General features: G+C 65.0%; 49 protein-coding genes (2 of these 49 running past the window's edge). 35 read left to right on the top strand and 14 right to left on the bottom strand.

The annotated features are described in order from the left end of the window. The 9 genes from gcvP to N0K08_RS15865 form a co-directional block, all read left to right on the top strand. On the top strand, positions 1-1,605 hold the 3' portion of the coding sequence (gene gcvP, locus N0K08_RS15825; RefSeq protein WP_261501353.1) for an aminomethyl-transferring glycine dehydrogenase. It extends 1,296 nt beyond the left edge of the window; the window shows 1,605 of its 2,901 coding nt (coding positions 1,297-2,901); its start codon lies off the left edge, out of view; the stop codon is at positions 1,603-1,605. 156 nt (positions 1,606-1,761) lie between these two features. Further along, on the top strand, positions 1,762-3,951 hold the full coding sequence (locus N0K08_RS15830; RefSeq protein ID WP_261501354.1) for a PAS domain-containing hybrid sensor histidine kinase/response regulator: 2,190 nt from the start codon (positions 1,762-1,764) through the stop codon (positions 3,949-3,951). A gap of 23 nt (positions 3,952-3,974) precedes the next feature. Further along, complete coding sequence (locus N0K08_RS15835) at positions 3,975-4,613, top strand: RluA family pseudouridine synthase (protein ID WP_261501543.1); 639 nt, start codon at positions 3,975-3,977, stop codon at positions 4,611-4,613. Positions 4,614-4,810: 197 nt separating this feature from the next. Next, positions 4,811-5,935: a branched-chain amino acid ABC transporter substrate-binding protein gene (locus N0K08_RS15840; RefSeq protein ID WP_261501355.1), complete on the top strand. Its 1,125-nt coding sequence runs from the start codon at positions 4,811-4,813 to the stop codon at positions 5,933-5,935. A 99-nt stretch (positions 5,936-6,034) separates the two neighbouring features. Beyond that, positions 6,035-6,964 (top strand): high-affinity branched-chain amino acid ABC transporter permease LivH, encoded by a 930-nt coding sequence (gene livH / locus N0K08_RS15845; protein WP_261501356.1) that lies wholly within the window; start codon positions 6,035-6,037, stop codon positions 6,962-6,964. Continuing rightward, entirely contained in the window at positions 6,964-8,229 is a 1,266-nt protein-coding gene (locus tag N0K08_RS15850; RefSeq protein ID WP_261501357.1) for a high-affinity branched-chain amino acid ABC transporter permease LivM, read from the top strand. Before livH ends, N0K08_RS15850 begins: the two co-directional genes overlap by 1 nt. Continuing rightward, a complete protein-coding gene (gene livG, locus N0K08_RS15855; protein ID WP_261501358.1) occupies positions 8,226-8,993 on the top strand; it encodes a high-affinity branched-chain amino acid ABC transporter ATP-binding protein LivG in 768 nt (255 codons plus the stop codon). The genes N0K08_RS15850 and livG overlap by 4 nt, the downstream gene beginning before the upstream one ends. Then, entirely contained in the window at positions 8,993-9,703 is a 711-nt protein-coding gene (locus N0K08_RS15860; RefSeq protein WP_261501359.1) for an ABC transporter ATP-binding protein, read from the top strand. Before livG ends, N0K08_RS15860 begins: the two co-directional genes overlap by 1 nt. A 54-nt stretch (positions 9,704-9,757) precedes the next feature. Further along, complete coding sequence (locus N0K08_RS15865; protein WP_261501360.1) at positions 9,758-10,513, top strand: SDR family NAD(P)-dependent oxidoreductase; 756 nt, start codon at positions 9,758-9,760, stop codon at positions 10,511-10,513. A 651-nt stretch (positions 10,514-11,164) separates the two neighbouring features. Here the strand turns inward: N0K08_RS15865 and N0K08_RS15870 are convergent. Beyond that, entirely contained in the window at positions 11,165-11,503 is a 339-nt protein-coding gene (locus N0K08_RS15870; RefSeq protein ID WP_261501361.1) for a hypothetical protein, read from the bottom strand. A gap of 292 nt (positions 11,504-11,795) precedes the next feature. Between N0K08_RS15870 and N0K08_RS15875 the strand changes: the two genes are divergently transcribed. Both N0K08_RS15875 and N0K08_RS15880 read left to right on the top strand, forming a co-directional pair. Then, positions 11,796-12,722 (top strand): WYL domain-containing transcriptional regulator, encoded by a 927-nt coding sequence (locus N0K08_RS15875; protein ID WP_261501362.1) that lies wholly within the window; start codon positions 11,796-11,798, stop codon positions 12,720-12,722. 874 nt (positions 12,723-13,596) lie between these two features. Next, positions 13,597-14,580, top strand: coding sequence for a Bug family tripartite tricarboxylate transporter substrate binding protein (locus N0K08_RS15880; RefSeq protein WP_261501363.1), 984 nt, complete (start codon positions 13,597-13,599; stop codon positions 14,578-14,580). A 49-nt stretch (positions 14,581-14,629) separates the two neighbouring features. Here N0K08_RS15880 and N0K08_RS15885 read toward each other — a convergent pair whose 3' ends face one another. Then, entirely contained in the window at positions 14,630-15,559 is a 930-nt protein-coding gene (locus N0K08_RS15885; RefSeq protein ID WP_261501364.1) for a LysR family transcriptional regulator, read from the bottom strand. Between the two features lie 154 nt (positions 15,560-15,713). Here N0K08_RS15885 and N0K08_RS15890 point away from each other — a divergent pair, with 154 nt between their 5' ends. Then, entirely contained in the window at positions 15,714-16,922 is a 1,209-nt protein-coding gene (locus N0K08_RS15890) for an MFS transporter (RefSeq protein ID WP_261501365.1), read from the top strand. On the opposite strand, the gene N0K08_RS15895 is transcribed toward N0K08_RS15890, so the two are convergent. Then, entirely contained in the window at positions 16,923-17,825 is a 903-nt protein-coding gene (locus N0K08_RS15895; protein WP_261501366.1) for a LysR family transcriptional regulator, read from the bottom strand. It lies immediately after the preceding gene. 142 nt (positions 17,826-17,967) lie between these two features. Here N0K08_RS15895 and N0K08_RS15900 point away from each other — a divergent pair, with 142 nt between their 5' ends. The 4 genes from N0K08_RS15900 to N0K08_RS15915 all read left to right on the top strand — a co-directional run bounded on the left by N0K08_RS15900 (position 17,968) and on the right by N0K08_RS15915 (position 22,968). Then, the gene (locus tag N0K08_RS15900) at positions 17,968-18,687 is read left to right on the top strand and encodes a pirin family protein (protein WP_261501367.1); all 720 of its coding nucleotides are present in this window, start codon (positions 17,968-17,970) and stop codon (positions 18,685-18,687) included. Positions 18,688-18,734: 47 nt separating this feature from the next. Continuing rightward, a complete protein-coding gene (locus N0K08_RS15905; RefSeq protein WP_261501368.1) occupies positions 18,735-19,406 on the top strand; it encodes a hydrolase in 672 nt (223 codons plus the stop codon). Positions 19,407-19,489: 83 nt separating this feature from the next. Next, positions 19,490-21,379, top strand: a complete 1,890-nt coding sequence (locus N0K08_RS15910) for an amidohydrolase (protein WP_261501369.1) — start codon at positions 19,490-19,492, stop codon at positions 21,377-21,379. Between the two features lie 2 nt (positions 21,380-21,381). Further along, the gene (locus N0K08_RS15915; RefSeq protein WP_261501370.1) at positions 21,382-22,968 is read left to right on the top strand and encodes an MFS transporter; all 1,587 of its coding nucleotides are present in this window, start codon (positions 21,382-21,384) and stop codon (positions 22,966-22,968) included. Between the two features lie 46 nt (positions 22,969-23,014). Here N0K08_RS15915 and N0K08_RS15920 read toward each other — a convergent pair whose 3' ends face one another. Then, positions 23,015-23,641 (bottom strand): class I SAM-dependent methyltransferase, encoded by a 627-nt coding sequence (locus tag N0K08_RS15920; RefSeq protein ID WP_261501371.1) that lies wholly within the window; start codon positions 23,639-23,641, stop codon positions 23,015-23,017. Between the two features lie 364 nt (positions 23,642-24,005). Between N0K08_RS15920 and N0K08_RS15925 the strand changes: the two genes are divergently transcribed. From N0K08_RS15925 to N0K08_RS15945, 5 genes are all read left to right on the top strand, one after another. Then, positions 24,006-25,394, top strand: coding sequence for a DNA cytosine methyltransferase (locus N0K08_RS15925; protein WP_261501372.1), 1,389 nt, complete (start codon positions 24,006-24,008; stop codon positions 25,392-25,394). Then, positions 25,391-27,319 carry a DUF262 domain-containing protein gene (locus N0K08_RS15930; protein WP_261501373.1) on the top strand — a complete coding sequence of 643 codons (1,929 nt, stop codon included), beginning with the start codon at positions 25,391-25,393 and terminating at the stop codon, positions 27,317-27,319. The genes N0K08_RS15925 and N0K08_RS15930 overlap by 4 nt, the downstream gene beginning before the upstream one ends. A 5-nt stretch (positions 27,320-27,324) precedes the next feature. Beyond that, entirely contained in the window at positions 27,325-30,138 is a 2,814-nt protein-coding gene (locus N0K08_RS15935) for a Z1 domain-containing protein (protein WP_261501374.1), read from the top strand. Beyond that, entirely contained in the window at positions 30,135-31,196 is a 1,062-nt protein-coding gene (locus N0K08_RS15940; protein ID WP_261501375.1) for a PD-(D/E)XK motif protein, read from the top strand. Before N0K08_RS15935 ends, N0K08_RS15940 begins: the two co-directional genes overlap by 4 nt. 787 nt (positions 31,197-31,983) lie before the next feature. Further along, the gene (locus N0K08_RS15945; protein ID WP_261501376.1) at positions 31,984-33,111 is read left to right on the top strand and encodes an extracellular catalytic domain type 1 short-chain-length polyhydroxyalkanoate depolymerase; all 1,128 of its coding nucleotides are present in this window, start codon (positions 31,984-31,986) and stop codon (positions 33,109-33,111) included. A gap of 397 nt (positions 33,112-33,508) precedes the next feature. Here N0K08_RS15945 and N0K08_RS15950 read toward each other — a convergent pair whose 3' ends face one another. Then, positions 33,509-34,204: a FadR/GntR family transcriptional regulator gene (locus tag N0K08_RS15950; protein ID WP_261501377.1), complete on the bottom strand. Its 696-nt coding sequence runs from the start codon at positions 34,202-34,204 to the stop codon at positions 33,509-33,511. A gap of 187 nt (positions 34,205-34,391) precedes the next feature. Here N0K08_RS15950 and N0K08_RS15955 point away from each other — a divergent pair, with 187 nt between their 5' ends. From N0K08_RS15955 to eda, 9 genes are all read left to right on the top strand, one after another. Then, positions 34,392-35,075: an amino acid ABC transporter permease gene (locus N0K08_RS15955; RefSeq protein WP_261501378.1), complete on the top strand. Its 684-nt coding sequence runs from the start codon at positions 34,392-34,394 to the stop codon at positions 35,073-35,075. Between the two features lie 13 nt (positions 35,076-35,088). Further along, the gene (locus N0K08_RS15960) at positions 35,089-35,739 is read left to right on the top strand and encodes an amino acid ABC transporter permease (RefSeq protein ID WP_261501379.1); all 651 of its coding nucleotides are present in this window, start codon (positions 35,089-35,091) and stop codon (positions 35,737-35,739) included. Further along, positions 35,723-36,451 carry an amino acid ABC transporter ATP-binding protein gene (locus N0K08_RS15965; RefSeq protein WP_261501380.1) on the top strand — a complete coding sequence of 243 codons (729 nt, stop codon included), beginning with the start codon at positions 35,723-35,725 and terminating at the stop codon, positions 36,449-36,451. The genes N0K08_RS15960 and N0K08_RS15965 overlap by 17 nt, the downstream gene beginning before the upstream one ends. Positions 36,452-36,487: 36 nt before the next feature. Beyond that, positions 36,488-37,255, top strand: coding sequence for a transporter substrate-binding domain-containing protein (locus N0K08_RS15970; protein ID WP_261501381.1), 768 nt, complete (start codon positions 36,488-36,490; stop codon positions 37,253-37,255). A 61-nt stretch (positions 37,256-37,316) separates the two neighbouring features. Next, a complete protein-coding gene (locus tag N0K08_RS15975) occupies positions 37,317-38,327 on the top strand; it encodes a zinc-binding alcohol dehydrogenase family protein (protein WP_261501382.1) in 1,011 nt (336 codons plus the stop codon). Positions 38,328-38,332: 5 nt separating this feature from the next. Then, a complete protein-coding gene (locus N0K08_RS15980; protein ID WP_261501383.1) occupies positions 38,333-39,478 on the top strand; it encodes a mannitol dehydrogenase family protein in 1,146 nt (381 codons plus the stop codon). A gap of 28 nt (positions 39,479-39,506) precedes the next feature. Further along, positions 39,507-41,045, top strand: coding sequence for a UxaA family hydrolase (locus tag N0K08_RS15985; RefSeq protein ID WP_261501384.1), 1,539 nt, complete (start codon positions 39,507-39,509; stop codon positions 41,043-41,045). Beyond that, positions 41,045-42,004 carry a sugar kinase gene (locus N0K08_RS15990; protein WP_261501385.1) on the top strand — a complete coding sequence of 320 codons (960 nt, stop codon included), beginning with the start codon at positions 41,045-41,047 and terminating at the stop codon, positions 42,002-42,004. Before N0K08_RS15985 ends, N0K08_RS15990 begins: the two co-directional genes overlap by 1 nt. 6 nt (positions 42,005-42,010) lie before the next feature. Next, complete coding sequence (gene eda, locus N0K08_RS15995) at positions 42,011-42,655, top strand: bifunctional 4-hydroxy-2-oxoglutarate aldolase/2-dehydro-3-deoxy-phosphogluconate aldolase (protein ID WP_261501386.1); 645 nt, start codon at positions 42,011-42,013, stop codon at positions 42,653-42,655. A gap of 337 nt (positions 42,656-42,992) precedes the next feature. On the opposite strand, the gene N0K08_RS16000 is transcribed toward eda, so the two are convergent. The 4 genes from N0K08_RS16000 to N0K08_RS16015 all read right to left on the bottom strand — a co-directional run bounded on the left by N0K08_RS16000 (position 42,993) and on the right by N0K08_RS16015 (position 48,049). After that, on the bottom strand, positions 42,993-43,559 hold the full coding sequence (locus N0K08_RS16000) for a TetR/AcrR family transcriptional regulator (protein WP_261501387.1): 567 nt from the start codon (positions 43,557-43,559) through the stop codon (positions 42,993-42,995). Positions 43,560-43,646: 87 nt separating this feature from the next. Then, positions 43,647-44,894 carry an MFS transporter gene (locus N0K08_RS16005; protein ID WP_261501388.1) on the bottom strand — a complete coding sequence of 416 codons (1,248 nt, stop codon included), beginning with the start codon at positions 44,892-44,894 and terminating at the stop codon, positions 43,647-43,649. Between the two features lie 245 nt (positions 44,895-45,139). Continuing rightward, positions 45,140-47,020, bottom strand: a complete 1,881-nt coding sequence (locus tag N0K08_RS16010) for a cytochrome c/FTR1 family iron permease (protein WP_261501389.1) — start codon at positions 47,018-47,020, stop codon at positions 45,140-45,142. A gap of 135 nt (positions 47,021-47,155) precedes the next feature. Beyond that, complete coding sequence (locus N0K08_RS16015) at positions 47,156-48,049, bottom strand: LysR substrate-binding domain-containing protein (protein ID WP_261501390.1); 894 nt, start codon at positions 48,047-48,049, stop codon at positions 47,156-47,158. A 108-nt stretch (positions 48,050-48,157) separates the two neighbouring features. Here N0K08_RS16015 and N0K08_RS16020 point away from each other — a divergent pair, with 108 nt between their 5' ends. Beyond that, positions 48,158-48,574: a hypothetical protein gene (locus N0K08_RS16020; protein WP_261501391.1), complete on the top strand. Its 417-nt coding sequence runs from the start codon at positions 48,158-48,160 to the stop codon at positions 48,572-48,574. A gap of 4 nt (positions 48,575-48,578) precedes the next feature. Here N0K08_RS16020 and N0K08_RS16025 read toward each other — a convergent pair whose 3' ends face one another. After that, positions 48,579-49,505 carry a LysR family transcriptional regulator gene (locus N0K08_RS16025; protein WP_261501544.1) on the bottom strand — a complete coding sequence of 309 codons (927 nt, stop codon included), beginning with the start codon at positions 49,503-49,505 and terminating at the stop codon, positions 48,579-48,581. Positions 49,506-49,683: 178 nt separating this feature from the next. On the opposite strand from N0K08_RS16025, the gene N0K08_RS16030 reads away from it, so the two are divergent. Genes N0K08_RS16030 through N0K08_RS16040 form a run of 3 tightly spaced genes read left to right on the top strand, consistent with a single transcriptional unit; the run spans position 49,684 to position 52,904 of the window. Beyond that, a complete protein-coding gene (locus tag N0K08_RS16030) occupies positions 49,684-50,769 on the top strand; it encodes a 4-oxalomesaconate tautomerase (protein ID WP_261501392.1) in 1,086 nt (361 codons plus the stop codon). A gap of 37 nt (positions 50,770-50,806) precedes the next feature. Continuing rightward, complete coding sequence (locus tag N0K08_RS16035) at positions 50,807-51,802, top strand: Bug family tripartite tricarboxylate transporter substrate binding protein (RefSeq protein WP_261501393.1); 996 nt, start codon at positions 50,807-50,809, stop codon at positions 51,800-51,802. A 40-nt stretch (positions 51,803-51,842) separates the two neighbouring features. Beyond that, on the top strand, positions 51,843-52,904 hold the full coding sequence (locus N0K08_RS16040; protein WP_261501394.1) for a porin: 1,062 nt from the start codon (positions 51,843-51,845) through the stop codon (positions 52,902-52,904). An 88-nt stretch (positions 52,905-52,992) separates the two neighbouring features. Here N0K08_RS16040 and N0K08_RS16045 read toward each other — a convergent pair whose 3' ends face one another. The 4 genes from N0K08_RS16045 to N0K08_RS16060 form a co-directional block, all read right to left on the bottom strand. Further along, on the bottom strand, positions 52,993-53,430 hold the full coding sequence (locus N0K08_RS16045) for a universal stress protein (RefSeq protein WP_261501395.1): 438 nt from the start codon (positions 53,428-53,430) through the stop codon (positions 52,993-52,995). Between the two features lie 100 nt (positions 53,431-53,530). Continuing rightward, the gene (locus tag N0K08_RS16050; protein ID WP_261501396.1) at positions 53,531-54,298 is read right to left on the bottom strand and encodes a 2OG-Fe dioxygenase family protein; all 768 of its coding nucleotides are present in this window, start codon (positions 54,296-54,298) and stop codon (positions 53,531-53,533) included. Between the two features lie 92 nt (positions 54,299-54,390). Continuing rightward, entirely contained in the window at positions 54,391-55,665 is a 1,275-nt protein-coding gene (locus N0K08_RS16055; RefSeq protein WP_261501397.1) for a glucarate dehydratase family protein, read from the bottom strand. Positions 55,666-55,701: 36 nt separating this feature from the next. Further along, positions 55,702-56,682 (bottom strand): Bug family tripartite tricarboxylate transporter substrate binding protein, encoded by a 981-nt coding sequence (locus N0K08_RS16060; RefSeq protein ID WP_261501398.1) that lies wholly within the window; start codon positions 56,680-56,682, stop codon positions 55,702-55,704. A gap of 105 nt (positions 56,683-56,787) precedes the next feature. On the opposite strand from N0K08_RS16060, the gene N0K08_RS16065 reads away from it, so the two are divergent. Continuing rightward, positions 56,788-57,094, top strand: the start of a protein-coding gene (locus N0K08_RS16065; RefSeq protein WP_261501399.1) for a GntR family transcriptional regulator. It continues 374 nt past the right edge of the window; the window shows 307 of its 681 coding nt (coding positions 1-307); it begins with the start codon at positions 56,788-56,790; its stop codon lies beyond the right edge, outside the window.

The raw sequence follows: 57,094 nt of genomic DNA on the forward strand, positions 1-57,094 counted from the left end.
GAGACCACGACCCGCGCCGACATCGAACTGCTGTGGCGGATCTTTGCCGCGCCCGGCCAGGCCCTGCCCCAGTTCGCAGCCTTTGAAGCCGGCGTGGCGCTGCGCATTCCCGCCGCCCTGCGCCGCCGCAGCCACTTCCTGACCCATCCGGTGTTCCATCGCCACCATGCGGAAACGTCCATGCTGCGCTATATCCGCCGGCTGTCGGACAAGGACCTGGCGCTGGACCGCAGCATGATCCCGCTGGGCTCGTGCACCATGAAGCTCAACGCGACCAGCGAGATGATTCCCATCACCTGGCCGGAGTTCGCCCATATCCACCCGTTCGCGCCCTCCGAGCAGTTGGCCGGCTATCGACAGCTCGATGCCCAGCTACGGGCCTGGCTCAGCGAAGCCACGGGCTATGCGGGCATCAGCCTGCAACCCAATGCCGGCTCGCAAGGCGAATATGCGGGGCTGCTGGCGATCCGCGCCTTCCACGCGGCCCAGGGCCAGGGCCAGCGCGACATCTGCCTGATCCCGTCCAGCGCCCACGGCACCAACCCGGCGAGCGCGCAAATGGTCGGCCTGGAAGTGGTGGTCACGGCCTGCGATGCCCAGGGCAATGTGGACCTCACCGACCTGGCCGCCAAGTGCGTGCAGTACAGCGAACGCCTGTCCTGCGTGATGATCACCTACCCCAGCACCCATGGTGTGTTCGAGCCCCAGGTCGAGGCGCTGTGCGCGCTGGTGCACCAGCACGGCGGGCGCGTCTATGTCGACGGCGCCAACATGAACGCCATGGTGGGCATTGCCGCGCCCGGCGAATTCGGCGGCGATGTCAGCCACTTGAACCTGCACAAGACTTTCTGCATTCCGCATGGCGGCGGCGGCCCGGGCGTGGGCCCGGTCTGCGTGGTCCAGGACCTGGTGCCCTTCCTGCCCGGCCATGCCTCGACCGGTCTGGTCTCGGGCGTGGGCGCGGTGAGCGCCGCCCCACTGGGCAATGCCGCCGTGCTGCCCATCAGCTGGATGTACATGCGCATGATGGGCGCCGAGGGCCTGCGCCGCGCCAGCGAAACCGCCATCCTCAGCGCCAACTACATCAGTTGCCGCCTGCAGGCGCACTACCCCACGCTTTATGCCAGCGCCAGCGCCCCGGGCCTGCCGGCGCGCGTGGGCCACGAATGCATTCTGGACCTGCGCGGCTTCAAGGCCACGAGCGGCGTGATGGCCGAGGATGTGGCCAAGCGGCTGATCGACTACGGCCTGCATGCGCCCACGCTGTCGTTTCCCGTGCCCAACACCTTGATGATAGAGCCCACGGAAAGCGAGCCGCTGGCGGAAATCGAGCGCTTCATCGACGCCATGATCGCCATCCGTGAAGAAATCCGGCAGATCGAGTCCGGCGACGCCGCGCGCGAAGGCAACCTGCTCAAGAACGCCCCGCACACCGCCGAGCAGCTGCTGGCCGCCGCCTGGCCCCATGGCTACAGCCGCGAACAGGCGGCCTTCCCCGTGCCGGTACTGCGCCACGCCAAGTACTGGCCGCCAGTGGCGCGTATCGACAACGTGCATGGCGACCGCAACCTCTTTTGCAGCTGTATCCCTCTGAACGAGTATTGATGCGCCCCTTTCCGGGGCGCGCTGCTTGCATGGGCCATGGATAACTGAGTGGGTTGTCCGCCTTCTACCCTGCCGCGCTTGTGGTGATTGAGGGCCGGGCTTACACTGCGCGGCGTCTGCGAGTTCCTCTACCGTACGGCCACTGCCCCACCATCCATGAGCCGTCCCGACCTGTCCTTTCTTCTGCGCAAAGACGACCCGCTCGACTTGCACACCCTGATGGGTCCCGGCATCGACGAGATGCAGGAACTCCCGTCCCGCCCCTGGTCGCTGGAGCCGGTCGTTCCCGTCGCCGATGACCCGCTGGACACCCTGGTAGCGGAGCTGCGCAACTACCAGCACGAGCTGGAAATCCAGAACAAGGTGCTGGATTACAGCCAGGCCGTGGCCGAAAGCGCCTCCGAGCGCTTCGAAGCCTTGTTCGCCAGCATTCCCCTGCCCCTGCTGGTGCTCGACGAGCACGACATGGTGATCCAGGCCAATGCCATGGCGCACAACGCCTTCCAGCCCACGGAACGCGACCGCCTGCTGGTCTCTTTCATGCCGCTGGTCTGCGAAAGCCATGCCGATCGCGTCTGCAATGCCTTCATCGCCGCACGCGAACGCGGCGGCAGCGAGGTGCATGAAGTGGTGTTCATCGTCAATGACGATGTCCATCTGTGCGGCGACCTGCACATTGCCTGCATCGAGATTCCGCAGAAAAAAGGCCCGCCGATCGCCCAGTTTCTCTGCGCCGTGGTCGACCAAGGCCCTTTGCTGGCCGAGCGACTGGCGCTGCAGGAACGCAACAAGCAGCTGTTCGCCAGCGAGCGCCGACTGGAGTCGGTGATCAATTCCAGCCTCGACGCCATTCTCTGCGTGGACAACGCGCAGCGCATCACGGTGTTCAACCCCACGGCCGCCGCGCTGTTCACCTGCGCCTCCGAGGACGCGCTGGGCAGCCCGCTGGAACGCTTCCTGCCCGATGCGGCGCAGGCGCTGGCGTTTGCCTCGCTGACCACCCAGGCCGTGCTCGGCGAGATGACGGCCTGCACCGCCAGCGGCAAGCAACTGGCGGTGGAAGTGAGCGTGGCTTTCGTGCAGCATGGCGGCGGTGAAACCACGACCACGGTGTTCGCCCGCGACCTCACCAGCCGCAAGAAAGCCGAAGCCCATCGCAGCGAGCTCGAAGCCCAGCTGCGCGAGTCCCACAAGATGCAGGCCGTGGGCACCATGGCCGGCGGCATTGCCCACGATTTCAACAACATCGTCGGCGCCATTCTGGGCAATGTGGAGCTGGCCCGGACCGACTGCCCCGAAAGCTCGCAAGTCCTGGAAAGCCTGCTGGAGATCGAAAAAGCCGGCCGGCGCGCGCGCGACCTGGTGCGCCAGATTCTCACCTTCAGCCGCAACGAGCCGCCCACGCGCTGCGCGGTGCCGGCCGCCGAAGTGATTTTCGACACCGAGCGCCTGCTGCGCGTGACCTTGCCGCCGGCCATCGCCCTGCATTCGCACATCGCGCCCCAGCTGCCGGCGCTGCTGGGGGACGCCACCCAGGTCGAGCAGGCGCTGTTCAACCTCACCACCAATGCCGTCCATGCCATCGGCGACGCGCGCGGCATGATCCAGGTCACCGCCAACCTCGCCCTTCCCGACCAGCGGCTCAGCGATCGCCTGGGGCTCCCGCTGGCCAGCTATGTCGCCTTGAGCGTGCAGGACAACGGGCCGGGCATGGATGCGGCCACCGTGCAGCGCATTTTCGAGCCCTTCTTCACCACCAAGCCCGTGGGCCAGGGCACGGGCCTGGGCCTGGCCGTGGTGCATGGCGTAATGCGCACCCATGGCGGTGCCGTGGACGTGGTCAGCACGCCGGGCGAAGGCAGCCGCTTTACCCTGTATTTCCCCGTGGCCGGAAGCTCGGTGCCGGTGCTGGCCACGCCTGCACCGCGCCGCCCGGCGCTCAACACCGGCCCGGTGGACGGTGCGCCCAGCCGGCATGTGATGTATGTCGACGACGACCAGGCACTGGTGTTTCTGGTACAGCGCCTGCTGCGCCGGCGCGGCTATGAAGTCAGCGGCTTCACCGATCCACGCGAAGCCCTGGTCGCGCTGCAAACCCAACCCCAGCGCTACGACCTGCTGGTCACCGACTACAACATGCCGGGCTTTTCCGGCGTGGACCTGGTGCATGCCGCCATCGCCCTGCGTCCGGAGCTGCCGGTGGCGCTGGCTTCGGGCTATGTCACGGCCGAAATCGAAAAAGCCGCACTGGCCGCGGGCGCGCGCGCACTGATCCACAAGCCCAACGACGTGGAAGAGCTGTGCACCACCGTGGACCAGTTGCTGAACACGCCGGCGCGCAACTAGCCGTGGAGCAGCATCTGGCGCAGATGGACTGCATCGCCGCGGACGAGGACCTGTTGGTGCTGGACAAGCCTTCGGGCCTGCTGTGCGTGCCCGGGCGCGGCGAAGACAAACAGGACTGCCTCAGCGCACGCGCCCAGGCCCGCTGGCCGCAGGCGCTGATCGTGCACCGGCTCGACATGTCGACTTCGGGCCTGGTGCTGATGGCCTGCTCGCTGGCCGTGCAGCGCCAGCTGAGCCTGGCTTTCGAGCAGCGTGCCATCCACAAGCGCTATGTGGCCATCGTCCACGGCCTGCCCGGCCTGGATGCCGACGGCGGCTGGCAGACCATCGACGCGCCGATAGCGGCCGACTGGCCCCGCAGGCCGCTGCGCATCATCGATGCCGCGGGCAAAGCCAGCCAGACGCGCTGGCGCGTGCTGGAGCACAACCCGCCGGGCTGGCCCGGCTGCACCCGGCTGGAACTCGAGCCCATCACCGGCCGCACCCACCAGTTGCGCCTGCACCTCGCGCACATCGGCCATCCCATTCTGGGCGACGCCCTCTACGCCAGCGAAGCCATCCAGGCGCTGGCGCCGCGCCTGCTGCTGCACGCACAGCAATTGGGACTGCAGCATCCGCGCCACGGCGACTGGCGCGAATTCACTTCGCCCGCGCCGTTCTGACGCACGCCCTGGCCCGGACAAACCCGGGGCCGCGGCCGGCCTGCACAGCCAGCCATCTTCCACGCGCAAGCACACCCCCGCACATACCCTATTGCGGCCTTCTGGCGCCGGCATAAGCTGATCTCCTGGGGCCAGAAACCATCTCTCATGGCTTCTGGCATACCGCATCTGCTTAACCAAAGTCCAAGGAGATCGCCATGCACACGCCTTTTCGCCTGCACACCATCGTCGCCGCCGTGGGTCTGGCTGCCGCCAGTCTGTTGCCAGTGGCCCACGCGCAAAACATCCGCATCGCCATGGTCATCCCGACCACCGGTCCGCTGACCCAATACGGAGACATGGTCAAGGAGGGCGCGTCCACCGCGGTGGAAATGGCCAATGCCGCCGGCGGCATCAAAGGCAAGCAGATCGAGCTGGTGGCCGTGGATGATGCCTGCGAACCCAAGCAGGGCCCGGTGGCCGCCAACCGCGTGATCAACGCCAAGATCGGTTACGTGGTCGGCCCCGTCTGCTCGGGTGCATCGATTGCCGCCGCCCCGATCTACAACAACGAAGGCGTGGTCGTCGTCACGCCCTCGGCCACTTCGCCCGCGCTGACCGACGGCAAGAACTACCACTACATCTTCCGCACCATCGGCCGCGACGACCAGCAAGGCCCTTCGGCCGCCAAGTTCATCATCAACAAGGCCAAGCCCAAGAAAGTCGCCGTGGTGCACGACAAGCAGTCGTACGGCCAGGGCATTGCCACCTCGGTGCGCGACGACCTGAAGAAAGCCGGCATCAACGTCGTCCTGTTCGAAGGCATCAATGCCGGCGACAGCGATTATTCGGCCGTGATCACCAAGCTCAAGAGCAATGGCGTGGACTTTGTCTACTACGGCGGCTACCACCCCGAAATGGGCCTGCTGCTGCGCCAGGCCGCCGAGCAAGGCCTCAAGGTGCGCATGATGGGCCCTGAAGGCGTGGGCAACCCCGAAGTCAATGCCATCGCCGGCAATGCCGTCGAAGGCATGCTGGTGACCCTGCCCGCCGACTTCGCGGCCAACCCCAAGAACGCCGCCGTGGTCAAGGCCTTCCAGGACAAGAAGCGCAATCCTTCGGGCGCTTTCCAGCTGACCTCCTTTGCCGCCGTGCAGTCCCTGCTGGAAAGCATCAAGGCCGTGGGCGACAACCCTGCCAAGGTCGCCGACCACCTGCACAAGGCCAGTTTCGACACGGCGCTGGGTACCATCGGCTGGAACAAGCAAGGGGATTTGAAAGCATTTGACTTCCAGGTGTTCGAGTGGCACAAGGACGGTAGCAAGACGCCAGCGGCCAAGTAATTCCGCGGGTTAGATAGCAACCTCTGGATGGTGCTCAGCTTGCCTGGGCACCATCTTGTCGCATCTAGATGCTGATTTCTTGTGGAAGGTGGATGCACCATGGACGACTTTTTACCCCAGCTCATGCAACAGCTGTTCAACGGGCTGTCGCTGGGCGCGATCTACGCCTTGATCGCCATTGGCTACACCATGGTCTACGGCATCATCGGCATGATCAACTTTGCCCATGGCGATATCTACATGATCGGTGCCTACATCGGTCTGGTCACCCTGTCGGCCGTGGGCACCCAGGGCGGCGTGCCGATCTGGCTGGTCATCGCCCTGATGCTGACCGTGGCAGTAATCATCACCGGCATCTACGGCTTCGTGGTCGAGCAGGTGGCCTATAAACCGGTGCGCAACAGCCCGCGACTGGTGGCACTGATCTCGGCCATCGGCATGTCCATCTTTCTGCAGAACTGGGTCGCGCTGGGCCAGGGTGCGCGCGACATGGCCGTGCCTTCGCTGCTGCCCGGCGCGCTGCAGTTCGGCGGTGCCAACGGCAGCTTTGAAGTCTTCATTCCCTATACGCGCATCATGATCATCGTGGTCGCCGTGGTGCTGATGGTGCTGCTCACGCTCTACATCCGCCACTCGCGCATGGGCCGCGCTTCGCGTGCCTGCGCGCAGGACATGCACATGGCCAACCTGCTGGGCATAGACACCAACCGCGTGATCTCGTTCACCTTCATCCTCGGCGCGGTGCTGGCCGCCGTGGGCGGCGTGCTGATCGCGCTGGCCGTGGGCAAGCTCAACCCCTTCATCGGCTTTCTGGCCGGCATCAAGGCCTTCACCGCGGCCGTGCTCGGCGGCATAGGCAGCATTCCCGGGGCCATGCTCGGCGGCGTGCTGCTGGGCGTGGCCGAAACGCTGGCCGCGGCCTACATCTCCTCGGAATACAAGGACATCGTGGCCTTCACGCTGCTGGTGCTAATCCTGCTGGTACGCCCCACCGGTCTGCTGGGCAAACCTGAAGTGGAGAAAGTCTGATGGCAGCCCAATCCACCACACGCCCTTCCCTGCGCAGCAACCTGCAAGGCGCACTGATCTCCACCGTGCTCACCGCGCTGGTGGTGATTCCCATCTTCGGCCTGCACCTGGAGCGCGCGGGCGGCCACACGGTCGTCGTGCCGCGCTGGGACACCGTGGCCTGGGCCTGCGCCCTGGTGTTTGCCGTGCAACTGCTGCGCCCCTGGCTGGCGATGCTGCTGCCTAGCCTGACCCACCTGCCCCGCCCCCAGTTGCCGGCCGTCACCAGCCGCCAGCGCCAGGGCCTGCTGCTGGCCGTGGCGCTGATGGCCGTGTCCTGGCCGTTCTTTGCCGGCCGCAACGCCGTGGACATCGCCACCCTGGCCATGATCTACGTGATGCTGGGCCTGGGCCTGAACATCGTCGTCGGCTTTGCCGGACTGCTGGACCTGGGCTTCGTGGGCTTTTACGCCGTCGGCGCCTACACCTATGCGCTGCTGTTCCACTGGCTGGGCTGGAGCTTCTGGGAAGCCCTGCCACTGGCCGGCGCCGTGGCCGCGACGTTTGGCTTCGTGCTGGGCTTTCCCGTGCTGAGGCTGCGCGGCGACTACCTGGCCATCGTGACACTGGGCTTCGGGGAAATCATTCGCCTGCTGCTGACCAACCTCAACAGCTTCACCGGCGGGCCCGACGGCATTTCCGGCATTCCCAAGCCCACGGTCTTCGGCCTGGAGCTCACCCGCAGTCCGACGACCGAAGGCGGTACCACCTTCCACCAGTTCTTCGGCCTGGAATTCCAGTCGATACACATGGTGATCGCCCTGTACCTGATGGCACTGATGCTGGCCGCGATCACGCTGTGGATTTCCAGCCGCCTGATCCGCATGCCCATAGGTCGGGCCTGGGAAGCGCTGCGCGAAGACGAAATCGCCAGCCGCTCGCTGGGCATGAACCCGATGAAGATCAAGCTCTCGGCCTTCACGCTGGGAGCCATGTTCGCCGGCCTGGGCGGTGCTTTTTTTGCCGCCCGCCAAGGTATCGTCAACCCCGAGTCCTTCACGTTCATCGAATCGGCGCTGATTCTGTCCATCGTCGTGCTCGGCGGCATGGGCTCGCAGCTGGGCGTGATCATCGCCGCCATCCTGATCACCGTGCTGCCTGAGTTGGCGCGCGAGTTCTCCGAGTACCGCATGCTGATGTTCGGCCTGGTGATGATTCTGATGATGGTCTGGCGTCCCCAAGGCCTGCTGCCCATGAAGCGCCACCAGGTGGAGGTGCCGACATGAGCGAAGCCTTGCTGGAAGTCAATGCGCTGAGCATGCGCTTTGGCGGGCTGCTGGCCGTGGACCAGGTGGCGTTCTCGCTGCAGCCCAAGGAGATATTTGCCATCATCGGCCCCAATGGCGCGGGCAAGACCACGGTCTTCAACTGCATCAGCGGCTTCTACCAGCCCAGCGGCGGCGGCATCACGCTGGCCGGGAGCAGCATCGCTGGCCTGGGCAGCCACAACGTGGCCCGGCGCGGCGTGGTGCGCACTTTCCAGAACGTGCGCCTGTTCAAGTCCATGACGGCGCTGGAAAACCTGCTGGTCGCCCAGCACCGCCAGGCCCGCACTTCGTTCCTGGCCGGCCTGTTCAACACCGCCGGCTACCGCCGCGCCGAACAACAGGCCCTGGACAACGCCTTGCACTGGCTGGATTACATGGGCCTGCGCGCCTACGCCAACCGACCGGCCGGCAACCTGGCCTACGGCCACCAGCGCCGGCTGGAAATCGCGCGCTGCATGATCACCAAACCCCAGGTGCTGATGCTCGACGAGCCGGCCGCCGGTCTCAACCCCCAGGAGAAAAAAGACCTGCAGCATCTGATCGACCAACTGCGCCAGCAGCATGGCGTGGCCGTGCTGCTGATCGAGCACGACATGGGCCTGGTAATGGGCGTGTCGGAGCGAATTCTGGTGATGGAATACGGCAAGCCGATTGCCATGGGCACGCCCGAAGCCATACGCCACGACGAACGGGTCATCAAAGCCTACCTGGGAGAAGCCTGATGGCTGCGATGCTGCAATTCGAACATGTCTCCACCCACTACGGAGCCATCTGCGCGGTCAACGACGTAAGCCTGGAAGTACACCCTGGCGAAATCGTGACCTTGATCGGCTGCAATGGCGCGGGCAAGACTTCGCTGCTGATGACGCTGTGCGGCACGCCGCGCGCCACCAGCGGCCGGGTGCTCTTCGAAGGCGAAGACATCACGCGCCTGCCCACGCACCTGATCATGCGCAAGGGCATCGCCATCTCGCCCGAAGGGCGCCGGGTCTTCCCCCACCTCACCGTGACCGAAAACCTGATGATGGGCGGCTTCTTTCTCAGCAAGGAAGGCATACGCGACGGCATGGAGCATGTCTTCGGCCTGTTTCCGCGGCTGCGCGAACGCGCCCAGCAGCGCAGCGCCACCATGTCCGGCGGCGAGCAGCAGATGCTGGCCATAGGCCGCGCGCTGATGTCCAAGCCCCGGCTGCTGCTGATGGACGAGCCCACGCTGGGCCTGGCGCCGCTGATCATCGCCCAGATCTTCGAGATCATCCAGACCATTCGCGCGGCCGGCGTGACGGTATTCCTGGTCGAGCAGAACGCCAACCGCGCGCTGCAGATCGCCGACCGCGGCTACGTGCTGGAAACCGGCCGCGTGGTACTGCAGGACACCGGCGCCAACCTGCTGCGCAACGACGCGGTGCGCGCCGCCTATCTGGGCGCGTAGGACAGGCCCGCCAGTCAAGCCCACGCCCGCTCCAGCGCCGTTACCATCATGGGCATGACATCCCATCTGATTATTCTGACCGGCGGCTCGCGCGGCATGGGCCTGGCCATGGCCCAGCAATTGCTCGACCCTCACCACACCCTGATTTGCCTGGCGCGCAACCGCAGCGAGGCACTGGCCCAGGCCGCGACGGCGGCTGGCGCCGAGTTGCAGCAATGGCAGGTCGACCTCGGCGCGCCCGCCGCGGTCGCGGCGCAACTCGGCGACTGGCTCAAAAGCCAGCCGTCGGGCCGCTATGCCCAGGCCACGCTGATCAACAACGCCGGCGTCATGCCGCCGATCGCGCCGCTGTCCTCGCTCACGCCCGAAGAGCTGACGCCGGCCCTGCGCGTCGGGCTCGAAGCACCCATGCTGCTCACCGCCGCCTTCCTGGGCGCGACCGAGCACTGGCCTGCGCAGCGCAAAGTACTCAACATCTCGTCGGGCATGGGCCGGCGCCCCATGGCGTCGCAAGCCGGCTATTGCGCGGCCAAGGCCGGCATGGACCACTTCACGCGCTGCGTGGCGCTGGAAGAAGGCCTCAAGCCCCATGGCGCCAAGCTGTGCTCGCTGGCGCCAGGCGTGATCGACACCGACATGCAAGTCCAGCTGCGCAACGCCGACCCGGCCGCGTTTCCCGACCTGCAGCGTTTTGCCGCCCTCAAGGCCAACGACAACCTGACTTCCCCCGAGGAAGCCGCGGCCCTGGTGCTGGCCTGGCTGCAACGCCCGGACTTCGGCCACGAGCCAGTGGCGGATGTGAGAAATTGAGGCCCCCCCTGAGCCGCTGACGCAGCATGGACCGCCCCGGCTAGGGACAAAACCGTCACGACAAGATGGCGCTTAAGCCCCCTTGAAGGTGGTGGCTACGTTTGCTTTCGGTACCTTCTAGCGCCCCCTGATGTCGCCTGTAAGTCGTCTGCTGACAGGGCCCCGTTGCTGGCCGGGCTGCATTGAGGTCGGCGGCACCGTAGGAGCCACGGCTAGCACCACCTAGATGCGCGAACACAGACAGCCTTTTTCATCCAACTGCATCGATCAAAAAAAGACCTGCTTCCTCAAAGAAGAAGCAGGTCACTGCTAGCCACTTTTTTTCTTAAACCGGCACTAGCATCGGGAAGGCCTTAAAGCCGTAACTGCGTGCCCAAATACGCCGCCCGTTCCGCAAAGTTCGATAGGGTCGAAACACTATCTTCATGTTTGTAGGAATCGGGAAATCGAAAGTCATCTGCTTACCCATTCTTCGGTACCTCCTTTCCCAGACGAAATTTGCCCCTGGAAAAGTGAACTGAGATAAACTCGCGGTCGCCAAACACGCATTGAGACCTCAGTGCAACTTCCTTGACACCCGTCGTCTGACAAGTGTCCATAGGATGACAATGGGCCATACGCTTACGCTTATGGCCCATTGTTGTTTCTGCCTTAAACATAGCGATCCATAAAGCGATCAAGCTTCTTGCCTGCATGCAGCATCCAAATGCCCAGTGCAACTGAAGCCATCAGTAAGGCAAAGCTAACTGGGTGTTCAGGAACCCACCATGTCGGCATGCCAGGGACTAGCTGCTCAATTGCCACCTGTGGATCTTTTGAGCCCCGAGCTGCAGGCGAAACAATTGATACGGCAAGAATTCCCGCTTGGGCATACAAGCCAGCTGCGAGCCACAGGAGCGCAATGTTCCTGGTGCAAGCTCCCAGCAAAACGAGCCGCTTAGGCTTGCTCTCAAAGTAGTTCTGAAGAGCCTCGAGCAAGTCATCGATCATCACTTGCGCTCCTTGCGAACGCCTTTAAACGGCTCCATGCTGGACGTTTTCACGTCCATAAAGCGCCCCGACGCGCTATCGCGTTTGACGTAATTACCAGCCGGAGTCTGGGTTTGACTTCGCTCACGCACAGCACCAACGCGGTGCCCATCGCCGACAGGTGGATTCTTTGCCATAGAAACTCCTTAAAAGCACGACCAATGCAGTCGTATAGATTAATGTATGTGGTCAAAACGATCATGTCAACAGGTCGTTTTTTCACTACATTCCTCCAAATGCTATGATTACAAACATGCCCAGCACACAGAACTTAGAGTACGAACAAGGTGCCGCACTCACGCACAAACAACGTGAACGTTTAGCGTTTATTGACTTCCAGCTTTACTTCCTGGGAGAGCTGCGTCGCAGTGATTTGATGGAGCGTTTTGGGATTTCACCAGTTGTTGCTACGCGTACGATTGCGCAGTACCTCAGCTTGGCACCAGGCAACTGCAAACTAGACAAGCAAAAGATCTACCGCCCAACACCTGAGTTCAAGCCATGGCATACGCATTCGGCGCGCCAAGCCCTAGCGACTCTTGCTCAGGGACTCACGCTCAGCCTTGGACATGATCAAGGCCCCCTACTGTCGTGCGAGCTTCCATCTGAACTGTCAATGCCTAAGGTCGAAATCTTGGCCCTCGTAGCCCGAGCAATTCATCAAGGCAAGGTCATCAAGATCAGATATGTCTCCTTTAGCAGCGGAGAGACAGAGCGGGAAATTATTCCATTTGCCCTTGTCAGCAATCGAGTTCGCTGGCACGTACGGGCTTTTGACCGCAAGAACGAGAAGTTCCTAGACTTTGTTCTGCGTAGAATTCTTTCAGCGAGCATCTTGGAAGATGACGAAATCGCGAAGCATGAGAGCGCTGTTGCTGACAGCGAGTGGAATCGGATCATCAATTTAGAGCTGATTCCACATCCAAGTCTCAAACGACCTGAAGTGGTACTGCTTGACTACGACATGCCAGACGGCGTACTGAGAGTCGATGTTCGAGCTGCGAATGTGGGATATCTGATGAAGCTTTGGGCGATAGATTGCTCACCCGACCATTCCGCATCCAAAGAAAACAAAGAAGAATTCCATCTCTGGCTGCGAGACCCACTTTCCATTTATGGAGCACCAAGCGTAACCCTTGCACCAGGTTATATTTCACCGACATTGGCCAAAGCCAGTTGAGGCACCCAAGATATGGTGCCCCTAGCTAAGTAGCATGCGAGATATCCAGATAGCCCTCAGAAGCCCTAGATACGTGAATTAACCAGTTTTTTACAGTTCGATCAGAGCCTGACGCCCAGGCAAGCCCAAACGTCTCCAAGCCGGCTCGGCCCAGGTGACCGCGACAGACGATCTCCTCAATTTTTCCCAAAAAACCACGCAGTGGCCTTTGTGAAGGTTGGAACCTGCTGAATCTGAGCCGCCGCTCAACACGCTGGAGGCCCTAAACCCCTCCAGGCAGCCGAGCACCGCACCTGCTCCCGGCCAGGCAGTAGGCGTGAGAACCGCTGACCGCACCCTGGTTCTGGGCCAACAGCGGCAAAGCCAATCGTCACCGGCAGCACCTGCTTGATCTGGTCAGTCCAACAACAACGTGGAGCTGGCAACCCTGGCCGTCCTGCTTGAAGGCAAGCCCGGTCGCTGGCCAAAGCACTACAGCCTGAGCCGGCCCACTGCGGTGCAGCACACGGACGGCTCAGGTCGACAGGCCTATCCAGCCTCTTTCGCCTGCCGGGGTAACAAAATGCAGTAAGCTGTCACCCCCAGCCCGCACCCCTGGGCCACGGCAGCGCAGCCCTATCGGCCACGCTGTCCGGCGATCGCGCAGTCGGCAACCCCGCTGCGCACGGCGCGGGCTGTGAGACGGTCAAGGCTTTGCGCTTGGCCGTGCCTCTACGACCTAGAGACAAACACCCATTGATGGCGGAAACACCCTCCCCGATCATCGAAACTGCCCACTTTGTTCCAGTCAACGGCCCCGGCGCCAGTTGCTATCCGCAGCTGTGCGTGTCCGAGGTGGCCGTTCTTTTCGATCCGTCACGGAGTTTGTTGTCCCATGTTTCGTCCATTGATTTCCGCCTCCATCGTGGCCTGCGCCTTCGCGGCCAGCTTCACGGCCGCCGCCCAGCCTCCAGCCGCCGACTACCCGACCAAAGCCGTGCGCATGGTCATCCCCTTCCCACCCGGTGGCGGCACCGACATCCTGGCGCGCGTGGTGGCCAACAAGCTGACCGAAGTCAGCAAGTGGACCGTGGTACCCGAGAACAAGGCCGGCGCCGGCGGCACCATCGGCATCTCCGATGCGGCCAAATCGGCGCCCACGGGCTATGACATGGTCATGGGCCAGAAGGACAACCTGGTCCTGGGCCCTTACCTGTACAAGAACCTGCCCTGGGATCCCATCAAGGACCTGACGCCCGTCGCCCATGTGGCCTACACGCCCATCGTGATCGCCACCAGCGTGAACTCGCCCTACAAGACCATGGCCGACGTGATCGCTGCCGCCAAGGCCAACCCCGGCAAGGTCACCTATGGCTCGCCGGGCAACGGCACCAGCATCCATATCGCCGGCGTGCTGCTGGAAAAGGCCTCGGCCATCCAGCTGACCCACGTGCCCTACAAGGGCTCCAACCCCGCGCTGATGGATGCGCTGGCAGGCAATGTGGACCTGCTGGTGTCGTCCGTGCCTTCGGCCATCGGCCAGATCAAGGCCGGCAAGCTGCGCGCCCTGGCCGTGACTTCGGCCAAGCGCTCGACCTCGCTGCCCGACGTGCCCACTATGGCCGAAAGCGGCATCAAGGGCTTTGACGTCAGCACCTGGTACGGCCTGTTCATGCCCGCCGGCACGCCCCCAGCCATCGTGAACAAGGTCAACGCCGAAGTGAACCGCCTGCTGGCCATGCCCGAAGTCAAGGACGCCATCCAGGCCCAGGGCGCTGAACCCCAGGCCATGAGCGTGGCCAACTTCGACAAGATGTTCAAGGCCGACTTCAAGGCCTCCAAGCAGCTGGTCGAAGAATCGGGCGCCAAGATCCAGTAAGGCGCAGCCGGGCAGGCCCGGCATGCACCCGCGCGAAAGCGCCCGCCTTTCAGGGGCCGGGCGCTTTTTTCATGCCCGGCGCCAGGCACTGCTCAAGAAAGGCGAGAAACGCCTGCACCTTGCGCGAATGCCGGCGATTGGGCAGATAGGCCGCATGCACGCTCACGCGGTGCTCGCGTGGATTGATCTCGTAATCCGCGAACAGCCGCTGCAGCCGCCCCGCCTGCACGTCGTCCTCGACCAGCCAGTGCGACAGCAGCGCGATGCCGCAGCCGCCCAGCGCAGCTTCGCGCAGGATGTCGCCACTGTTGGCCGCAAGGCGTCCGTTGACTTCCACGCCCAGTTCTTCACCAGCGTGCAGAAAAGACCAGCGCTGCGGTCCGGCCTGGTACTGGTAGGCATAGCGCAGGCACTCGTGCAGACCCAGGTCGGCGGGCTGGGCCGGCGTGCCGTGGCAGCGCAGGTACTGCGGGCTCGCGACCACATAGCGGCGGTGCTCGGCCAGCGCGCGCACGATCAGCTGGGGCTGGTTGTCCGGCACGCCAATGCGCACCGCGACGTCGATGCGCTCCGCGGCCAGATCGACATAGGCATCGGACAGCACCATGTCCAGCGACACGCGCGGGTGGGCGCGCAGGAAGTCGGCGATATGCGGCCCCAGGCACAGTCGCCCGAAAGTCACTGGCACCGACACGCGCAGCGGGCCCACGGCCTCGGCGCCGCCATCCGAGACGCTGCCATCGGCTTCGTCCAGATCCGACAGCAGCCGCGCAACCTGCTCGAGGTAGGCCGCGCCCGCATCGGTGAGCGTCACCCGGCGCGTCGAGCGCGTGAGCAGCGCCACGCCCAGCGAGGCTTCGAGGCCATCGATCAGGCGCGTCACCGACGAGGTCGCGACACCGCGGCGCTGGGCGGCCTTGGAAAATCCCCCGGTTTGCGCGACGTCCATGAAAGCGCGCAGGGCGTGCAGCTTGTCCATGTTCAATATTTGCGCTATCCGCAACCGCAGATTGCGAATTCAGCATATTCATTTAATCGGACGCAAAGATTAATCTCGGTACCTCGCCAGCGCAAGCATTTTCAGCATGCAGACTTTGCCTTCGGCCCCCACCACCGATTTCCAGGAACCCACCATGTCCTCCCCACCCGTCTCCCTCCCGGAAACAGCGCCTTCAGCCGCGACCGGACTGCCCCTGTCGCTGACCCTGCTGCTCGCCAGCGGCGCGGGCCTCGCGGTCGCCGCGCTCTACTACAGCCAGCCCATGCTGGGCGTGCTGGGCACGGACATCGGCGCCTCCACGCAATCGGTGGGCCTGCTGCCCACACTGACCCAGTTCGGCTATGCGCTGGGCATTCTGTTCCTGGCGCCGCTGGGCGACCGGCATGACCGGCGGCGCATCATTCTGGGCAAGGCCGGCGTGCTGTGCGCGGCGCTGCTGCTCGCCGCCATTGCGCCCTCGCTGATCACACTGCTGGCCGCGAGCCTCGTCATAGGCCTGTCGGCCACGCTGGCGCAGGACATCGTTCCCGCCGCCGCGACGCTGGCCCCCGCGGCGCAGCGCGGCAAGGTCGTGGGCACGGTGATGACCGGCCTGCTGCTGGGCATTCTGCTGTCGCGCGTGGTCAGCGGCTTCGTGGCCGAGCAATGGGGCTGGCGCGCGATGTTTGCTGGCGCCGCCGTGAGCATCGCCCTGCTGGGACTGGCCGCCTGGCGGCGTCTGCCGCGCTTCGCCGTGACCACGCAGCTGCCGTATTTCGCGCTGCTGGCTTCGCTGGGCGCGCTGTGGCGCCAGCATGCCGAGCTGCGGCGCGCGACCTGGGCGCAGGCGCTGCTGGCCGTGGGCTTCAGCGGGTTCTGGTCCACGCTGGCCGTGATGCTGCACGGCGCCCCTTTCCACCTGGGTGCGGCAGCCGCGGGCGCCTTCGGCCTCGCGGGCGCGGCCGGCGCCCTGGCCGCGCCGCTCGCCGGACGCATTGCCGACAAGCATGGGCCCGGCATCGTGACGCGCCTGGGTGCGGGTCTGGTGACGCTGTCGTTCGCCACCATGGCGCTCGCGGCCTTCATTCCGCCCGGCGCGCAGCTGTGGCTGCTTGTCGCCACCGCCATAGGCTTCGACCTGGGCATTCAGGCCGCGCTGATCGCCCACCAGAGCATCATCTACAGCCTGGACGCCGCCGCGCGCAGCCGGCTCAATGCCGTGCTGTTCACCGGCATGTTCATCGGCATGGCCACGGGCTCGGCAGCGGCCGCGATGCTGTTCGCGCAGTTCGGCTGGATGGGCGTGACCGCGCTGGCCACGGCCACGGCGCTCGCGGCCTTCATCCTACGCATGCGCCGCTGATCAGAAGGGCAGAATCCCCGGCAACAGCGGCCTGTCGAGCCGCTGCACCCACCACTTGAGCGCCTCGCCCATGCGCTCGGTGCTCCAGGCCAGCCAGAACGTCTCGGGCGGGCGCGGTTCCTCGACCTGCAGCTCCACCAGCACGCCCTGCTCCAGGTCGGCGCGCACACAGGCCCGCGGCAGAAAACCATGGCCCAGCCCCGCGGCCTGGGCCGCGATCTTGGCCTGCATGCTCGGCACGGTGATGCGCCGCTGGCCCAGCAGCAAGCCCACCGTGCGGTCCGCGGACGAGCGCGCCCCATCCCCCACGACGATGGCCGTGTGTTCCAGCAAGTCGTTGCGCGTGAGCAGGCGCTGCAGGCCGACCAGCGGGTGCGTGGCCGTCACGCAGAAGGCGAAATCCAGGCTGCCCACGGCCACGGCCTTGTAGCCGCCACCGGGCGGGCCTTCGCCCGCGGCAATGATCAGGTCGGCCCGTCCCTCGCGCAGCATCTCCCAGGTGCCGGTCAGCGCTTCGCTGCCTATGCGCAGGCGCGTGCCGCAGTTCAAGTCCTCGAACGCGCAGATGTCGGGATTGAACGCGCTGGTGGGAATCAGCGAGTCGTGCACCAGCCGCAGCTCCGCCTCGAAACCCGTGGAAATCTGCCGCATGCGCGATTCGAGCTGGCGCGCCGCCGCCAGCAGCCAGCGCCCTTCCTTGAGCATTTCCTGGCCCGCGGGCGTCAGCGTGACGCGCGGGCCGTTGCGCACGAACAGCGCCAGCCCCAGCTGGGTTTCGAGCTTGGAGACCGCATAGGAAATCGTCGACGGCACCTTGCACAGCCGCTCCGCAGCGGCGGCAAACGAGCCGTGACGCGCAATCGCGTCGACGATTTCTATGGCTTCAAGAGATAGTTTCAGCATGTTCGAAATTATCGATGATGAACAGCCAAAACCTTCAATCTGCACAGCATGCAAAAGCGAGAAACTTCATTCATGGCAGCAAGAAACGCAGCAATAACGCCGCAGACCTTGCATGAATTTCATCGAACGAAAAGGACACATCATGATCGATATCCGCAAAGCTGACCACCGGGGCCGCGCCAATCACGGCTGGCTGCAATCGCGCCACACCTTCTCGTTCGGCAGCTACCGCGATGCGCGCCAGCAAGGCTTCTCCGACCTGCTGGTGATCAACGACGACCGCGTCGCCCCGGCCCAGGGCTTCGGCACCCACGGCCACCGCGACATGGAAATCTTCTCCTACGTGCTCGAAGGCGCGCTGGAACACAAGGATTCGATGGGCACGGGCTCGGTGATCGTACCTGGCGACGTGCAGATGATGAGCGCTGGCAGCGGCGTGCAGCACAGCGAGTTCAACCACTCGGCCGAGCAGCCCGTGCACTTCCTGCAGATCTGGATCGTGCCCAACGAACGCGACGCCGAGCCCCGCTACCAGCAGGTGCACTTCGAGCAAGTCGAAAAGCGCGGCCGCCTGCGCCTGATCATCGCGCCACAAGGTGAGCAAGGTGCGCTGGCCGTGCGCCAGGACGCTCGCGTCTACGCCGGCCTGTTCAACGGCGACGAAGCCGCAACGCTCGATGTTGCCGCCAACCGCCACGTCTATGTGCATGTGGCCCGCGGCAGCCTCGAAGTCAACGGCGAGCGCCTGGAAGAAGGTGACGGTGCCCGCATCCGCGACGCCGGTTCGCTGCGCTTCGACAAGGGTGAGAACGCGGAAGTGCTGGTCTTTGACCTGCGCCCCAACGAGCTGCCCGGCATGTAAGCCCCCCCCCTCTTTCAACGATTCAATCAATTTCTGGAGATTTCAAGATGACCAACACCACCGTCGCCCAACCCGTCGCCTTCGCCAAGCCCGGCGCCTCGCTGCTCAACGCCGACGACCACACGCTGGTGATGATCGACTTCCAGTCGCAGATGGCCTTCGCCACCCATTCGATAGACGCCGTGACGCTGCGCAACAACGCGGCCCTGGTGTCCCACGCCGCCGCCGGCTTCGGTGTTTCGACCATCCTGACCACGGTGGCCGAGAAAAGCTTCAGCGGTCCGATGTTCGAGGAAGTCACCGCGCCCTTCCCCGGCCAGGCCCTGCTGGACCGCACTTCGATGAACACCTGGGAAGACGAGGCCGTGATCCGCCGCGTCAACGAAATCGCCAAGCCGCGCATCGTGCTCGCCGGTCTGTGGACCAGCGTCTGCATCGTCGGCCCCGCGCTGTCGGCGCTGGACCAGGGCTTCGAGGTCTATGTGATTGCCGACGCCTGCGGCGATGTCTCCACCGAAGCCCATGACCGCGCCATGGACCGCATGGTCCAGGCCGGCGCCCGCCCCCTCACATCGCTGCAGTACCTGCTGGAGCTGCAACGCGACTGGGCCCGCACCGATTCCTACGACTTGACCACCGGCATCGCCAAGCGGTTCGGCGGCGCCTACGGCATAGGCATCAACTACGCCAAGAGCATGTTCAACGCCCACGAAGGTTGATGGGTTGAGCCCCGGGCATTAGGCTCGGGGCGTCCAGCAAAAACAAAGCGGGCCAGCGCGCCCTGCCAACTCCAGGGACCACCATGCCAACGCCCTCCTCGCCAGACCTCATCCTGTTCAACGGCCGCTTCACCACGCTGGACCGCGCCAACCCCACGGCCAGCGCCGTTGCCATCACCGACGGCCGCTTCGTCCACGTGGGCAGCAACGCCGAAGTGCTGGCGCTCGCGGGGGCCGGCACGCGCCGCATCGACCTGCAGGGCCGCAGCGCGCTGCCCGGCCTGATCGACAACCATTTGCACATCATTCGCGGCGGGCTGAACTTCAACATGGAGCTGCGCTGGGACGGCGTGCGCAGCCTGGCCGACGCCATGGCCATGCTGCGCGCCCAGGTCGACATCACGCCCGCGCCGCAGTGGGTGCGCGTGGTCGGCGGCTTCACCGAGCACCAGTTCGTCGAGAAGCGCCTGCCCACGCTCGCGGAACTCAATGCCGCCGCGCCCGACACCCCCGTCTTCATCCTGCACCTCTACGACCGCGCCCTGCTCAACGGCGCCGCGCTGCGCGCCGTGGGCTATACCCGCGACACGCCCGCGCCCCATGGCGGCGAAATCCTGCGCGACAGCGCGGGCAACCCCACGGGACTGCTGCTGGCCAAGCCCAATGCCGCCATCCTCTACGCGACGCTGGCCCTGGGGCCCAAGCTGCCGCGCGAATACCAGGTCAACTCCACGCGCCACTTCATGCGCGAACTCAACCGCCTGGGCGTGACCGGCGCGATCGACGCGGGCGGCGGCATGCAGAACTACCCCGACGACTACGCGGTGATCGAGGAACTGGCCGCGGCCGACCAGCTCACCATCCGCCTGGCCTACAACCTGTTCACGCAAAAGCCCCAGCAGGAGAAAGAAGACTTCCTGAACTGGACCGCGACTTCGCAATACAAGCAAGGCACGGACTACTTCCGCCACAACGGCGCGGGCGAAATGCTGGTGTTCTCGGCCGCCGACTTCGAAGACTTCCGCCAGCCGCGCCCCGAACTCGCCGCCGGCATGGAAGATGACCTCGAGGGCGTGGTGCGCATCCTGGCGCAGAACCGCTGGCCCTGGCGCATGCACGCCACCTATGACGAAACCATCAGCCGCGCGCTCGACGTGTTCGAGAAAGTCAACCAGGACACTCCGCTCGCCGGCCTGAACTGGTTCTTCGACCACGCCGAAACGATTTCCGACCGCTCCATCGAACGCGTCGCGGCGCTGGGCGGCGGCGTCGCCGTGCAGCACCGCATGGCCTACCAGGGCGAGTATTTCGTCGAGCAATACGGCGCGCGCGCGGCCGAAGCCACGCCGCCCGTCAAGCGCATGCTGGAGATGGGCGTCAAGACCTCGGCCGGCACCGATGCCACGCGGGTCGCAAGCTACAACCCCTGGGTCTCGCTGTCATGGCTGGTCACGGGCCGCACCGTGGGCGGCCTGCAGCTCACGCCGCAGCGCAACTGCCTGGACCGCGAACAGGCGCTGCGCATGTGGACCGAGAACGTCACCTGGTTCTCCAACGAGGAAGGCAAGAAGGGCCGCATCGAAGTGGGCCAGCTCGCCGACCTGGTCGTGCCCGACCGCGACTTCTTCGCCTGCCCCGAATCCGACATCGCCGACACCTCGGCGCTGTTGACCCTGGTCGGCGGCAAGGTGGTCTACGGCGCGGGCGACTTCGCGCAGTTCGACGACGCCCCCCTGCCTCCGGCCATGCCCGACTGGTCGCCCGTGCGCCGTTTCGGCGGCTACGGCGCCTGGGGCGCGAAGGACAGCGGCCCGCTCAAGAACCTGGCGCAACAAGCCGCAGCGGCCTGCGCCTGCGCGAGCGCCTGCAACCTGCACGGCCATGCGCACGGCGGCGCCTGGAACACGCAACTGCCCACGTCCGACGCCAAGGGTTTCTGGGGTGCGCTGGGCTGCGCCTGCTGGGCGGTGTGAGCATGAGCAATACCAATACCCCTCCCGCAGCGGGCAGCTTTGCGGCGCTGCGCCAGCCGGTGTTCGCCGTCCTCTGGGCCGCGACCGTGCTCGGCAACACCGGCAGCTTCATGCGCGATGTCGCCAGCTCCTGGCTGGTGACCGACATGTCGGCCAGCCCCACGGCCGTGGCGCTGATCCAGACCGCGGCCACGCTGCCCATCTTCCTGCTCGCCATACCCGCGGGCGTGCTGTCGGACATTCTCGACCGCCGGCGCTTTCTGATCTTCGTGCAGCTGATGCTGGCCGCCGTGAGCGGCACGCTGCTGCTGCTGTCGCATACCGGCGCGCTCACGGTGGAGTACCTGATCGCGCTGACCTTCATTGGCGGCATAGGCGCGGCGCTGATGGGGCCGACCTGGCAGTCCATCGTGCCCGAGCTTGTGCCGCGCGAAGACCTCAAGGGCGCGGTGGCGCTCAATTCGCTGGGCATCAACATCGCGCGCGCCATTGGCCCGGCTGCCGGCGGCCTGATCCTCGCGAGTTTCGGCGCGGCCGCGACCTATGGCCTGGACGTGCTCAGCTATGCCTTCGTGATCGCCGCCCTGGTCTGGTGGAAGCGCCCGGCAGCGACCGACAGCGCGCTGTCGGAGAACTTCCTGGGTGCCTTTCGTGCCGGTCTGCGCTACACCTGGGCCAGCCAGGAACTGCATCGCGTGCTGCTGCGCGCCGCCGTGTTCTTCCTCTTCGCCAGCGCCGTCTGGGCCTTGCTGCCCCTGGTGGCGCGCCAGATGCTGGGCGGCACCGCGGGCTTTTATGGCGTGATGCTGGGCGCCGTGGGTGCGGGAGCGATTGCCGGCGCACTGCTCATGCCGCGCCTGCGCCTCTGGCTGGACGCCGACGGCATGGTGCTGCTGGCTTCGCTGATCACCGCCGCCGTCATGGCCGCCTTGGTGTTCGCCCCGCCCCAGTGGCTGGCTGTCGCTCTGATGCTGCTGCTGGGCATGGGCTGGATCACGGCGCTGACCACCTTCAACAGCGTGGCCCAGGCCATACTGCCCAACTGGGTGCGCGGCCGTGGGCTCGCGGTCTACCTCACGGTGTTCAACGGCGCGCTCGCCGCCGGCAGCCTGGGCTGGGGCCTGTTCGCCCGCTCACTGGGCCTGCCCACCGCGCTCGCCACCAGCGCCGCCGGCCTGGTGATCGTCGCCCTGCTGTTCCACCGCGCCCGACTGCCGTCCGGCGAAGCCGACCTGCAGGCCTCACACCACTGGCCCGAGCCCCTGCTGTCCGAACCGGTAGCCCACGACCGCGGCCCGGTCATGGTGCAGATCACCTACCAGGTGCGCGCCGAAGACCGCCCCGCCTTCCTCGCCGCGATCCGCCGCCTGTCGCACGAACGCCTGCGCGACGGCGCCTACGCCTGGGGCGTGGTCGAACACAGCGCCGACGCCGAACATGTCATGGAATGGTTCCTCGTCGCCTCCTGGGCCGAGCACCTGCGCCAGCACCACCGCGTGTCCAAAGCCGACGCCGATCTGCAAAACGAAGTGCTGCAGTTCCACAGCGGACCGGAGAAGCCGGTGGTGCATCACTTTCTGTCGATCTAGCGACAGCGGCGAGATCAGCAGATGCGCAGTGCCGTGGAGCCAGGGCTCAGCACCTGCGCCATACGCTCGCCAGCCAGGGCTGTTGCTCGATCGGCAGGCCCGCCGGACGGTAGAAGTGTTCCAACTCCTCGAAGCCGGCGGCCGTCACCAAGGCGCGCCAGGTGGGCCAGTCGTGAAACACGCCATAGCGCTCACCACTCCAGCCCTCCTGCCCTGCCCCGCGCGGGTTGGAACTGAACAGCACCCCGCCCGGCCGCAGGCAGGCGTGCAGTTGCAGCAGCACCTGAGGCAGCACCTGGCTGGGCACATGGAACAGCACGGCATTGGCAAACACACCATCGAAGCGCTGCGCTGGCAGGTCGAGCTGCAGAAAGCTCTGCTCCAGCACCTCGCAGCCGCTATGCGCGCGCGCCATCGCCGCCGAACTGGGCGCGCCCTCCAAGCCCACAGCACGGTGGCCCATCTCTGTGAAGGTGCGCAGGTCTCGCCCCGGCCCGCAGCCGAAATCCAGCAGGTCAAAGGGCGGTGATCCGGCGATGTGCCTGAGCAACGCCGCGATGTTCTGGCTGACATCGTGGTCGCGCGTACCTTCCCAGAAGCTTTGGGCGTGCTGCTCATAGTGCGCCAACGTGCGCGCGGCAATTTGTTGCAGGTCTTCGGAACTCTGTGTCATGCGGCATCATTGCATATGGAAGCGTCTGGAGCCGGAACACCGGACGTGAGGTCGTTGCCCGCAATGCACCAAGAACCTGCTTGATGGTGTCTTGCCGATAGCCGACCTTGCTAGCTAGCCGAGGACAGTCCCCAATTGGTACACAGGAGCGAGCCAACGTTTTTCTTGGACGACCGCTTCAGGCTGAGAACAGCCAGCCCCGTGCAGCCGCTCTATAGCCCTTTAAGTCCTACAGCGGCTTTTCACTAAGGCTGCAATCATGACCCTGCTTTGCTTCCACGCACAACAAGAAGTGACACAATGCCAGTATTTGAATAAACCATGAGAAATCTCGCCCGATCAGGCGGGGAAGGACGAGACCGAAGTGATAGGAACTAGTAGCGAGGCCTTCCGTTTCGTCGACCTCTTCGCTGGACTGGGTGGCTTCCACGTCGCCCTTGATGAGTTGGGTGGACGTGGCGTGTTCGCTGCTGAGTGGGAGCCCAAGCTGAAGGCCCTCTACAAGGTCAACTTCGGTATCGACGCTTGGGGTGACCTTAACGACCTCAGCAGCGACGAGATCATCGCCCGTAACCTGCCCGATCACCACGTCCTTACCGCGGGTTTTCCGTGCCAACCATTCTCCAAAGCAGGAGATCAACTGGGCTTCAAGGACACCAACCAAGGCAATCTCTTCTTCAAGGTTCACGAGATCCTACGTGTCAAGCGGCCGCGACACTTCATCTTGGAGAACGTGCCCAATATCCTCAAGCACGACGGTGGCCGCACCAAGGCCACGATCATCCGCATGCTGGAAGAGCTTGGCTACTCCGTCGACGTCGAGCACTTCTCTCCCCACGATTTCGGCATTCCGCAGGTGCGGGACCGCGCCTACTTCGTGGGTTCGCTCGAGGGGCTCGATCATTTCGAGTGGCCGGCGAAGCACAAGGATCCCACCGAAATCCACTGTGTACTGCGCCACGACGTACCTTCCAGCCGCGCCATCCCGGAACAGACGCTGCGAGCCATCGACATGTGGGGCGACTTCCTGCGCCACTCTCCGGCTGAGTTGAAGCTGCCTTCCTTCCCGATCTGGGCGATGGAGTTCGGGGCGACCTACCCCTACGAGGACGAAACTCCGCCAGGGATTTGGGCTCGCAGACCTATGTGGGGTCTTTGCCAGATGGGCTTCAAGGGTAGCTTCGGCCAATCCCTCGAGGGCACGGTCGACGAACAAATCACGAGGATACCGAGCCATTCCAACCGTGCAGGCGACTTCGATTTCCCCCAGTGGAAACGGACTTTTATCAGGCAGAACCGTGAGTTCTACCAAGCCAACCGCTCCTGGATTGATCCCTGGCTTGCAAGGTGGCGCCCCCAAGATTTCCCCTCCAGCTTCCAGAAGATGGAGTGGAACGCACAAGGTGAAGAGCGCGACATCGACAACTTCGTGCTGCAGATCCGTGCGTCTGGGCTGCGGGTTAAGCGTCCCACGACCTCCCCAAGCCTCATAGCCTTCACGCAGACCCAAGTGCCCATCCTCGGTGCTAACCTGACTGGAAAACGTCGCTACATGACTCCAGCCGAGTGCGCTGAACTTCAGTGTCTCGGCGGCATCCAGTTGCCCGCGTCCGACCTCGACGCGTATAAGGCCCTGGGCAACGCAGTCAACGCCCGCGTCGTCAAAGCAATCGCCGAACGATTGTTGCACGGGCTCATCCGGCCCACATCAAGCATCACCTCTGACATCGAACCTTTGCGGGCTACTGCATGACCGACCACATCGAAGACGATTTTGACGAGGAGGATCCGCGGATCCAATTGCTGGAGAGCCTTGCCGACGGGATGGCAACTCTTTCGGAGGCTTCAGACACGCCCGACGGGGTCACCCCAGTATCTTCAATGTTCAGTAGCGGTGACGTCGACTTTTCTTCTGACGCATGGATGAATCAACTGGCCGAGATCCAGGGTTGGCTGAGCCTCAGCAAGGATCTTCCGCTCACGGGAGGCAAATCCTTCCTTCAGGCGCTCATCGCTGAGTTCGAACTCGATCCCGTCGACTTGCTCGCCCCAGGGACAGCGTACCCGCCGCTGAGTCTCCGCGCGCTGGAACGTCTCAACGAGCGCGTGGATACCGCCGGGCGGTTGCAGATCGACTTTCTCGAAGATCTTGAGACCAAGGGCACCGGTCGTGCTTCGGCCACCCAGTCTTGGGCTGACGCGTGGGCGGAAATTGACGCGGGTGAGGGGGCGGTGAGTCCGGAACCGGTCACAGCAAAAGCCGACGTCTGGCCGATCTTCCAACTCACTAAGAAGCCGCCGAACCTAACGCCGTCCTACCAGCGCGGAGACGTCTGGCGTAATGGTGACCGGCAGTCCCTAATAGAGTCCATCCTTCGGGGCGTCCCCCTGCCCTCCATCATCCTGCTCCGCAGCAAACCATCCATTCCGCACGAGGTCGTCGACGGCAAGCAGAGGCTCACGGCCATCCTTCGGTTCGTGGGCAAGCACCCTGTCGCCAAACAGAAAGTTGCGGAGGTCGCTGCCCGACACAGCGGCAAGAAGTTCAACAAACATGGACGGCTCGACGACCACGGCGACCAGAGCCTGGCTGATCTGTTCAACACCGACTATCCGGCCTTCCGTCTTGCGTGGAAGGCGCTAGAAGGTCACGCACTCAAAGCCGAGCATGAGAACGAGTACTACTTTCCGTTCAAGCTGCGCACAACCGGAGACGGCGGGCTGGTCGGTCGCAACCTTGAACCTCTCCGCGGCAAGTATTACACGCAAATCAAGCGCCACGAGATCAACGTCGCTAGCCAGCAACTCGACGTTGAGGAACTGTTCGAAGGCGTCGTGGAGTACAAGATCCCCGTTATTGAGTACACCCAGGCCTCTCAGGCTCAGATTCACGAGGTTTTCCGCCTTTACAACAAACAGGGCGTGCACCTGAACGCGGAAGAGATCCGTAACGCCGTCTACCATGAGGCCGAACTCACCCGCGCAACGCTCGCCGCGGCCGGCGACGCCGACCCAAACACTGATGTCGCCAAAATTGCCAAGTCGCTAGCCGGTGTCGCGAATCTTGGTCGCCTCGGCCAGGCACTGACGAACTACGGCTTCGGCGACACGCGCTACAAGCGCACTAAGGTTCTGGCATGGGTCATCTCGGTCTTGGTGCATGACACCGCTGGAAGGGATCTGGCATCGACCAGCCGTAACATCGACCAATTGCTGATCGCGGTTCAGAAGAACCCGTCCCACCCGCTAGCCCAGTCCTCGACCTTGACCAGACTGTTCTCGCTGCTGCTGCACGCCGTAGAACTCCACTCATCGCACGATGAGTTGTGGTCCGAGCAGTTCATGGACGGTGGCAAGGGCGCTAAGTGGCAGGAGCTCCAGCTTGTGGGTTCCCTCGTGGGTCTTGCTATGGCCTTGGCGGCCTCGCCGGACGACATCAAGGACCGCATTGAGGCGCATGGTGATGCCATCCGCACAGCGAGCGAGAAATCGGCGGACTGGAGGCGCCCCGGTAAGACGCAGACCAGGACCCAGTGGGACTACATCGCCAAGATCAGCAAAAGTCTCCTCGAACTACTGGGCATCGACCCTGCTCAAGCTGCTCAAGCCGTACGTCAGCAGTTCGGGTCATCCGGGTACGATTCGTTGCAGCGGATGCTTATCAAGCCGAAGAGTTGAGAGCTGTGCCGGGAAGAGCCCCACTCGTCGAGCATGTCTACTTCAATCCGCCCGCTCCTCAGCAGGCGGACTCATGGTGGGCCCGCTACAAGGCCCAACTCACCGGCCTGACCGACTCGGCACGTGCCTCAGTTGAAGCAGACTCCCGCTACATTCTCCGGCGCGGAGTTCTGGCGGCCGACACCGCGAAATCCGAAGAATGGTCCTCCCGCCGGTCACGCACCGGACTCGTCATGGGTTCGGTTCAGTCTGGCAAGACCGCTTCCATGCTGGGTGTCTCAGCCCTGGCCATCGACGGAGGCGTTGACATCATCATCGTACTCGCCGGGACGCGTCTCTCCTTGTGGCGCCAGACCTACGAGAGACTGGTGCAACAATTGGATTCGGGACAGGAGGACGCACAGAAGATCAAGCGCCGCCTGCTGTGCCCACCGCCGGGCATCGCACTGTCGGAGCAGACGCACTCGCTGGCAACCACCTATCGCCTGCCACCGGCTCAGGTTCGACAACGTCTGAGTCAGGGCAGGCCACTGATCATCGTGGCGATGAAGCAGACCGATCATCTGCACGCCTTGGCAGCAAGCCTGCGCGCAAATGTCTTCAGCGTGGTTAAGGAGCTTGGTCGCACGGCCCACATGCTTGTACTGGACGACGAGGCCGACGACGGCTCGATCCTCGATGCCGTTGTAGAGTCCTCGCAGGACCCCATCTACGGCAGGCTAAAGCAGATCCCGCGTGCGATTGCCAACCTTTGGGACCCTCCCCAGGGTTCTCCTGATAACCTGTTCTCGACCTACATCGCCTACACGGCGACACCCCAGGCCAACCTCCTTCAGGAGGACCACAACCCCCTGGCGCCGCGAGACTTCCTGATCTCTCTTCGCACGCCGCTCGACGTTGGCCATCCTGTAGACACAACCGCCCCTGGCAACCTCAACGCCCCTCGCTCATCGACCTACCCCGAGGCGGAGGGGATCCGTTCCTACTACACCGGCGGTGAGGTCTTCTACCGCCGCGCGAAGGCAGCCAAACTGTGCGTGCCTACCACCAACTCTGTGCAGCAGGACCTCGCCGACGCCGTCCGAGCTTTCTTGGTGGCGGGCGCCATCCGCCTGCACCGCGCTGGCAGGCTTGGCCCGGCGTCCGCCATCACTACCCAGTTCGACACCGAGCAGGAAGCCTTTGCCTACGTGGCTCCGCCGCACTCGATGCTCTACCACCCCTCAGCGGCGATCCTGGATCACTTCCGGGGTGCTGAGGACGTCCTGCTCTGGGCAGGAATCCAGGACCGGGCGACAGCTCGAAATCTGCTCGACACAGGCGTCGCCCGGCTCCCAGACACCTTGGTGGACGACCTGCAGGCGGACCCCGCCCCGTGGGCACAATGGCTCGACAAGTACGTTGCCTCCGCCCGAGCAATCGAGGACGAGTTCGACGTTCTGCCGCCGAAGAGCTTCCCGGACTGGCAGACCGTCGAAACCCTGCTTGTTAACGAGATGATCCCGGGAACTAGGGTCGCCGTGGTCAACAGCGACCCCAACGCTGATGACCGTCCTGCCTACGCGCCGAGCCAGGATCCGGGAACCGGCAAGTGGAGGGCCGCCCGCGACATCAGCACGATCTTTGTTTCAGGTAACGTCATGGCCCGGGGACTGACGCTGGAAGGGATGACCACGGCGTTGTTTCAGCGTTCGTCGGCTAACCCGCTGGCCGACACCCAAATGCAGATGCAGCGCTGGTTTGGGTACCGCGGGTCCTATATTGAGCTGTGCCGCGTATTCACCTCCAGCGACCAACTCGCCCTCTTCCGCGCGTACCACGATGTCGACGAAGCGGTTCGCGCCGCAATCACTGAGCGCATGGTGAGCGGCGCCCCTGATCCGACTGTCTTGCAAGGCTTAAACTTTGAGGCCACTGGCAAGATCGCGGGCGTCGGCAACTTTCCCCTGTCTCCAGGCGCTCGCCCCTTCGTCACAGTCATAAATTGCGGTAAGCAGGCGGATCCCAATGCAGACGTCTTGGCGGATCTCTTCGCTCGTCCATCCAGCGATGTCACTGTCGCCAACGTGCTGCGAGGCCGGATCTTGAACGTGCCACTCGAACTTACCGAGGCCGCAGAACTTTTGGACCGCCTCACTTTCTCCGACTACCAGCCTGGGCGCGAAGGTTTCCAAGCGGACATCTGGAACCGCGTCCAAGCCCGAGCACACGCAGTCGCGCCACTCCCAGATCCGCCGTTCTACCGCCCGCCCGTGAGGTACGGGAAGGGGGATGTGCCCCGGCGTGCCTGCCCCTATGCCATCGCCGCCTATCTTCGACTCTGGTTGGCGAGCCTAACTCGCTCGATCACGGGGCTCTTTGTCACCGGCCACCCCGGCGACCTGTGGTCCTACGCCGACCTCGGTCGAAAGACCGTTGAGCAGCCACGGTTCTGGGTCGGCATTCGTTACGGAGATGGTGCCGCCGTGTCCAACAGTTCGCTGGCACGGCTCCCGTTCAACATCTACGCAACCCGTAAAACTGTGGCCGGAGGCGAACTCAAGACGACATGGGGAGCGAGCGACCCCAGCGCTGGCCCAAGCCAGTTTCGCGGCGACGTCTACTTCGACTACTACCACCGCAACCTTGCTGTTCCGATGAGCAGCGACACGGCTTGGCGACCCAGCGGCTCTGACGGTCAGATCCTCTTCTACGTCAACCAACATCCGGGCGACCTCTACCCCACGGTCGCAGTTGGAGTCTGCCTGCCTGCGGGAGGTCCCGAGCAGTTCGCAGCTACCCGTGCTGGGGTGGCCATAGTGAAAAGGAGCCTCCCATGACCAACTACGAAGAAGTTCTCGAGCAGATAAACGCCGTTCCAGCGGGTGTCACCGGAAATGACCGATCCATCACTTGGTTGACCGACGCGCAGGTGGTCGGTCTCGCCCGGAACCATCGCGGACACCTGGAACTGTTCCTTGCAGGCGACCAGCTGAAGCCCCGGACGGGCACCGTGAAGTCTGCGATGCACTACCACTCGTGGCACCGTGACACCCAGCCGCCGCTGAGCGCGAACCGAATTCTCTTACCCGCTCTGGGACACTTCGACCAGGTCGGTGCATTCATTGCCGCTGAATTACTGCGTGAGAAAGCTGACGCCAATCTGGAGCGCGCATTCGTCGTCACTGAGCCTCTGATCGAACTCGCCATCAAGCGTTTGGAGATCTCCGAGAACGCCATCCTCGGACTTGTCGGAGAACTGCTCCTTCTCGACGCTCTCTGCCGCCGCGCAGATGATATGCACGTCGGGCTGGTCGTCCAGGCTTGGGATGGCTGGCGCCGCTCAGCAAGGGACCTCACGTGGGAGGGTACGGGCGTGGAGATAAAAACCACAACTCGCACTACCTCAAGTCACGCCGTCCATGGCGTGCACCAGATCGAGCCTGCCGCTACCACTGATGACGCCCCCGGGGAATCGCGCCTGCTCCTCGTAAGCATCGGTCTGCGACAGACAGATCCCAACGTGCCTGCCTCGTCGATACCATCCCTGGTGGAGAGCATCGTCGCGCGACTCACCGTAAGCGGAGCTAGCGGTTTGGTCGATGAGTTTCTTAAACGCGTAGCCATGTACGGCTCGGAGTCGGGTATCGGATACGAGCATGCCACGATGGCCAACGAGGCTCCGTTCACAACCCCGTTTAGCGTGACCTTCATCCGGGGCTACGACATGGCAGACCCGGCAGTCGAGGTGCTGCGGCGCGATGACGTGGTCGCCCACCAGCATGTGGACGCCCAGTCGCTCACCTTCCGCGTGGAACTTCCCGCGACGATCAGCTTGAACAACCCCATCGCAGGTGCCCGACGCGTCGCGGAGGCAATCCTGGGCCTGCACAGTTAGGGACGCGCTGAGAGGTACTCCAGTGCCCGGTCATGTACCCCACCTACCACCTCTCCTATGCAACGCTCAACGATTCCCTGGCGCTGGTCGTACAGGCGTTGAGCGGCTCCGGAGAGCCCAATCAGAGCGCGGCGCAACTAGTCGAAAGGACTTGGCAGGCTCTTCGCGACGAACTGCTTTGCCCTCCAAACCCGTCGCCCGTAATTTGGTTGCGATCAACTGCTCCCGCTGCGAAGCAGCCATCGGCAGAGTCAAGCTTGACCCCTTCCCTGCTTGCCCGACGGCACTTGTGAAGCTCAACTCACGACAAGGGCCGCTTATCACGCGCTACCTAAGCCAAACATGTGCCCAGCTGCGGCCCATCGCTGCCGTAGGCAGGTCCGCGCATACAGCCATTGTGGTGAGCCGAGCAGTTGCCAAAATAGACCTCTGCGGCGCCACCCACTCTGGCCGTATTTCAGGACCGTCCAACAGTTCAAGAACGGTCGCTTTGACATTGCGACACCGCATTGCCGAACAAAGCCGTATGGGCCGGCACTCCAAATTGCGCACCCGCAGGCTGACTTCGCGCCCACTGCATGGCCTGCTTGCAGGACTCCAAGAACCGCCCAAGCATTCCCTGCCCCGTGAACGCCACGCCGCCCTCGCTCATCCTGTAGGACGCCACCTACTGCTGATCGAGAGAAAATGCTGCAGCGCAACATGCACAGCTCAACGACAGTGCAAGGAGGTCAACCGTGCAAGCTCTTGACCGGGTACTGGCCTCGGAAATCCAACGAAAGAATGCGTGAAATATCTGCTTCGACAAGCGTGGGTGCAGGCCGGAAAATGGGTCCGTAAGATCCAGCGACAGGCGAAAAAACCCGCCAAATCCCGGGCTCCCAAGCTGCGCCAACCCACGGATGCGCCAGCGGGCCCGCCGAATCCCCCCTCCAGGCTTGCTCCGAGCGGGGCCGCGTTGGCCAAGGGCCTGCCGCGCAACAGCGCCACTGCGCCTGCCCGCCACGCGGAACAATGGATCGATGGAAAGTTCACGCACCGGGGCCGCACGCTTGCCTACAAGCTTTATCTTCCGCCGAAGAAGACCAGTGAAGCGCTGCGACCGATGGTCGTGATGCTGCACGGGTGCCGCCAGGATGCGGCGGATTTTGCGGCGGGGACTCGAATGAACGCCCAGGCGCGGGCGTCAGGCGTCGTGGCCCTGTACCCCGAGCAAAGCCGGCGCGGCAACCTCCAGAAATGCTGGAACTGGTTCAATCCGCTGCACCAGCAGCGGGGCCGCGGGGAGCCCGCCGTGTTGGTGGCGCTCACGCTGTCGATAGCAGCGAGCCACCAGGTGGATATGTCACGCATCTTCGTTGCCGGCCTGTCCGCTGGCGGTGCGATGGCGAACATTCTCGGGATCGGCTATCCGGAGGTGTTCGCAGCCATCGGCGTGCATTCCGGGCTGCCCAAAGGCTGTGCCACGGATTGGGTCTCGGCGCTGACGGTCATGCGCATGGGGTGCCTGCTTCCGGCGGCAACGCCTGCCGCAGGCCCCTTCCCGCCAACCATCGTCTTCCATGGCGATGCCGACAACACGGTCCACATCAACAACGGCATTGCCGTCATCACCGCGGCATTGGCGGCCCGGGGGGCACAGAGCGCGGAGGCGCGATGGGTGGAAGGGCAGTCCGCGCAGGGACAAGGCTACAGCCAGACCATCTACCAGGACAGCGCCGGCCGCACCTTGGCCGAGTTTTGGCAGTTGCACGGCGCAGGGCATGCATGGTCGGGCGGTCATCCGGACGCGAGCTATACGAATCCCGCCGGTGTCGACGCGACCGCACAAATGCTGCGCTTCTTTCTGGAAAATCCCATGTCCTGCGCGATCCCTGTGCCTGAACAGGAGCAACCCGCAGCCCATGTGTCATAGACGTGGCTTTCAACCGGCTGTACAAGGCCGAGTTGATCCAGCGCCGGGCAGCACGAGGACCGCTCAGAGTGAAGACCCATGGAAACGGGTCTATTTACCGCAGCGGATTGCCCCTGACCAGGTAGACAAGCCTGCGAAGCGCATCGCGAGCGGGGCTGGGCTATCTGCGTCCGATGCAGTACGAGCAACGCTGGTACGCGGTGCAGCGTAAAAAGGCCGCGTCAACCGTCCTCCAAGTGCTCACCCAGGTCAGCGGCTCAGCGCCAGCAGCCAGGGAGTTCACGAATCACGGGGCGGCCTGACCAGACGACGAACATGGTCAGGCCAATTCGATCTCAGAGAAAACTGGCCTGACAAAACCGCCCCTCACAGCCTCACGCGGTCAGGCCAAACTCTTTCAGGGCGTGACCCAGCGCTCCGCCGCTGCGCGAATGTGGGAACGTATGGCCGCTTCCGCCGCAAGAGGGTCGCGCGACTGCAAGCAGCGCAGGATCTGCTCATGCTCGCTCAAGGCAGCATTCCACACCGGCTCGCCCTCGAGGAGGGTCCGCATGTGGTTTGCCAGTGGTTCGCGGCGCATATCGAACAAGGTTCCGACCAGGCCGACCATCACCGAATTGCCCGTCATCTCGGCGATGCGCACATGGAATTCCCGGTCGTGATCCAGCACGTCGCGGCCGGCGGCGATGTCGGCGCGCATGCTCTCCACGCTGTCCTGCACCCGCGCCAAGCCCTGCGGCGTGGCATGTACGCAGGCTTGCACGATCACCGCCCCCTCGAAGGCTGCGCGCGCATGCATCACCTCGACAGGACTCTCGCCCATGAAGGCTGGCAGCCGGTTGCGCCACGTGCCACGCTGACACACGTATACCCCCGACCCCATGCGGATCTCCACCTGGCCCTCGATCTCCAGCGCGATGAGCGCCTCGCGCAACGAAGGCCGCGATACGCCAAGTTGTTGCGCCAGCTCGCGCTCTGGCGGCAGGCGCTGCCCTTCCTTGAAGTCACCCTGCTGTATCAGCAGGCGCACCTTGTCGGCAATCAACTGGTAGAGGCGCCGTGAGGCGTCGGTCGGCTTGAAGGATTCGTCCATTCGGCAATGAAGAGTGAGTACAGGTTCAGGGGGAAGCAGGCGACAGGCGCCGAACTGAGTATCGGCCTTACCAGTTGGCGGGCGCTCAGGGTAAATACGGTAAGGCCAAATTCTCTCATGCGTTAAATTGGCCTTACCAAATTCCAATAACAGACAAGCGGTTGCGGCCGAGCACGGATCCCCCATCTTGAAATACGACTTCGACTTCAGCGCCCCGCTGGCCTATTGGCCTGACCTGCTGGCCGGCGCGTGGACCACACTGGCCCTGTCCCTTGCCTCCACCTTCTTCGGTTTCCTGCTGGGCGTGTTTTGCGCGCTGGCCAGCACCGGACGCAGCCTGTGGCTGGCGCGGGTGGCCACCGTCTACATCGAGGTGATCCGCAACACGCCGCTGCTGGTGCAGGTCTTCATCGTGTATTTCGGGCTGTCTTCGCTGGGCCTGCAGGTGGACGCCTTCACCGCGGCTACGGTGGCGCTGGTGGTCAATGTGGGCGCCTACACCAGCGAGATCGTGCGGGCCGGGGTGGAGTCCATCCCCAAGGCCCAGCTGGAAGCTGCCGACACCCTGGGCCTGAGCCGCTGGCAGACGCTGCGCCACGTGGTGCTGCCGCCGGCCATCGAGCGCGTGTTCCCGGCGCTCACCAGCCAGTACGTGCTGCTGATGCTGGCCTCTTCCGTCTGCTCGCAGATTTCGGCCGAAGAGCTGACGGCGGTGGCGAACCGCGTGCAGTCCGACACCTTCCGCTCGGTGGAGACCTATGTGCTGGTGGCCGCGGCCTATTTGCTGATGTCGCTGGTCATGCGCGCCGTGTTCTGGCTGGTGGCGATGGTGGCCTTCCCCCGCCTGCGCCGCCTCGGCACACCCCTTTGAACGGAGCAGCGCCATGGGTTTCCTGAACGCCGCACACATGCAATTTCTGTTCGACGGCCTGCTGTGGACCGTCGGCCTGTCGCTGATCGCCTTTGCCGGCGGCGGCGCCCTGGGCTTTCTAGTGGCGCTGGGCGCCTCCTACGGACCGCGCTGGTCGCGCCTTCTCGTCTCGCTCTACGTCAAGCTGATCCAGGGCACACCGCTGCTGGTCCTGCTGCCGCTGGTGTATTTCGGTCTGCCTTCGCTGGGCTTGAACATCGCCCCGCTGGCGGCCGCCAGTCTCGCGCTGTCGGTCTACGTGTCGGCCTACCTGGGCGAGATCTGGCGCGGCTGCCTGGCCTCCGTGCCGCGCACCCAGGCCGAAGCCGCCGAATGCCTGGCCCTGCGCTGGCACCAGCGGGTGCTGCATGTCCTGCTGCCGCAGGCCATCAAGATCGCCACGCCGCCCACCGTGGGCTTCATGGTGCAGATCGTGAAGAACACTTCGCTGGTCTCGGCCATCGGTTTCGTGGAGCTGGCCCGCGCGGGCCAGATCATCAACAACTCCACCTTCGAGCCCTTCGTCATCTTCATGATCGTCGCGGCCCTGTACTTCGCCTTGTGTTATCCGCTGTCGGTGCTGAGCCGCCGCCTGGAGAGGAGCTTCCATGTCGCAAATCGTTGAGATCAAAAACATCTCCAAGTGCTTCGGCAGCACCCGTGTGCTGGAGGACGTTTCCTTCACCGTGAAAAAGGGCTCGGTGGTGGCCATCATCGGCCAGAGCGGCTCGGGCAAGAGCACCGCGCTGCGCTGCATCGACCGGCTGGAAACCGTGGACCAGGGCCAGATCCGCGTCTGCGGTCATGAGGTGACCGCCCCCGGCCTGGACCTGCACCAGTTGCGCCGCGACGTGGGCATCGTGTTCCAGAGCTACAACCTGTTCCCCCATCTCACGGTGGAGGAAAACATCATGCTGGCGCCGCGGCTGGTGCAGAAAACCAAGAAGGCGCAGGCACGCGAGCGCGCCCTGCAGGTGCTGACCCAGGTGGGCCTGGCCGAAAAGGCCAACAACTATCCCTCGCAGCTCTCGGGCGGCCAGCAGCAGCGCGTGGCCATTGCCCGCTCGCTGGCGATGCAGCCGCAGCTGATGCTGTTCGACGAGGTCACTTCCGCCCTCGATCCCCAGCTCACCGGCGAGGTGCTGCGGGTGATGGAGAAACTGGCCGCCGACGGCATGACCATGATTCTGGTCACCCACGAGATGGCCTTTGCCCGCAAGGTCGCCGACGAGGTGATCTTCATGCACAAGGGCCGCGTCTGGGAGCAAGGACCGGCCTCCATCCTCGACAACCCGGCCACCACCGAGCTGCGCGACTTCGTCGGCAACGGCCTCTGATTTCCCCGCCCCCGTTCCACCACACAGGAGACAACTATGAAAAAGACGACTCTTCGCTTCGCCACCGTGGCCGCCGCTGCCGTCATGCTGCTGGGCACGGGCGCTGCCCGCGCCGACCTGCTCAAGGACATTCGCGAGGCCAAGAAAATCCGCATCGCGCTGGACACGGGATCGCCGCCCTACGGCTTCGTCAACGAAGCGATGAAGCCCGTCGGCTCCGACGTGGAGACCGCCCAGATGCTGGCCCAGGACCTGGGCGTCGCGCTGGAAATCGTGCAGACCACCAGCCCCAACCGCATCCCCTTCCTGCAGACCGGCAAGGCCGACATCGTGGTGGCTTCGCTGTCGGTGACGCCCGAGCGCGAGAAAGTGATCGACTTCTCCACCCCCTACGCCCAGATCCTGGCCGTGGTGGCGGGCCCCAAGGGCGTGACCCTCAACGGCTTTGACGACCTCAAGGGCAAGCGTGTGGCCACCACCCGCGGCTCGAACAACGACAAGGTGGTGACGACCGGCGCCAAGGATGCACAGATCGTGCGCTTCGACGACGACGCCACCCTGGTCACCGCCGCCGTGAGCGGCCAGGCCAACATCATCGCCACCTCGCCGGCCATCGTCAGCACCGTGATGCTGAAGTCGCCGCAGAAGGACATGGTCACCAAATTCACCATGTCCACCGTGCCCCTGGGCATAGGCCTGCGCAAGAACGAGCCTGAGCTCAAGGCCTGGATCAACGACTGGGTCACCAAGAACACGGCCAACGGCAAGCTGGTCGCCATCTACAAGAAATACCACGGCTCCTGAAGCGAGCCTGCGCCTCCCCGCCGGCTCGCCGGCACAACCCCCAAAGCCCCCTGGAACCATCATGCTGACCGTCATCTGTGAAACCCCCGGCACCCTGCGCGCCGAGCAACGTGAGCGCCCCATTCGCGGCGAAGGCGAAGTGCTGCTGCGCGTCAAGCGCGTGGGAGTGTGCGGCACCGACCTGCACATCTTCACCGGCAACCAGCCCTTTCTGCAGTACCCGCGCGTGATGGGCCACGAACTGTCGGGCGTGATCGAGGAGGCGGTGCCGGGCGGCCGACTGCAGGTGGGCGATGTCTGCTACGTCATGCCCTACCTGTCCTGCGGCACCTGTGTGGCCTGCCGGCAGGGCAAGACCAATTGCTGCGTCAACATCCAGGTACTGGGTGTACACCGCGACGGGGCCTTCACCGAGTACCTTTCCCTGCCCGAAGCCTTCGTGCACCGCGCCGAGGGCGTGTCGCTGGACCAGGCCGCCATGGTCGAGTTCCTGGCCATTGGCGCACATGGTGTGCGGCGCGGCGACGTCAAGCCCGGCCAGCGCGTGCTGGTGGTCGGCGCCGGCCCCATCGGCATGGCCGCGATGATCTTCGCCCGCGCCCGGGGCGGCATCGTCACGGCCATTGATGGCCGCCAGGACCGCGTCGACTTCTGTCAACGCGAGCTGGGCGTGACCCACGCCGTCACCCTGGGCGAAGGCGACAGCGAAAAGCTGTCCGCCGTGACCGACGGTGAATTCTTCGACGTGGTGTTCGACGCCACCGGCAACGCCAAGGCCATAGAGCGCGGCTTCAGCTTCGTCGCCCACGGCGGCACCTACGTGCTGATCTCGGTGGTGCGCGACACCATCAGCTTCTCCGACCCCGAATTCCACAAGCGCGAGACCACCCTGGTAGGCAGCCGCAACGCCACCACCGAGGATTTCGAGACCGTGATCGCCGCCATGCGCGACGGCCTGGTGCCCACCGCCGCGCTCAACACCCACCGCATGGCGCTGGCCGACGTGCCGACCGACTTCGCGCAACTGCTCGACCCGGCGCGCGGCGTGGTCAAAGCCATCGTCGAGGTCTGAACAGCATGGCCCAGGCGATCCTCCAATTCGGCACCAGCCGCTTTCTGCAGGCCCATGTGGACCTGTTCGTGCACGAGGCCCTGGCCGGCGTCGCCGGTGCGGGCGATGCGCTGGGCGGCATCACGGTGGTGCAGACCACGGACCGTGCCGACGGCGCAGCGCGCATCGCCGCGCTGGCCGCGGGCGGCGGCTACCCGGTGCGCATCCGCGGCCTGGCGGGCGGCGAACGCATAGACCGCAGCGTCATGTGCACCGCCGTACGCGAAGCCTGGCAGGCCAGCTCCCAATGGCCCGCGCTGCGGGCCGCGGTGGAGGGCGAGGTGCAAGTCATCGTCTCCAACACGGCCGACAAGGGCTATCTGCTCGACGAACGCGACGGCCCGTCTTCGCTGGCCGCCGACAGCGGCGCGCCGCACAGCTTCCCGGCCAAGCTGCTGGTGCTGCTGCACGGCCGCTGGCAGTCGGCGCCGCAAGCGCCGCTGACCCTGCTGCCCTGCGAGCTGATCGAACGCAACGGCGAGGTACTGCGCGACGTGGTCGCCGGCCTGGCGCGCGATTGGCAGATGCCCCAGGAATTCATTGACTGGCTGTCGCAGCACTGCGTGTGGGCCAACTCGCTGGTCGACCGCATCGTGTCCGAGGCGATCGAGCCCGTGGGCGCGGTGGCCGAGCCCTACGCGGCGTGGGTGGTGGAGCGGCAGGCGCGGCTGGTGCTGCCCTGCACCCACCCCGCCATCCTGCTGACCGACAACCTGGCTTTTCACGAGCGCCTCAAGCTGTTCCTGCTGAACGCCGGCCACACCTGGCTGGCCGAACGCTGGCTAAGCCAAGGCCTGCCTGCCGGTTTGACAGTGCGCGAGGCCATGGCCGACGACGCCCTGCGTGGCGGCCTGGAAGCGCTGTGGGCGCACGAGATCCTGCCGGTGTTCGACACCCTGGGCGCCGCCGCGCGCCAGCAGGCCGAGGACTACTTGGTGGATGTGCGCGAGCGCTTCGCCAACCCCTTCCTGGACCACCGCATCGCCGACATCGCGCAAAACCATGCGCAAAAGAAGCAGCGCCGCCTGGGCCCCATCGTGGCCTTGGCCGCCGAACGCGCCCCGCAGCTTTCCCAGCCCGGCCTGAAGGCGGCGCTGGCCTCTCCTCTCTGACCCGATTCGCCCACCTCCAGCCCCGACGATGAAGCCCGAAGAAACCTCCCCGCCCCAGGCCATTCAGTTGGCGGCTGCCGACAACGTGGCCGTGGCACGCCAGGCGCTCGCGCCCGGCAGCACCGTGCTGGTGAACGGCCGCGCCGTGACCGTGTCCGAGCCCATTGCCTCCGGCCACAAGCTGGCCCTGGTGCCCATCCCCCGGGGTGAGCCCGTGCTGAAGTACGGCCAGGGCATAGGCGTTGCCACCGCCGACATCGCCGCCGGCCAGCATGTGCACGTGCATAACGTGGGCATGGCCGAGTCCAGCCACGCGCATGCCGCCGGCGCCGGCTACCGGCCCACCGAGCCGGCTGTCACACCACTCACCTTCGAGGGCTATGTGCGCGCCGACGGTCGGGTGGCCACGCGCAACTACCTGGGCGTGATTTCCAGCGTCAACTGCTCGGCCACGGTCTGCCGACACATCGCCGACGCGTTCAAGGGCGAAGCCCTGGCCGCCTTCCCCCATGTCGACGGCGTGGTCGCCATCACCCATGGCAGCGGCTGCGGCATGGGTGGCAATGGCGAAGGGCTGGAGCTGCTGCAGCGCACCCTGCGCGGCTATGCCAACCATCCCAACTTCGCCGGCGTGCTGGTGATCGGCCTGGGCTGCGAGGTCAATCAGATCGCCCCGCTGGTCGAGACGCTGCAGGCGCGTGCGCCCGGCATGTTCGCCACCCTCACCATCCAGGACGAGGGCGGCACCCGCGAGACCATCGCCCAGGGCAAGCAGCTGATAGTCGAAATGCTGCAGCAGGCCAACCAGGCCCGGCGTCAAACGGTGCCCCTTCGCCATCTGGCCGTGGGCCTGCAATGCGGCGGCTCGGACGGCTATTCGGGCATCACAGCCAACCCGGCATTGGGCGCTGCGGTGGACCTGCTGGTCAGTCACGGCGGCACCGCCATCCTGTCCGAGACCCCCGAGATCTACGGTGCCGAACACCTGCTGACCCACCGCGCCGCCACGCCCGCCGTCGCCGACAAGCTGCTGCGGCGTCTGTCGTGGTGGGAAGACTACGCGGCCCTGCACGGCGGCGATCTCAACAACAACCCCTCGCCCGGCAACAAGGCCGGCGGCATCACCACCATCCTGGAAAAGTCCCTGGGCGCGGTCGCCAAGGCCGGCAGCAGCGGTCTGATGGAGGTGCTGGAGTACGCCGAGCCGGTGCGTGCGCACGGGCTGGTGTTCATGGACACCCCGGGCTACGACCCGGTGTCGGCCACCGGCCAGGTGGCGGGCGGCGCCAACCTCATTTGCTTCACCACCGGCCGCGGCTCCACCTACGGCTGCAAGCCAACACCCTCGCTCAAGCTGGCCACCAACACGCCCATGTTCGAGCGCATGCGACTGGACATGGACTTCGACTGCGGCGGCATCGTCGAAGGCCGTCAGACCATCGAGGAAGCCGGCGCAGCGCTGCTGCGCCTGATGATCGCCACGGCCTCGGGCCAGGCCAGCAAGAGTGAGGAAAACGGTCTGGGCGACAACGAATTTCTACCCTGGCAACTTGGAGCGGTAATGTAATGGCCAGTCCGAACGACACACTCTTCGACGTACTCACCGTGGGCGAGCCCATGGCGCTGTTCATGGCCGCCGAACCCGGTGAGTTGCACGCAGTGCATGACTTTCGCCGCGCGGCGGCCGGCGCCGAGCTGAACGTGGCGACCGGTCTCGCCCGCCTGGGCCTGCGTACCGGCTACATCACCCGCCTGGGAGATGACTCCTTCGGCCGCTTCCTGGCAAACGAATTGGCCCGCGAGGGCATAGACCGCAGCTTTGTGCAAGTCGACGCCAGCCGCCCCACCGGCTTCATGCTCAAGACCCGGGCGGCCGACGGCAGCGACCCGCAAATCGAGTACTTCCGCAAGGGCTCGGCGGCCAGCGGCCTGGGCCCGGCCGACGCACCCGCAGGCGTCTTTCCCGCCCGCCACCTGCACCTGACCGGTATCACGCCCGCACTGTCGCCCCGCGCGCTGGAGCTGGTTTTCCATCTGGCCAGGCAGGCACGTGCGGCCGGGGCCACCATCTCTTTCGACCCCAATCTGCGGCCCCGCCTGTGGCCGAGTCCAGAAGTCATGGCGGAAACGATCAATGCCCTGGCGGCGCTGGCCGACACCGTCTTGCCCGGCCTGTCCGAAGGCACGCAGCTCACCGGTCACACCACGCCCGAAGCCATTGCCGACTTCTACCTGGAGCGCGGCGCGCGCCAGGTGGCTGTGAAGCTCGGTCCCGAGGGCGCGTTCTACAAGCACAAGGACGGTGCCAGCGGCTTCGCGCAGGGCATCGCCGTGGAACGCGTCGTCGACACCGTGGGTGCCGGCGACGGCTTTGCCGTCGGTGTGGTCAGCGCCCTGCTCGAAGGTCTGGACCTTCCGGCCGCCGCGGCCCGCGGCAATGCCATCGGCGCCCGGGTCGTGGGATTTCCCGGCGACTCCGACGGTCTGCCGACCCGTGCGCAACTCCACCCTGCTCTGCATTCCTGACCGATGATGAACCCTTCTACCCAGCGGCTCAGCGCCGAAGACGTCATGCGCGACGCCCCCGTGATTCCAGTGATCGTGTTGCACGATGTGCGGCATGCCGTCCCATTGGCGCGCGCCCTGATCGCTGGCGGGATCCGAATGCTGGAGGTGACTTTGCGCACACCCCAGGCGCTGGCATGCATAGAAGCCATCGCCAAGGAAGTGCCTGACGCGTTGGTGGGTGCCGGCACAGTCCGAAGCGCAGCCGACGCCATCGCAGCCAGTCAAGCCGGCGCACGCTTTGCGGTCAGTCCAGGATTCACGCCGGCCCTTGGCCGCCAATGCCGAGACCTGGACCTGCCGCTCTTGCCTGGCGTCGCCACCGGCAGCGAAATCATGATGGCGCAGGACGAAGGCTTCAAGGCGCTGAAATTCTTCCCCGCAGTGCAAGCGGGTGGACTGGCCATGCTCAAGGCTTGGCAAGGCCCCTTCGGCGATGTGATCTTTTGCCCAACGGGCGGCATTCATTCTGGTAACGCCCATGAGTTCTTGGCACTGCCGAATGTCGCATGTGTGGGCGGATCGTGGCTGGTCACAGGTGATGCCTTGGCGCGCAGCGATTGGAGCTCCATCACGTCATTGGCGCGAGCTGCCTGTGGATTGAAGCAGTAGAGGCGAAGGCAGATAGCATTGCTGGCGCCGCCCCCATATCCGGGCACTTCTAAACGGGAATCAGGCTGCTTCTGACGATAAGGGGCGTTTCTAGCAAACCAACAGGGGCCCCTAAAGCCCAGCGCACAAATGCAGGCGCTGGTTGAAACCTCTGCGGCTACACCAACCGCAACCCAAACGCTCGACAGGACGCCTTCAAGCGCTCACCTCATGCGAGCGGTTTGTGCACGGCGCCGAAAGCTGGTTGCGTCATTCGGACAGTGCCGATGTCAGCGTAAAGACCACCTTCACCCATCGCGCCTGCGCTCTTTGCATCATGGTTTCCTTCAAGAATAGTTCACACCAGAAGTGATTCAAAAACGACTTCGATGAACTGATTCAGCGGCGCATCGCATTTCTCCGCCCGCATGCGCAGCAGCGCGCCTTCCCAGCTGTTCAGGAGAAATGGCGCCAGTACCGCTGGCGGCAGGGGGTTGCGGATGGCGCCTGTTTTCTGCGCCTCTTCGATACAGGCTTCGAAGAGTCCGCTCCAAGTCCGGAAATGCGCGCAAAGCCGCTCACGCATCAAAGTGCTGTGATCGGCCACTTCCAGACTGAAATTGCCCAGCAGGCAGCCTTTGGCATAGCCCCCGGCCCGAAAGCCACGGGCACGGCTTTCAAAATAGTGGCGCAAACGCTCCAGGGGACGCGTGTTTTCGTCCGATAAACGCTCGCGCAGTTTTTCGACACCGCTGTCGAAAAAGTAGTCGATCGCTTCCTTGCCGAAGGCTTCCTTGTTCTCGAAATAGTTGTAGAAGGAGCCCTTGGGCACCTGCGCGGCATCGACGATGTCCTTGATGCCCGTGCCCGTGAACCCACCCTCGTGCAGCATCTTCACGCCTACGCGCAGCAGGTTTTCACGCACATGCGGTTTGGGCTTGGGGCCTCGGCGGGCGCCTGTTGATGGAGTTTCCATGGGCGGCTCCTGAATGACGAACAACAGTCCTTGCGCTTATGCGCTGACAGCCATCGGGTCTGCCGCGCGCGGCGCCGGCAATGGGCGCTTGCCACCCCAGGTGATGGCGAGGGCCGCTCCCAGGTTCAACAGGCCGCAAAGCAGGAGTGCGGGACCATAGCTGCCGAAGCTGGCGCGCAGCAGCCCGTACAGCGTCGGGCCCAGCGCCATGGCCAACTGTGTCAGTGCCGCGGCCGTACCGAAGACGACACCAAACGACGCGGCACCAAACTCCCGTCGGATGATCATCGGGGCCAGCGTCGTGACGTTGCCAACGGTCAAGCCGAAACTGACGCTCATCGCCATCAGGGCCCAGGGGCCCGGAATCAATGCCATGGCGACGAGTGAAGCCGCCGCCAGCAGAAACACCCAGCCAGCGAGCCGGCGTATGTCCACCTGGTCGGCATAACGCGCCAGCAGTAAACGACCCAGGAAGGCGGCGACGGCGGCCGAGACCACTGCGGTGGCTGCGCCTTGCGTGCCCAGCGCAGGAATCGCAATGGAAACGTGATGGCTCAAGAACCCCACTTGCACCATCAGCCCCACGCCGAATGCGACCACATGGCTGCGAAATTGACGGGTCGCCATGGCGCTGCGCACGCTCCATTGCACCGACGCGGACGCCTTACCCTGCGCCGCGCCGACCTCGCCGTCCTGCCATTGGCCGACGTCCTGTGGCCGTGTCTTGAGCACCCATGCGGCCAGCGGCAGCACCACCACCACGGCGGCGACCGCGGCGATGGTCGCGGTCGTCTGGAATCCCCAGGCGCGAATGCCGCCCATGAACAAGGGCGTGGCAATCATGCCGCCAATGCTGGCGCCCAGCATGGCGGTGGACATGGCGCGGCCCTGAAGCCGCTCGAACCACGGTGCCAGCGTGCTGCCCACCGTATTGGTGGACAGGCATGTCATTCCCACTCCCAGCATCAGAAAGGCGGCATACACCTGCCAAGGCTGCTGGCAGTAGGGCAAGGCTGCCACTCCCAGGGCCATCGCCAGTACACCCGCCGCGACGACCGGGCGCGGCCCCCTGCGTGCGATGAGACGCCCCACGCTCACCATCAGCACGGCGCTGACGACATAGGCCGTGGTCACGGCGGTGGACACCGTGGCGATAGAAAAGCCTTGGCCGCTGGTCAGGGCGTACACGTAGACGCCCATACCGAAAATACCCAGCGACCAGCTCACCGTGACCCACAGCATGCAGGCGATCACGATCCGCCAGCCATAGAACGCCGTCTTCATGACAGCGACACGCCATGGGCGATGGCCTGGCGACATGGGGCAAAAAGAGACGTAAAGGACATCCGCAAGCTCCTGAAGAAAGACGACACGCTCTGGACCCATTCGCCGAGCGAAAATTTCAATGCTGAAATTATTATATGACCGGTCGTCTTGAATTGTTCTTCAGGATGAAAGACGGTGCTCCAACTGGAGCACGATCCCCACATCCTTGGCGCACCGCGAATCCCCGGCGCGCCTTGCGCTGACTAGGCGCGCGACTTTCTCGCCGCCACGCGCGCGTTCCACCAGAAGCCCAGGATCACCAGCGCCACCATCAGCAACTGGGCGAGCACGCTTTGCAGCGAAGGATAGATACCCAGAAGGTCTATGCGCGGCCCGCTGAAGGTCGAAGCGCCCAGCCATCCCGCCTCCTGGAGGGCGGCGATGCCCTTGCCGGTAAGCACTACCGCCAGCAGCGCGACCAGCGCGGAGCTCCAGCTGAAGAACTTGCCGATGGGCAGTCGCGCGCTGAAGCGCAGCAGCGCCATCGCGACGATGGCCAACACGACCGCGCCGCTGACCAGCCCGGCCAGCACGGCGTGGTGATTGCCCTGCTCCCACAAGGCGGCGTAGAACAGAATGGTTTCAAACACTTCGCGGTAGACGGCAATGAACGACAGGCCGAACATGAACCAGGCGGACTTGCGGCTCAAGGCCGTGGAGAGCTTGTCGTGGAGGTACTGCTGCCATGCGCCCGCCATGCTCTTCTGGTGCATCCACATGCCTACGCTCAGCAGCACGACGGCGGCAAAGAGCGAAGAAAGCCCTTCGGTCACTTCGCGGCTCGCGCCGCTGATGCTGACAAAGTAGGTCGCTATGGCCCAGGTTACGGCGCCCATGGCCAGCGCGCCCGCCCAGCCGGCATGCACATAGCGCAGCATGTCGCCGCGTTCGGCCTTGCGCAAGAACGCCAGCATGGCCACGACCACCAGCAGCGCTTCCAGCCCCTCGCGCACCAGGATGGTAAAGCTGCCGAGGAATGCCGCCGTCGCGTCGGCGCTCGATCCCAGCAAGGCATCTGCCTCCTGGAACAGGCCGTCGATGACGGTCAGCTGCGCCTGCAGTTCGGGCATGGCGGCCTTGCTGGTCAGCAACGAGCGGTAGCGGCTCATCGCCGTCTCGATGCGGCCCATCAACGCGGCGTCGCGCGTGGCCAGCGTCGGCTCTATCGGTTCTACGCCATCCAGATAGGCCGACAGCGCGAGATCCGTGGCGCGCGCAGCTTCGCCCTTCTCGTAGGCCTGGACGCTTTGCGCCAGCTTCTGGCGGGCCACGTCGAAACTCAGGCTCAGCTTCTGCACCACGGCCTCGGGGTGCGAATGCAGATAGGCCATGGTCGCCGCCGCGGGGACTTCGCCCACCTGGCCGGCCAGGTCGGCCTGGGTGGTGCGCGACAGCGCATCCAGGCTCGTCAGCTGAGCGCGCACCGCGGCGTTTTCGCCCCAGACCTTTTCGCCGGCTTTGACTTCGGCGTCGTCATGGGCGAACCGGCCGATGAAGAAAGCCAGGGCCCAGCGGTCGGATTCGGAAATCGTGCCGAAGCCCGGCATGGCCGTGCCTTCTATGCCTTGGGAGATGGCCTGGTAGAGCGCAAACGTGCTGCGTTCGCGCGCCCTGTCCTTGTCGGTGAAGGCCACCGGGCGCGGCTCCAGCTGCAGACCCGCAGGTCCATCGCCACGGCCTGTCGCGCCATGGCAGGCCGCGCATTGCGCCTGGTAGACAGCCGCGGCCAGGGCCACTTGCGGAGCGCTGGCCGGGGATGACGCCACGGGGTAGGCCGCGAGCAGATGGTTGGCCAGTGCCTTGGCCAGAATCGCCACCTCGGCGGGAGACTTCTTCGCCTCGATGGCGTTGGACAGCGTCTGCGCCTCGGCGACCAGGACGGCCTGCTCGGCATGGGGCTCGAGCGCAGCCAGCTTGGTCCGGCCCGTTCTGGCGAACTCGCGCATCTCCTCGAACTCGGAGGCGTTGATGACCGCTCCGTCCTTGACCGCGCCCGGGTAATCCACGGCGAGGTAGTCAAGCAATTGCCAGATCCGGCGGACATCGGCCTCGCCGGCATGTGCCGCGGCCGACAAGGACAACATCAGCGCACAGACAAGTGAAGCCCAGACCCGAAACCACGATGAAAACGCCATACAACGAGACCCGCAAAAGAGAATGATTCTAGTTTCGGTTGAAAGAGCCTGCTTCCAACGAGGCGGCAGGCCGCCCGGGGCCGACTAGGCCGCGCCGCCCTTGTCTGCCGCGGCCACGATCCGGCGCACCAGCGGGTGGTGCTGTCCGCGGCGCGACCAGATCGCGTGCACTTCCTCGTGGAGGTCGGGGCACTCGCCCAGCAGACGCAGGCCGCGCACCAGCCCCACGTCCTTGGCGCCCAACTGGCTGACCGGGAACACGCCCAGGCCGCGCGCCGCGAACACGGCCAGCAGCGCGCTGTCTTCGAACTCGCCCACGATGCGCGGGCGTATGCCCAGATCCTGGAACCAGTTGTCCAGCGTGGCGCGCAGCGGCGAATGCGAGGTGGGCAACAGCACCGGCAAGTCCTGCAGCGACTGCGGAAAGCGGTCGCGCACCGACTTCCTGACCAGCGAAGCCGGCCCATACCATTGCAGCGCGGAGCGGGCGATGCGCTCGCTCGACAGCCGCTGGTTGGCATTGCGCGGCGCGGCCTGGCCCGCGAACACCACATCCAGCTGGTGCAAGGCGAGCTCGGACAGCAGTTCGTCCAGCTCGCCCTCGTGGCACAGCAGGCGCAGTTGCGGCGTCGCCAGCACCGGCTCGAGCAAGGCATGGGCCGCGAGCTTGGAAATGCCGTCCGACAAGCCCACCGACAGCCGCGCGACCTGGGCAGTACCCGCTTCGCGCACTTCCTCGGCGATGCTCTGCCCCAGCTGGAAGATCTCTTCGGCGCGCGCATACGCGGCCTGGCCGGCCTCGGTCAGCACCACGCCGCGCCCCGATGGCTTGAGCAACTGGTGACCCAGGGCCTTCTCCAGATCTCGCACCTGCGCGCTGATGGTCTGCACGGCCATCTCCAGGTGATCGGCGGCACGGGCAAAGCCGCCCTGCTTCGCGACCATCCAGAAATAATAGAGATGGCGGAAGTTCAGCATGGACATTCTTTCGTAAAAACCGAATACCTGCTTCGGTTGAACATGGTGTTTTCAAGAACCCGATTTGGCCATACTCGATCATTGCCATTTTTCAGAATTCGATATTTCATGTTTTACGCACTCAGCTGGGTTCTCTCGTTCGCGCTTCTGGCGCTGTGGTCGCTGGCCTGTTGGGGCATGCACGCAGTCACCGTCTGGGCGGTCGCGAGCGCCGGCGCCCTGGCCAGCGGCACCGCCGCCATGAACGCCGTGCTGGTGCCGAACTGGCTCAGCGTCTGGATGCCGCCCGAACTGGCTGGGGAGTTCCAGGCCATGGTCACCGCCATGGGACCCATGGTCCAGTCGGCGCTGGAAACAGTGCCCGCGCTGTCCGGCGCCGTCACGGTGCTGGCCTGGGCGATCTGGGGACTGGGCGCCGTGGCCTTGCTGGCCCTGGCCGTGGGCGCCCATGTGCTGATCGCCGTGCTCAAGCGCCGCGGCACCGCCCCCACGAACTCTGGCAGCGCCCGCGCCGCCCTCCGCTAACGCCCTACTCCGCCGGTTTCGACGGCCGGCGAATGCGCGTGGAACGCGTGGCCACCAGCAGGTCATACAGTTGCTGGGCCGCGGGCGACAGCGATTTCCCCCGGCGTTTGATCAGGCCCATCTGCCGCGTGACGATGGGCTCGATCAGCGGAATGCTCACCAGCGTGGGGTGGTCCTTGCCCGGCATGGCCAGGCTGGGCACGGCCGCCACGCCCAGGCCCGCCTCGACCAGGCCCAGCAGCGTGGTCACATGCTTGGCCTCGTACAGGCACTGGGGGCGGTCGGGCACGTTGGCCAAGGCCAGGTCCATGAGCAGGCGGTTGCCCGAAGTCTTTCCCACCGACATGAAATCGTGCTGGCCCAGCTCGGCCCAGGTGACTTTCTTGCGCTTGGCCAGCACATGGTCGCGCCGGCAGGCCGCCACAAAGCGCTCGGCCAGCACCGGCTTGAACTCGATCTCGGCCTCCTGGCTGCCGATGAAATTGAGGCCGAAGTCGGCATCGCCCTGGGCCACGGCCACCAGCACCTCGTTGGCGCTCGCGTCGTGCACTTTCACGCGGATCTTGGGAAAGCGCTCGTGGTAGCGCTTGACCACCTGGGGCAGGAAGTAATACACGGCCGAAGGCACGCAGGCGATCGTCACCTCGCCCATGCGCCGCGCCGCCACATCGCCCAGGCCCATGAGCATGCCGTCCAGGTCATCGAGCCAGACGCGCGTCTTGCGCGCAAAGTCGCGCCCCACGGCCGTGAGCGTGACGCGGCGCGTGGTGCGGTCGAGCAGGCGCACGCCCAGCGCTTCTTCCAGCTTGTCGATGCGGCGGCTGAAGGCCGGCTGCGACAGATGGATGAAGTCGGCCGCGGCGCGAAAGCTCTGCAGCTCGGCCACAGCGGCAAAGGCCTGGATATCGGCGAGATCGAATTTCTTGTTCATGGCGCGCGCTTTCAAGGCAGGGGTCTGTTGCACGGCGTGCATCAAACGTTAGCAACATTGCAATTCACGGATGTGATTCCACCATGTAATCGGGTGCGAAGCCTATTGCGCCTGGTGCATCAATCATTGCCAACAATGCAATTCACAGAACAGATCAAGCGTCGCACCATGCCAACCCATGAGCTACAACCTTCCTTGCGTACTGATGCGTGGCGGCACCTCCCGGGGCCCGTTCTTCCTGGCCGACTGGCTGCCGCACGAACCCGCGGCGCGTGACCGCACGCTGATCGCCGCCCTGGGCTCGCCCCATGAATTGCAGATCGACGGCCTGGGCGGCGGCAACTCGCTGACCAGCAAGGTGGCCATCGTTTCGCGGTCGGTGCATGCCGACTGCGACGTGGACTACCTTTTCGCCCAGGTCAGCGTGGAAGAGGCCCGCGTGGACACGCGGCCCAACTGCGGCAACATGCTCGCCGGAGTCGGGCCTTTCGCCATCGAGCAGGGGCTGGTGCAGGCATCGGGCCACACCACCACGGTGCGGGTCTACAACGTCAACACCCGTTCCCGAATCGATGTGCAGGTCTGCACCACCGGCGGTCGCGTGCACTACGACGGCGATGTGCACATCGACGGCGTGCAGGGCACGGCCGCACCGGTGCTGATGAGCTTCCTCGATGCCTGGGGCGCGGTCACGGGCCAGATCTTCCCCACCGGCCAGCGCATGGACACCATCCAGGGCCTGCAGGTCACCTGCATCGACGCCGCCCAGGTGATGGTGCTGGTGCGGGCGCAGGACCTCGGCCTGCGCGGCGACGAAAGTCCCGCGCAGCTCGACGCCGATGCCGAGCTGCTGGCCCGGCTCGAATCGCTGCGGCGCGAAGCCGGGCTGCGCATGGGCATGGGTGACGTATCGAACAGCGTGCTGCCCAAACCCGTGATCGTGTCCGCCGGCGACGCGCCGGGCAGCGTCGTCTCGCGCTACTTCACGCCCCTGCGCTGCCACCGCTCGCACGCGGTGACCGGCGCCATTGGCGTGGCGGCCGCGCACGTACTGCCGGGCACGGTGATCTCCGACACCCGCCAAGCCACCACGGCAGGCACGCGCCGCGTGGAGGTACTGCACCCCGCGGGCCGCATTCACGTGGACGTCGAACTCAGCGCAGTCGACGGCCATTTCAAGCTCGTGCAGGCCGCGCTGGTCCGTACGGCACGCAAGATTCTGGAGGGCACGCTGTACGTTTCAGAACACGCATTGACCGACTGATTTCAAGACCAAGACCATAAAGGACAGGAGACAAAAAATGAAGCATTCCACCGCTCGCCCCGCTCGCCGCTCGCTGCTGGCCACGGCCGCGCTCATCGCCGCCGGCTCGGCATTTCTCACCCCGCTGGCCCATGCGGCCTTCCCCGACAAGGCCATCACCCTGGTCGTGCCCACGGCCGCCGGCGGCGGCAACGACGCCATGGCGCGCGTCGTGGCGCAGAAGATGTCGGGCCTGCTGGGCCAGCAGGTGATCGTCGAGAACAAGGCCGGCGCCAATGGCGCCATCGCGGCCGAGCATGTGGCGCGCGCCACGCCCGACGGCCACACCATTCTTTTCGGCTACATCGGCACGCACGGCATGAGCCCGGCGCTTCAGAAGCTGCGCTACGACCCCATCGCGCAGTTCGAGCCGATCGGCATGGTCAGCTATTCGGCCACGCTGATGGTGGTCAACCCCAAGGTGCCGGCCAAGACCGTGGCCGAACTGGTGGCATTGAGCAAGGCCAAGCCGCAGGACTTCAACTACGCCTCCGCGGGCAACGGCACGGCCCCGCATTTTACGGCCGAGATCTTCAAGCTGGAAAGCGGCGCCCAGATGGCCCATGTGCCCTACCGCGGCGCCGCACCGGCAATGAACGACACCATGGCCGGGCAGACGCAGGTGATGTTCCCCAGCCTGTTCTCGGCCTACACCCATGTCAAGAGCGGCAAGCTGCGCGCCCTGGCACTGGCCGGCCCCAAGCGCTCGTCGCTGCTGCCCGACGTGCCCACGCTCGAAGAGGCCGGCATCAAGGGCGTCGAAGTCACGCAGTGGTACGCGATGTTCGCGCCCGGCAAGACGCCCCGCCCCGTGGTCGACCAGCTCAACAAGGCCTTGAACACCGCGCTGGCCGACAAGGACGTGGTGCGGCGCATCGAGGAGCAAGGCGCGGTGGTCGACACCAGCACGCCCGAGCAGCTGGGCCTGACCGTGCGCCAGGAGATCGCGAAATGGAAAGGCGTGGTGCTCAAGGCCCAGCTGACGGCGGATTGATCGCGGCCCGCAATTTCACAACAAGAAGACAGGAGACAGCATGAAAAAAATAGCAACGCTTTGCGCCGTACTGGCCAGCACCTGCGTGGCAGCGCAGACCAGCAACGTCACGCTCTACGGCATCGTCGATCTGGGCGCACGCCATGGCAGCGGCCTCACGGCCGGCAATGCACCCTCGCCGGAATCGACGAGCAGCCTGGGCAGCGGCATCCACACCACCAGCCGCTGGGGACTGCGCGGCACCGAAGACCTGGGCGGCGGCGCCAAGGCCTTGTTCCAGCTCGAAAGCGGCATCAACGCCGATGCCGGAACCTCCGCCAACGCCAGCAAGTACTTCGACCGCGCTTCCTGGATCGCCTTGCAAAAGGACTGGGGCACGCTGGCCCTGGGGCGCCAGACGACCACGCTGGCCGATGCCATCTCGCCCGTGGACCCGCTGGGCATGCGCTTTGCCGGCTTCAACCCCAACATCGGCGTGACGGCGCTGAGCCAGCACGGCCTGGGCATACAGTTCGGCAGCGCGGGAGCGACTTCGGGCTCCTACCGCCTCGACAATGCGCTCAAGTTCACCGGCCGCTGGGGCGGCTTGACGGCGCGGGCCATGTGGGGCCTGGGCGAGGTGGCCGCACACAGCGGCGCTCTGTCCTCGCGCGGACTGGGCCTGGCCTATGCCGCGCGCGGCTTCACGCTGTCCGGCGCCTTCCAGACTTTCAAGGACGTCAACCAGCGCACGCTGGACGGCGCCACGCTGGGCGCGGCCTACCAATGGGGCAGCGTGCGACTGGCGGCGAACGCCGGGCGCAACAAGGCCGAGACCGCCGCCGACAAGCTCACGGTGCAGCGCGTGCTCTCCGCGGGCGCCACCTGGTCCGTCACCCCGCAGGCCGACCTGACAGCGGCCTACTACAAGGTGGACCGCACACGCACCGGCGCCGCCGACGACGGCTATGGCCGCCTGGTGGCTTTCGCGGAATACAAGCTCTCGCGCCGCACCAAGGTCTACGCCGAACTGGACAACACCCGCTGGCGCAACGGCTTCCAGGGCGCGGCCAACAAAGCCCATGCCACGGGCCTGTCGGCCGGCGTAGTCCACGCGTTCTGAGGCGCCGACTGCCCCTTCCGGGGCAGTACCGTGGGGCACAAAAAAAGCCGCTGTCACCAGCGGCTTTTTCACGACGCCCTAGGAGGCATCAGGGGCGCACGACCAGCACCGGCACATGCACCGAGCGCAGCACGCGCGCGGTGACGCTGCCGAGCATCAGTTTTTCCAGGCCGCGGCGGCCATGGGAGCCCATGACGATCAGGTCGGCACCGGAGCTTTCCAGCACCCGCACGATGCCTTCGTGCACCGCATGGCCCTCGCCCACCACGGTGGTCACGGGCAGGCCGGCTTCGTCCATGATCTTGCGCACGGCTTCGAGCGCGGCGTTGGCTTCGGCCGTGGCGGCGCTCAGGTACTGGGCCTGGCCGTAAGCGAAATCAGCGCCCACGCCCGTGAACGGATAGGGGTCGACCACGTAGACCGCCGTCACGGCGCTGCCAAAGATCTTGGCCAGCTCCGCGGCCTTGGAGACTGCGAGCAAGGACGTTGTCGAGCCGTCGACGGGAACCAGAATGTGCTTGTACATGGTGTTTTCTCCTCAGAATGGACTCTGCAGGCCGGGGCTTGGCCTGTTGCTGCCTCCAGTGTCGCACTGCGGCATAGGCTACGCATTGATACTGCGCAAATCACAACAAATTGTCGAACTCCGCCCCCTGAAATCCCTGCTGCCTGCAGGTTACCACCAGCGTGTCGCGATAGCCACCCGCGGTTTCCGGCTGGATGGGCGTGGTCTCGTGGATCATGCGCGCGTCGTCGAGCAGCATCACCGACCAGGGCTCGGTCAGCGTGAAGCGCTGGCCTTGCGGGCCCGACGCTTCGAACACACGGGTCTCGCCGCCCTTGACGCCTTCGCGTGCCACCAGGAACACCGCCACCAGATCCACGCCATCGCGGTGCGCACCTTCGGGCGTAGGCCGGCCTATGCCGTGGGTGGTGTCGATGCGGAACTGGTGCGCTTCGATGAACCACGGCACGGCCTGGCCTTCGGGGCGAAACACCTGGTCGGACAAATGCCCCATCTGCACCAGCAGCTTGCGCCAGGCAGACTGCGCCACCGTGGCATCGCGCATGGGCGCGAACATGCGCAGCATGCCGCCATGCAATGCGTTGTACTCCACCGGCTGCCAATGGGCGCGGTGCGGCACCTGCAGCAATCCATCGTCTTCGACGACAAAGCAGGAATGGCGCCGACGCCGGTAGCGGCCGCCATCCTTGAGGTGCTCGTCGGGCGGCAGATCCATCCAGTCGTTGGCCAGCACCTGCAATTCCTGGGGCGTGGCACCGATCCAGGCCGCGACATCGGCCGGCGACAAGACCGCATACCCCTGGCTGCGCAGCAGGCTGGCGGTCTGGTCGGGGCGGGTATAGGGGGGTGAGAAAGTGACGTGCGTCATAGCTTCCTAGCTTAACGCCGGGGCCGGCGACCTGCAGGCCAGCGCCCGCAATTTTTTGCATGCGCTGGCGCCAGGCGGGGAACCCAGCCGGCCTAGAAGCGCGGCGTCTTGCCGGTGAACGACGGATCGTAGCGGCGCATCTGCTGCAGGTCATCGCGGTTGCGTACGCCGCATTCCAGGTACTGGGAATGCAGCCTGGCCAGGGCATCCTGGTCCAATTCCACGCCCAGGCCTGGCGTCGTGGGCACGACCACGGAGCCCTGCTCGAAGCGGATACGGCCGCCCTTGACCACCTCTTCCTCCTGCCACGGGTAGTGGGTGTCGCAAGCGTAGGTGAGATTGGGCACGCTGGCGGCCACGTGGGTCATCGCCATGAGGCTGATGCCCAGGTGCGAGTTGGAGTGCATGGACATGCCCAGCCCCCACAAGCGGCACATGCGCGCCAGCGTCTGGGTGGCGCGCAGGCCGCCCCAATAGTGGTGATCGGACAGCAAGACCTTGACCGAGCCCATTTCGCAGCCCTTGCGGAAATCCTCCATGGTGGTGATGACCATGTTGGTGGCCAGGGGCAGCTTGGTGTGCCTGGCCAGCTCGGCCATGCCTTCCAGGCCGGGCGTCGGGTCTTCGTAGTATTCGAGGATTTCGTCGAGCGCGGGCGCGGCGGCGATGCTCGCGGCCAGCGACCAGTTGGCGTTGGGGTCCAGGCGCAGCGGCAGGCCGGGAAAGGCTTTTGCCAGGGCCTGCATGCAAGCCACTTCGTGCGCCGGCTCGAACACGCCGCCCTTGAGCTTGATGCTCTGGAAGCCATAGAGATCCATCATGCGGCGCGCCTGCGCCACGATCTGCGCGGGGCTGATGCCCTCCCCCCAGGTGTCGGGCGCATAGGGCTTGCCAATATGTTCCGCATACTTGAAGAACAGGTAGGCGCTGTACGGCACGGCCGGGCGCACCGCGCCACCCAGCAGGTCGACCACGGGTGCTCCGACGATCTGGCCCTGCAGGTCGAGCATGCCGACTTCGAAGGTGCTGATCACCTTGGGCGCGTTCTTCGCGGCATGCGAGCCGGGCGCCAACTCGAACTCCACCGCGCCGGGCACGGCCTTGATCGTCGCGCGCACGCGCTCCTCCATGGTGTTGAGCGCGAAAGGCGACAGGCCGATCAGCAGCGGACGGGCCTGCTCCAGCACCTTGAGCATGGGCTCGTCGCCATAGGTTTCGGAAATGCCGACGCGGCCGTCGCTGGTCTCGATCTCGACGATGGCCCGCAGTGCCCAGGGTTCGTGGATGCCGGCTGCGTTGAGCAGCGGGCCGTCCCGGAAGGCGATGGGCGTGATCCGGACGTGGGTGATGGTGGTATCGCTTGCCATGGTTCTCTTCTGTCTATCTATCGGGCTATCTGTGCATTACTCGGTGGTGGCGCCGGTCTTGCGGACCAGTTCGCCCAGGCGAACGGTGTCGGCGGCGGTGACGGCGGCCAGTTCGGCCGGAGTGCTGCCGACCACTTGCATGCCGAACTGCGTCTCCAGCTTCGCTTTGAGCTCAGGCCCCTTGAGCGCCTTGACGATTTCGGTATTGAGCCGGTTCACGACGTCCTTGGGCGTGCCCTTGGGCGCGTACACCGCCTGCCAGGACACGAGGTCCAGTCCCGGAAAACCCGCCTCGGCGGTCGTAGGTACGTCGGGCGCGAGGGGCGAACGCGTCTTGGTCGTGACGGCCAGGAACTTCAACTTGCCCGCTTTGACCAGCGGCAGGCCCGCGGTGAGCTGATCGAACAGAAACGGCACGTTGCCGGCGGCCACATCCTGCAAGGCCTGCGGGCTGCCCTTGTAGGCGACGTGCTGCATGGGCAGCTTGATCAGCTCGGCCATCTGCGCGCCCGTCAAATGGGTGGAAGTGCCCGCTCCGGACGAGGCGTAGGAGGCCTTCTCCGGGTTCTTGCGCAGCCACGCGACCAGCTCCTGCACGGTGTTCACACCCAGGGCGCTGTTGACCATCAACACATTGGGCACGTAGGCGATCAGCGTGACCGGCTCGAAATCCTTGACCGGGTCGTAGGGCAGCTTCTTGTAGAGCGCCGTGTTGATGGCGTGGGTGCTGATCGTTCCGCCGATCAGCGTGTAGCCGTCGGCCGGCGCCCGGGCCACGGCCTGCACGCCAATGGAGCCGCCCGCTCCCGGACGGTTGTCGACCACCACCGACTGCTTGAGCGCGGCGCCCAGGTCATGCCCCACCATGCGCGCCACGACGTCGGTCGACCCGCCCGCGGCAAACGGCACGACCCAGGTGATGGGCTTGGCGCTGGGCCAGTCGGAAGCCTGGGCGGCGGTGGCGAAGAGGCAGAGGCTGCTGCAGGCGGCAGCAAGCAGGGCAAGGCGACGGTGCATGGATTGTCTCCAGTAATTATTGAAATTCCATGCCATTGAAGCACTAGTATATTAGTCCGTCAATACTGTGACACCCTAGAATCCAAGCTTCTACAGTGACCCCCGATGAAGACAATCCACAAGCTCGATCGCACCCGCCAGGCAGCCCCACAAGTATTCGGATGGCTGCGCGAGGCCATCATTTCGCTGGAGCTGGCACCCGGCACACCGCTGTCCCGCGCCGAACTGGCCGAGCGCTTCCAACTGAGCCAGACGCCGGTGCGCGACGCCCTGATGCAGCTGCGCCAGGAAGGCCTGGTGGACATTTTTGCGCAGCATGCGACCTTGGTCAGCCGCATCGATCTGCATTCGGCCGAACAGGCGCAGTTTCTGCGCTGTGCGATCGAACTGGAAGTGCTGCGCACGCTCGCCT

It is taken from the genome of Acidovorax bellezanensis, assembly GCF_025421555.1.
GTDB classification, from domain to species: domain Bacteria; phylum Pseudomonadota; class Gammaproteobacteria; order Burkholderiales; family Burkholderiaceae_C; genus Comamonas; species Comamonas bellezanensis.

Excerpts from the sequence above, each read along its gene's own strand:
- N0K08_RS15865 (WP_261501360.1), top strand. The coding sequence starts at position 9,758 with ATGACATCCCATCTGATTATTCTGACCGGCGGCTCGCGCGGCATGGGC.
- N0K08_RS16005 (WP_261501388.1), bottom strand. The coding sequence starts at position 44,894 with ATGAAGACGGCGTTCTATGGCTGGCGGATCGTGATCGCCTGCATGCTG.
- N0K08_RS15890 (WP_261501365.1), top strand. The coding sequence starts at position 15,714 with ATGTCCTCCCCACCCGTCTCCCTCCCGGAAACAGCGCCTTCAGCCGCG.
- livH (WP_261501356.1), top strand. The coding sequence starts at position 6,035 with ATGGACGACTTTTTACCCCAGCTCATGCAACAGCTGTTCAACGGGCTG.
- N0K08_RS15835 (WP_261501543.1), top strand. The coding sequence starts at position 3,975 with ATGGACTGCATCGCCGCGGACGAGGACCTGTTGGTGCTGGACAAGCCT.
- N0K08_RS16040 (WP_261501394.1), top strand. The coding sequence starts at position 51,843 with ATGAAAAAAATAGCAACGCTTTGCGCCGTACTGGCCAGCACCTGCGTG.
- N0K08_RS15970 (WP_261501381.1), top strand. The coding sequence starts at position 36,488 with ATGAAAAAGACGACTCTTCGCTTCGCCACCGTGGCCGCCGCTGCCGTC.
- N0K08_RS15840 (WP_261501355.1), top strand. The coding sequence starts at position 4,811 with ATGCACACGCCTTTTCGCCTGCACACCATCGTCGCCGCCGTGGGTCTG.
- N0K08_RS16030 (WP_261501392.1), top strand. The coding sequence starts at position 49,684 with ATGAGCTACAACCTTCCTTGCGTACTGATGCGTGGCGGCACCTCCCGG.
- N0K08_RS15965 (WP_261501380.1), top strand. The coding sequence starts at position 35,723 with ATGTCGCAAATCGTTGAGATCAAAAACATCTCCAAGTGCTTCGGCAGC.
- N0K08_RS16015 (WP_261501390.1), bottom strand. The coding sequence starts at position 48,049 with ATGCTGAACTTCCGCCATCTCTATTATTTCTGGATGGTCGCGAAGCAG.
- N0K08_RS15975 (WP_261501382.1), top strand. The coding sequence starts at position 37,317 with ATGCTGACCGTCATCTGTGAAACCCCCGGCACCCTGCGCGCCGAGCAA.
- N0K08_RS15960 (WP_261501379.1), top strand. The coding sequence starts at position 35,089 with ATGGGTTTCCTGAACGCCGCACACATGCAATTTCTGTTCGACGGCCTG.
- eda (WP_261501386.1), top strand. The coding sequence starts at position 42,011 with ATGAACCCTTCTACCCAGCGGCTCAGCGCCGAAGACGTCATGCGCGAC.
- N0K08_RS15875 (WP_261501362.1), top strand. The coding sequence starts at position 11,796 with ATGCCCAGCACACAGAACTTAGAGTACGAACAAGGTGCCGCACTCACG.
- N0K08_RS16055 (WP_261501397.1), bottom strand. The coding sequence starts at position 55,665 with ATGGCAAGCGATACCACCATCACCCACGTCCGGATCACGCCCATCGCC.
- N0K08_RS15990 (WP_261501385.1), top strand. The coding sequence starts at position 41,045 with ATGGCCAGTCCGAACGACACACTCTTCGACGTACTCACCGTGGGCGAG.
- N0K08_RS15870 (WP_261501361.1), bottom strand. The coding sequence starts at position 11,503 with ATGATCGATGACTTGCTCGAGGCTCTTCAGAACTACTTTGAGAGCAAG.
- N0K08_RS16025 (WP_261501544.1), bottom strand. The coding sequence starts at position 49,505 with ATGAACAAGAAATTCGATCTCGCCGATATCCAGGCCTTTGCCGCTGTG.
- N0K08_RS15905 (WP_261501368.1), top strand. The coding sequence starts at position 18,735 with ATGACCAACACCACCGTCGCCCAACCCGTCGCCTTCGCCAAGCCCGGC.
- livG (WP_261501358.1), top strand. The coding sequence starts at position 8,226 with ATGAGCGAAGCCTTGCTGGAAGTCAATGCGCTGAGCATGCGCTTTGGC.
- N0K08_RS15900 (WP_261501367.1), top strand. The coding sequence starts at position 17,968 with ATGATCGATATCCGCAAAGCTGACCACCGGGGCCGCGCCAATCACGGC.
- N0K08_RS16020 (WP_261501391.1), top strand. The coding sequence starts at position 48,158 with ATGTTTTACGCACTCAGCTGGGTTCTCTCGTTCGCGCTTCTGGCGCTG.
- N0K08_RS15850 (WP_261501357.1), top strand. The coding sequence starts at position 6,964 with ATGGCAGCCCAATCCACCACACGCCCTTCCCTGCGCAGCAACCTGCAA.
- N0K08_RS15910 (WP_261501369.1), top strand. The coding sequence starts at position 19,490 with ATGCCAACGCCCTCCTCGCCAGACCTCATCCTGTTCAACGGCCGCTTC.
- N0K08_RS16050 (WP_261501396.1), bottom strand. The coding sequence starts at position 54,298 with ATGACGCACGTCACTTTCTCACCCCCCTATACCCGCCCCGACCAGACC.
- N0K08_RS15880 (WP_261501363.1), top strand. The coding sequence starts at position 13,597 with ATGTTTCGTCCATTGATTTCCGCCTCCATCGTGGCCTGCGCCTTCGCG.
- N0K08_RS15920 (WP_261501371.1), bottom strand. The coding sequence starts at position 23,641 with ATGACACAGAGTTCCGAAGACCTGCAACAAATTGCCGCGCGCACGTTG.
- N0K08_RS15860 (WP_261501359.1), top strand. The coding sequence starts at position 8,993 with ATGGCTGCGATGCTGCAATTCGAACATGTCTCCACCCACTACGGAGCC.
- N0K08_RS15885 (WP_261501364.1), bottom strand. The coding sequence starts at position 15,559 with ATGGACAAGCTGCACGCCCTGCGCGCTTTCATGGACGTCGCGCAAACC.
- N0K08_RS15930 (WP_261501373.1), top strand. The coding sequence starts at position 25,391 with ATGACCGACCACATCGAAGACGATTTTGACGAGGAGGATCCGCGGATC.
- N0K08_RS16045 (WP_261501395.1), bottom strand. The coding sequence starts at position 53,430 with ATGTACAAGCACATTCTGGTTCCCGTCGACGGCTCGACAACGTCCTTG.
- N0K08_RS15950 (WP_261501377.1), bottom strand. The coding sequence starts at position 34,204 with ATGGACGAATCCTTCAAGCCGACCGACGCCTCACGGCGCCTCTACCAG.
- N0K08_RS15940 (WP_261501375.1), top strand. The coding sequence starts at position 30,135 with ATGACCAACTACGAAGAAGTTCTCGAGCAGATAAACGCCGTTCCAGCG.
- N0K08_RS15980 (WP_261501383.1), top strand. The coding sequence starts at position 38,333 with ATGGCCCAGGCGATCCTCCAATTCGGCACCAGCCGCTTTCTGCAGGCC.
- N0K08_RS15915 (WP_261501370.1), top strand. The coding sequence starts at position 21,382 with ATGAGCAATACCAATACCCCTCCCGCAGCGGGCAGCTTTGCGGCGCTG.
- N0K08_RS15985 (WP_261501384.1), top strand. The coding sequence starts at position 39,507 with ATGAAGCCCGAAGAAACCTCCCCGCCCCAGGCCATTCAGTTGGCGGCT.
- N0K08_RS16060 (WP_261501398.1), bottom strand. The coding sequence starts at position 56,682 with ATGCACCGTCGCCTTGCCCTGCTTGCTGCCGCCTGCAGCAGCCTCTGC.
- N0K08_RS15830 (WP_261501354.1), top strand. The coding sequence starts at position 1,762 with ATGAGCCGTCCCGACCTGTCCTTTCTTCTGCGCAAAGACGACCCGCTC.
- N0K08_RS16010 (WP_261501389.1), bottom strand. The coding sequence starts at position 47,020 with ATGTTGTCCTTGTCGGCCGCGGCACATGCCGGCGAGGCCGATGTCCGC.
- N0K08_RS16035 (WP_261501393.1), top strand. The coding sequence starts at position 50,807 with ATGAAGCATTCCACCGCTCGCCCCGCTCGCCGCTCGCTGCTGGCCACG.
- N0K08_RS15895 (WP_261501366.1), bottom strand. The coding sequence starts at position 17,825 with ATGCTGAAACTATCTCTTGAAGCCATAGAAATCGTCGACGCGATTGCG.